Raw genomic sequence first — 57,671 nt, 5'->3', positions numbered from 1 at the left:
GCGCTGATCGGGATGGCGCTGCGCAAGGTCGCCGACGGGTCCCGGCGGGCCTGCGACCAGGCGCTGAAGCTGATCAAGCAGTTGGTGCGCAAGCTGTTCCAGGCCGCCGCGATGCTGCCGATCCCGGCGGTCGGCTGGGCCCGCGCGGTCAAGCTGGTCTACGACGGCATCCAGCTCTACAACGCCATCATGGCCCTGATCCAGGGCATCAAGGCGATCATCGCGGGCGCCAAGCAGGTGATCGACGGCATCCGGCAGGTCGGCACCGCCCTGTCCAAGATCAAGGATGTCCGCAACCTCAACGACGCGATCAACGCGGGCAACCAGGCCGCCGACGGCGCGGTGGGCGTCAAGCGCGGGGCCGACGCGGTCCGCGGCGGCGCGCAAACCGCCGTGGCCGGTGCCACCGCCGCAGCGGGTGCCGTCGGCAGTGCGCACGACAACGCCCGCGGACTCATCAACGAGCGCAACGCCGCGCGCCAGCCCGACCACCCCACCCCCGAAACCGTCGTCCCCGGTGCCACGTCCGGCAACTCCGCGCGCCCCGGCCAGAACACCCCCGGTGGCGCCAACCGCCCGGCCGACCCGAAGAACACCCGCACCCCCGAGTGCAACCGCACCACCTGCGGCGACCCGGTGGACATCGTCACCGGCGACGTGATCATCGGCCAGACCGACGTCGAACTCGCGGGCACCCTGGCACTGGTCGTGCGCCGCACCCACATCTCCTCGTTCCGCGCCGGACGGCTCTACGGGCGTTCCTGGGCGTCCACGATCGACCAACGCCTCGAGTTCGACGCCCAGGGCGTCGTTTACATTGCCGACGACGGCGTCATCCTGGTGTACCCATCGTCCACAGGGGACGTCCTGCCGATCACCGGACCTGCCTGGCCGCTGAACCGCGACGAAGACGGCTACACCATCACCCGGGACGGCCAGGTCCTGCGTTTCACGGGCACTGGCAGCGTCCGACCGCTGAGCGCCATCACCGACGCCATCGGCAACCGGATCGACCTGCACCACGACGACTCGGGTGTGCTGACCGGGCTCACGCACTCAGGCGGGTACCAGGTCGATGTGGACACTGAAGCAGGCCGGATCACCGGGCTTCGCCTGCGCGACAACGCAGGCGACATCACGCTCGTGCGCTACCGGTACAGCGAGGCGGGCGACCTGGCGGAGGTCCTCAACTCGTCCAACCAAGCGCTGCACTTCGAGTACGACACCGCGGGCCGGATCACCCGGTGGATCGACCGCAACGACCAGTGGTACCGCTACCTGTACGACGGCGTCGGCCGTTGTGTGGCCAACCAAGGCGCTGGTGGGTTCCTCAACGGGACCTTCACCTACGACAGCGATGCCCGCACCACCCGCTACACCGACGCCCTCGGCGCCACCACGGTCTACCGCTACGACGACCGCAACAACGTCATCGCGGAGACCAACCCGCTCGGTCACACCGTCCGGTCCGAATGGGACGACCGTGACCGGCTCGTCGCGCACACCGACCCGCTCGGCAACGTCACCCGCAACCACTACGACGACGCGGGCAGGCTGGTCGCCGTCGCCTACCCGAACGGCACCGAGGCCACCGTCGGGTACGACGACGCGGGCCGCCCGGCGCGGATCACCGACCCGGACGGCGCGCACTGGTGGCGCCAGTACGACGATTCCGGCCGGATCGCCGCGATCACCGACCCGAGCGGCGCGGTCACAAGGACTGCGTACCAGCCCAACCAGATCGCGGTCACCGACCCGCTCGGCGCCACCACCCGGGTGCTGACCGACGCCGCCGGACTCCCGGTCGCCGTCACCGACCCCCTCGGCGCGACCACCCAGTACGTCCGCGACGCCCTTGGCCGCGTCGCCCGGATCATCGACCCGCTCGGCGGCACGGTGGTCCTGAGCTGGACCATCGAGGGCAAGCTCATCTCCCACACCGCACCGGACGGCGCGGTGACCCGGTGGCGCTACGACGGTGAGGGCAACCAGGTCGAGCACATCGATCCGCTCGGCTCGGTGACGCGCACGGAGATCACGCACTTCGACCTCCCCGCCGCCCGGACCGCGCCGGACGGGACCCGTTTGGAGTTCGGCTACGACCCGCGGCTCAAGCTCACCTCGGTCACCAACGCGGCGGGCCAGGTGTGGCGCTACGAGTACGACGCGGCGGGGAATCTGGTCCGGGAAAGCGACTTCCACGGCCGTACCCTCAGCTACGAACAGGATGCCGCGGGCAGGCTGGTCCGCCGGACCAACGGCGCGGGGGAGACGGTCGAGTTCACCCGCGACGTCCTCGGCAACGCGGTCGAGAAGCGCGCGGGCGCGTCGGTGTCGGCGTTCGAGTTCGACCCGGTCGGTCGACTCCTGCGCGCCACCAACGCCGACGCCGACGTCCGGTACACCCGCGACGCCCTGGGGCGGGTGCTGTCCGAGACCTGCGACGGCCGCGCGGTCACCTCCGAGTACGACGCGGCGGGCAGGCGCACCCGGCGCACCACCTCGTCCGGGGCGGTGTCCACATGGGAGTACGACGGGCGCGACCGGTTGGTCAACCTGACCACCGCTGGGCAGACCGTCCACTTCGGCTACGACGCGGTTGGCCGCGAGGTCCAGCGAAGCTTCGGTGACGGTGCCGCACTGGGGCAGATCTGGGACAGCAGCCACCGGCTCACCGGTCAGACGGTCACCACGGCGAGCGGGCGGGTCCAGAACCGCCGCTACCACTACCGCGGTGACGGCTTGGTCGTGGGCATCGACGACACGAGAGCGGGCAACAGCCGCTACGACCTCGACACCGCCGGGCGGATCACCGGTGTCCACACCGCCGGGTGGACCGAGAACCACGCCTACGACCAGACCGGCGCGCGGGTCGCCGCACCGGACGGCCCCCGGTACCGGCACGACGCGCAGGGCAGGGTGGTGACCAGGACCCGGCGCACCCTGTCGGGCCAGATCCGGTCGTGGAACTACACCTGGGACGCCGAGGACCGCTTGACCCAGGTGGTGACCCCGGACGGCGTGCACTGGCGCTACACCTACGACGCCCTGGGCCGCCGGACCGGCAAGCAGCGCCTCGACGCGGCGGGCGCGGTCGTCGAGCGGGTCGACTTCACCTGGGACGGGGTGGTGCTCGCCGAACAGTCCACTGTGGCGGGTGTGACCACCTGGGAGTGCCTGCCCGGCGACATCCGACCGCTCACCCAGACCGTGGACGAGCGGTTCTACGCGCTGGTCACCGACCTGATCGGCACCCCGACCGAGATGCTCGACCGCAGCGGCGACGTCGCTTGGCGCGCCACGACGTCGGTGTGGGGCGTGCAGGCGGGGGAGGACGCGGGTGGCTGTCCGCTGCGGTTCCCCGGCCAGTACCACGACGCCGAGACCGGTCAGCACTACAACTACATGCGGTACTACGACCCCGAGACCGGGCGGTACACCTCGCACGACCCGCTCGGGTTGCTGGCAGGCCCCGACCCCACCGCCTACCCGGCGAACCCGCTGATCGCCGCCGACCCGCTCGGCTTGGTGCCCTGCACGGCGCTGACGCAGACCGGCCCGAACACCTACCAGTCGCCGGGCGGCTTGGTCTACGGTCCGGACAACAACCCCAACTTCGGCAACCGCTACAACCACGTCATGAACCACACCGCCGACATCCCGAACCGGCAGCAGCACGGCGTTTTCAACGCCACCAACGGCAACGAGGTCGTCCGGCTCGTCGACAACGCGTACGCCCGGGTCCAGCAGGGTGGTGTCGTGAGCATCCTGCAGCCGAACGGCAACACCTCGCACTACGTCAACATGGGCCAGCCGGTCGGTTACGTCGGCGGCATCCCGGGTGGGCTGGGCGGCAACCCGCAGGTGAGCTACATCCAGCTGGTCACGCGCAACGGGAACGAGGTCATCTCCGCCTTCCCGGTCTCCGGCATCCCGAGCAGTGTGCTTGGATCGGGCTCGTGATGTGGTTGCGCGAGTGCCCGTTCGACGACCAGGGCCTGCTCCGTCCGGTGCTGCCCCTGGCCGTGATGTGCGATTCCTGCGGCTCGGTGTGGTGCACCCCCGACGACGCGGCGTTCGAGGACCGGGTGGCCGTGCCGGAGGCGCCGGACTGGACCGCGTGCGGCCGCAGCTTCGCCCCCGGCAGCACCCGCTGGGCCACCCGCGAGGACGTGGACCAGGCGGGCTGGGGCGGACACCCCTGGCACGAGGAGGCTTCGTGACGTTCGACGACGATCCGCGCATCGCCGAGGCCCTCGCCCAGTTGGAGGCCGCCGAGGTCGGCCTGGACGAGGCCATCGTCGCGGCCAAGGAGGTCGAGCGCACCGTCCCGGTCACCACACTGTCCGAAGAGGACCTACGCCTCCTCGAAGCCCACGCCCGCGGCGACGACGCCCCCCGATCCCTGCGCGAGCTGCAGGAACGCATCGACGAGGGCGAACTCTCCTGGACCGACCTGTCCGAGGGCCGCCACCTCGACGACCCGGCCGTCCAATCGGCCCTGGATCCTGGCGTCAAGGGCATGCGCCAGGCCTACACGGCCATCGAAGAAGGCCAACCGCTCGACGAGATCATCGAAGCGGGCCCACCAGTCCCACCCCGCCCCTCTTCCCCCACCGAACCCTCCGACGACGAAACCTTCGACTTCCTCCGCGACCGGCCAGACGAGTAGCGGCCCCCGCCGGATCCGAACAACTCGGACCACGGGGTCAGCGGCGTAACCGGGGGTGAACTGGGGGCGCATACGCTCGGGTCGTGGGGTGGCCGCTGGTTCGGGGTGCCCTGGTGAGTTGACCCGCGTGTGGTGAGCTGGGGGCGAACGGTGGTTCAGGCATCTCTTGCGCAGCAGCGGTTGTGGTTCCTCAACCAGTTCGAAGACGCTGGGGCGTTGTACAACGTTGTGGTGGGGGTGCGGCTGCGGGGGGAGTTGGACAAGACCGCGCTGGGGGCCGCGCTCCTGGACACCGTGGGCAGGCATGAGAGCTTGCGGACACTGTTGGTCGAGCGGGATGGCTTGCCGTGGCAGCGGATTCTTGAGGCGGGGGAGTATGGGGTCCCGCTGACCACGCGGCCCGTCGATGAGGCCGGGCTGATGGCGGCGTTGGTCGAGGCGGCCGAGAAGGGGTTCGACCTCGCGGCGGAGTTGCCGTTGCGGGTGTCGTTGTTCGAGGTCGGGGATCGGGACCACGTGCTGCTGTTGGTGGTGCACCACGTGGCGGTGGATGGGTGGTCCTGGGGGCCGTTGCTCAACGACGTGTCGGCGGCGTACCGGGCCCGGGTCGGGGGACAGGAACCTGAGTGGGAGCCGTTGCCCGCCCAGTACGCGGACTACGCCGAGTGGCAGCGAGAAGTTCTAGGGGACGACTCCGACCCGCAAAGCCTGATCAGCACCCAGTTGCGGTACTGGACCAAGACCCTCGCCGACCTGCCCGACGAACTGGCGTTGCCCTACGACCGGCCGCGGCCCGCGGTGTGGTCGGCGAAGGGCGACTTCGTGCCGGTGGTCATCGATGACGCCGTGCACGAGGCGTTGAACGAGCTGGCGCGGCGGACCGGGACGAGTCTGTTCATGGTGCTGCACGCGGCGCTGGCGACGTTGCTGGTCAAGCACGGCGGCGGGGTCGACATCCCGATCGGGGCCCCGGCGGCCGGGCGGGGCGACGACGCCCTGCACGAGCTGGTGGGGTTCTTCGTGAACACCCTCGTGCTGAGGGTCGACATGGCGGGGAACCCGAGCTTCGAGGACCTGCTGGTCCGGGTCCGGGAAGTGGACCTGGACGCGTTCAGCAACCAGGACGTGCCGTTCGACCGGCTGGTGGAGGAGCTCAACCCGCACCGCTCGCTGGCCCGGCACGCCCTGTTCCAGGTGATGTTCTCCCTGGAGGAGAACGACGGGACGCTGCGGCTGCCCGGGGTCGAGAGCACAGACCTGCCGGTCCACCTGCCGATCGCCAAGTGGGACCTCAACCTCACCATCGCCGCGAGCGAGACCGGGCTGACCGGCTACCTCGAGTACGCGACCGACCTCTTTGACCGCGCTACCGCACAGGCACTGGCTAACCGGCTCGCGATGATCCTCACCGCGGTCGGAGCGAACCCAGCCCAGCGAATCGGCGACATCGATGTCCTCTCCCCAGCGGAACGCGGGCAGACCCTGTTGGGGTGGAACAACTCCAGCGCCGGAACAGTGCCGGACTTGTTCGAAGCGCAGGTAGCCCGCACCCCGGACGCGGTCGCACTGGTCGACGGCAGGACAAAGTGGACATACCGAGAGCTGGAAGCGAAAGCGAATCAGGTAGCGCACTCGCTCATCCGCCGCGGTGTCGGTCCCGAGTCCGTCGTCGCGATCTCGATCGAGCGATCCGCGAACCTCATCGTGGCGATCCTGGCCGTGCTGAAAGCAGGCGCCGCCTACCTGCCCATCGACGGTCGCTACCCACCGGACCGCGTCTCGTTCATGCTCGCCGACACGCGCCCGGTGGTGCACTTGTCGAACGAGGACCTCGAGGTCGATGAACCGGACTCGCGCCCCGAGCGAACCATCTCGCGGGACAACCTGGCGTACATCATTTACACCTCCGGATCGACCGGCCGCCCCAAGGGCGTCTCCGTACCCCACGCGGGCATCGTCCGACTGGTCCGTGACGCCGACTTCATGCACCTGACCAGCGGAGACGTCTTCGCGCAGCTCTCGTCGGTCTCCTTCGACGCCGCCACCCTGGAGATCTGGGGTGCGCTGCTCAACGGCGCCACACTGGCCATACCGCCGGAGGGACCGCTCTCCGGCGCCGAGCTCCGCGAGTTCCTCAGCACCCACGGGGTCACCGCCCTCTGGCTGACCGCCGAGCTGTTCCACCAGGCCGTATCCGCCGATGTCCACGCCTTCGCGGGTCTGCGGTACCTGCTCGCCGGAGGTGACGCGCTCGCCGCACCGCAGTGCCAAGCCGTCCTCGACGCCCTGCCCTCGGTCCAGCTGATCAACGGTTACGGCCCGACCGAGAACACCACCTTCACCACCACCCACCGGATCCAGGCCCAGGACCTGGCCGGACACCACGGGGTCCCGATCGGCCGCCCCATCGCCGCCACAGCTGTCCACGTGCTCGACCAGTTCCTCACCCCGGTCCCGCCAGGCGTCACCGGCGAGCTCTACACCTCCGGCGCGGGCCTGGCCCGCGGCTACCACGACCGCCCCGGCCTCACCGCCGAGCGGTTCGTCGCCTGCCCGTTCGGCGGCCGGATGTACCGGACCGGCGACCTCGTCAGGTGGACCGCCGCTGGGGTGCTCGAGTTCGTCGGCCGCGCGGACGACCAGGTGAAGATCCGCGGCTTCCGCATCGAGCCCGGCGAGGTCGAGGCCGCCGTCCTGGCCACCCCGGGCGTCGCGCGCGCCGTCGTGGTGGTCCGCACCGACACCCCCGGCGACCGGCGCCTCGTCGCCTACGTGGTGCCGGAGGAACACGCGCGAGACTTGGCCGCCGCGGTCCGCGCCACCACCTCGGCCCGCCTGCCCGACCACATGGTCCCCGCCGCGGTCGTCCTCCTCGACGCCATCCCCGTCACCGCGAACGGCAAACTCGACCGAAACGCGCTCCCCGCCCCCGACTACGCGACGACCGCCCACCGCGCGCTAGCCACCGAGCAGGAACGCGTCCTCGCGGGCCTGTTCGCCGGGGTCCTCGGGCTCGTCCAGGTTGGACCGCACGACGACTTCTTCGTCCTGGGCGGGCACTCGCTCCTCGCCATCAAGCTGATCAACGGCGTGCGGTCCGCGTTCTCCGTGGAGGTCCCGCTCAAGGCCCTGTTCCAAGCCCCCACCGTCGCCTCGCTGATGGAGGTCATCGCGGGCAACGAGACGAGCCGACCGCCGCTGGTGCACCGGGAGCGGTCCGGACCGGTCGAGGTTTCCCTAGCGCAGCAACGGTTGTGGTTCCTCAGCCTGCTCGAAGACTCCAGCGGGACCTACAACGTTCCCGTCGCGCTACGCCTGCGCGGCGATCTCGACCCGGGGGCACTGGAGCAGGCGTTGCTGGACACGGTGATCCGCCAACGCAGCCTCCGCACGGTCATCATCGACGACAACGGCGTCCCCTGGCAGCACATCCTCGACCCCCGGGAAGCTCCCTGGACCACGGTGACAACAACCGAGCAGGACCTGCCGGGCTTGATGGCCGCCGCCGCGACACACGGCTTCAACCTCGCCGAAGAACTCCCCATCCGGGCGTCGCTGTTCGAACTCGGCCCCCAGGAGCACGTCTTGCTGCTGGTCATGCACCACATCGCGATGGACGGCTGGTCCATGGCGCCACTCTTCCGCGACCTGTCGACCGCCTATTGCGCACGGCGAGAAGGCCGCGAGCCCTCCTGGACCCCGCTGCCCGCGCAATACACCGACTACGCCGTGTGGCAGCGCGAGGTCCTCGGCGACGAGTCCGACCCGCACAGCCTGCTCAGCACCCAACTCCGCTACTGGCGCAAGGCACTCGCGGGCATCCCCGACGAACTCGCGCTCCCGTACGACCGCCCCCGGCCCGCGGTGAGCTCGCACCGCGGCGCTCCGGTGCCGATCGCCCTCGACGCCACGCTGCACCAAGCCCTGATCGGACTGGCCCAGCGCACCGGCACGAGCCTGTTCATGATCTTCCAGGCCGGGTTCGCCGCCACCCTCTCCCGGGTCGGCGCCGGGTACGACATCCCGATCGCCTCACCGACCGCGGGCCGCACGGACAAGGCGCTCGACGACCTGGTCGGCTTCTTCGTCAACACCCTGGTGCTGCGGTTCAGCACCGCAGGCAACCCGACCTTCGAGGAGCTGCTCCGGCGGGTCCGCGAGGTCGACCTGGAGGCGTTCAGCCACCAGGACGTGCCCTTCGACCGCCTCGTCGAGGACCTCAACCCGCACCGCTCGCTGTCGCGGTCAGCGCTGTTCCAGGTCATCTTCATGCTGGAGGAGTCCGGCGACACCCCGCGGTTGCCCGGTGTGGTGTGCACCGAGGAACCGGTCGAGTTCCCGGTGGTCCGGTTCGACATGTGGCTGGGGCTGACCGAGTCCCGCTCGCCGGAGGGTCGGTGCCGCGGCGTCACCGGCGAGTTGCGCTACAGCACCGACCTGTTCGACCACGCCACCATCGACACCCTCGTCACCACGTTCATCGACCTGCTGCGGGCGGTCGCCGACGACCCGAGCCGTCCACTGTGGTCGGCCCCGGCGATCGGGGCGGGCAGGCGACGGCCGGTGACGCGGCGCGAACCGGAGTAGCGCGGTGACCGGCTGGCCGGTGCTGAGCCCGCTCGCGGAGTCCCTCTACGGCTGGGCGCTGGACCGCGGCGGCATCGGCGACCACGCGGAACCCGCCGCTGACCTGGGCGCTTCCGTCGAGGACGTGACCAGGGGGATCAGCGCGCTGCGGCAGCTGCGGTTGCTCACCCCGGCCGCGTCCGCGCCGAACACCCTCGTGCCCTCCAGCCCGGACGTCGCCGCCGCCGAGCTGGTGAGCCCGATGCAGGTCGAGGCCATGGAACTGCAGCGGCGGGCCTCGGACCTGGAGGCGCGGCTGTCCTCCCTCGGCCCGATGTACCTGCGGAGTCGCCGCGGTGAGCCCGTTGACGTCGTCGACGGCGCCGACCGGGTGCGCGCGGTCCTGCGCGACATCGTGGGCCGGTGCGCGGTGGAGATCATCAGCGCCCACCCTGGAATCGTCGCCGTCGACGACTGGCTGGTCAACGACCTGGACTCGCGCGACCTGGGCGTGCGCGCGCTGTTCCAGCACCCGGTCCGGGTCAACACCGGTCTGCGGGCCGTCCTCGGTGGACTCGTCGAGGCGGGGTGCGAGATCCGCACGTGCGAGCAGATCACCGGCCAGGTCGTGATCGTCGACCGCGAGACCGCGGTCATCGCCAACCGGCCCGACGGCGCCGTCGTCATCCGCGAACCGTCCACAGTCGATTACCTCAGCCGGGGTCTTGAACGCGACTGGGCCAACGCGCTGCCGTTCGAGACCGAGGGCAGTTCCGCGCCCCGTTACGGCCCGGCGGGCGATGAGATCAAACGCGCCATCATCCGGCTGCTCGCCGCAGGGGCGAAGGACGAGCAGATCGCCCGCAGGCTCAGCATCTCGGTCCGGACCTGCCGCAGGCACATCGCCGAGATCATGGCCGACTGGGAGGTCTCCAGCCGCTTCCAGGCGGGTGTCAAGGCCACCCGGGTCGGGATCGCCTGAGCCCTAGGATTGCGTCGACCGCAGTTCACAGGCGACCGCAGTTCACACAGGAGGTTTGCGATGGGTTCGTTCGACGTGCCGCTCGACGACGACCGCACCCAGGTGGACGCCTTCATCGAGGACTACCGCGAGGCCGTCGAGGCGACCCTCGACGGCCTCACCGAGGAGCAGGCCCGCCGCAACCTCGTCCCCTCGGCCACGACCTTGCTCGGTCTGCTCAAACACCTCACCTGGATGCAGCGGGTCTGGTTCGAGGAATGCGTCGGCGGCACGCCCCGCCAGGAACTCGGCCTGGTACCGAGCCCGGACGACTCCTTCCAGCTCACCGCCGACGACACCATCGCCTCCATCACCGCCGCGCACCGCCAGGCCTGCGCCACCGCCCGAGCGGTGGTCGCCGACCTGCCCCTGGACACCGTCGTAACCGGGCACCGGAGCGGGCCGCGCACCCTGCACTGGGTGTACCTCCAGGTCCTGCGCGAACTGGCCCACCACTGCGGTCACGCCGACATCCTGCGCGAACAAGTACTGGCAGGTTGAGCCTGCTCGGCACCGCTCACGGGCGGCGCCGAGCAGCCAAGCTCGTCACCGTGCGGGCGGGACCCGCGTCCGCGAGTTGACGGGCGAGGTCGGCCACGACGGGGGCGTCGAAGACCATGCGGAGGGTAAGCCCCACACCCAGCGTCGAGCGCGCCCGGTTGACCAGCTTCGCGGCGGCCATGGAGCTGCCGCCGAGGGCGAAGAAGTGGTCTTCCCGACCCACCCCCGTCACGGCGAGGACGTCCTCGACCAGCAGACACGCCTTGCGCTCCCACTCGGTGCGCGGCGGTGACCCGCCGGGGGAGACCGCCGCCGCGGGGAGTGCGCGGTGGTCGAGCTTGCCGTTGCCGGTCAGCGGCAGTGCGTCCAGGGCGACGAACGCCGACGGGACCATGTACTCGGGTAGGGCGGCCGCGGCGTGCGCGCGTAGTGCCGCGGTGTCCGGGCAGCTCTGACCCGCGGGCGGCACCACGTAGGCGACCAGCTGTTTCTCCCCGCTCGCCGTCTGCCTTGCCACCACAGCGGCCTGGGCGACCCCTGGGCAGCCGGAGAGCACCTTGACGATCTCGCCCGGCTCGATGCGCACACCGCGGATCTTCACCTGGTCGTCGGCGCGGCCGAGGAAGTCGAGCGTGCCGTCCGGCCGCCAGCGAGCTAGGTCGCCGGAGCGGTACATGCGGGATCCCGGGGGGCCGACTGGGTCGGCGACGAAGCGTTCGCTGGTCAGGGCCGCCCGGTTGAGGTAGCCGCGCGCCACGCAGTCGCCCGCCAGGTAGAGCTCGCCGACCACCCCGGCGGGGACCGGGTTGAGCGCGCTGTCGAGGACGTAGGTCTGGCTGTTGAAGATCGGCCCGCCGATCGGCGCGGTCGCGGGCCAGGTGTCCACATCGGACGGCATCGTGTAGCCGGTGACCACGTGGGTCTCCGATGGCCCGTAATGGTTGTGCAGCCGCACCCAGGGGCGGCGGCGGTGGAAGGCGAGCACGGTCTCCGACAACCGCAGCGCCTCACCGGCTTGCAACACGTGCCGCAGCCCGGTGAGCTCGAGACCCTTGTCGTTGGCCGCTTCGTAGACGCCGCTCATGATCAGGTCGGGGGCGAACAGCTCGGTGATCCGCTCCCGGTCCAGCCACGCCGCCAACTCCGCCGGGTCGAGCCGGGTCTCCTCGTCCGGGATGTGCAGGGTCTTGCCGTTGAGCAGGGTCGCCAGGAACTCGTGGATCGAGGCGTCGAAGGTGATCGAGCTGAACTGGGCGACCCGGGCGCCCGGCTCGACCGCGATCGCGTGCCGGTTCCAGGCCAGCAGGTTCACCAGCACGTGGTACTGGACGACGACGCCCTTGGGGCGGCCGGTCGACCCCGAGGTGTAGATGACGAACGACGGCGCCTGCGGTGGCGGCACGACGTCGAGGTTCCGATCCGGGTAGCGCCCCAGGTCCTCGGCCTCGATCAGCAGCACCGGGGTCTCGGGCAGCTTCGCGCTGGTCTGGCGGTGGGCGATGGTGAGTGCGGGCGCGCAGTCCTCGACGATGTAGCCGACCCGGTCCGGCGGGAACAGGGGGTCGACCGGCACGTACACCGCGCCCACCTTGAAGATCGCCAGGAACGCGGTCAGCAGGTCCGTGGAACGGGGCAGCAGCACGCACACCCGGTCCTCGGGGCCGATCCCGCGCTCGGCCAAGAGCCAGGCGAGTTGGTTCGCGCGCGCGTTGAGCTCGGCATAGGTCAGGGTGCTCCTGGGGTCGACCACCGCCGTCAGGTGCGGAGTCCGCTCGACCTGTGCCTCCACCTGCCTGCTCAACGACTCCGACGGCAGCACCGCCGTGGTGTCGTTCCAGCCGAACAGGACCTGGCTCCGCTCGGCGTCGTCGAGCAAGTTGATCTCGCCCACGAGCTGGTCCGGATCGTGCGCCACGGCTTCGAGCACCGCGACGAGCCGGTCCACGAGCCGCTCGACGGTCGCGCGGTCGAACAGTTCAGACGCGTACTCGACCATCCCGGTCATCCCAGCGCATTCCCGCTCGCCGGACTCGTGCGCCGCTATGCTGAACAGCAAGTCGAACTTCGCCGTGTTCGTGCCCAGGTCCTCGGACATGGTGGCCAATTTCGGCAGCGACAGTGCGTTGTTCCCGGTGTCCTGGAACACCAGCATGGTCTGGAACAACGGGTGCCTCGCGTGCGTGCGCACCGGGTTGACCGCCGCCACGACGTGCTCGAACGGGACGTCTTGGTGGTCCAACGCGGCCAGCGTCGTCGAGCGCACCCGGCCGAGGAGCTCGCGGAAGCTGACCCGCCCGGACAGATCGGCGCGCAGGACGACCGTGTTGACGAAGAACCCGACCAGGTCGTCGAGCCGCTCATCCGGCCGCCCGGCCACGGCGGATCCGAGCGGGATGTCGGTTCCCGCGCCCATCCGGTGTAGCAGCGTCGATAGCGCCGCCTGCATCACCATGAACAGCGTGCACCCGCTGGAACGGGCGACCTCGGACAGCGCGTAGTGGAGATCGGCAGACACATTCAGCGCGATCCGCGCACCCTGCTGGCTACTCTTCGCCGGGCGCTGGCGATCCAGGGGGAGGGGCAGCTCCTCCGGCAGGTCGCGCAACGCGTCCCGCCAGAATCGCAGCTGCGCGGCGAAACGGCTATCGGGCTCGTCGGGGGAGCCGAGCAGACCACGTTGCCACCGGGTGTAGTCGGCGTACTGGACGGGCAGCTCAGCCCAAGTCGGTGTCAGACCCGCGCACCGGGCCGCGTAGGCGTGTTCCAGGTCCCGGCTGAACGGGCCGTCAGAGGCGCCGTCCGAGGCGATGTGGTGGAACACCAGGAGCAGAACCCGTTCATCCGCCTCGAACACGGCGGCGCGCAGTGGCAAGTCCCGGGCCAGGTCGAACGGGGCGGTCGCCATCGCAAGCAGGTCGGCGTCGAGCCGCTCAGGTGTCGTCGGCACCAAGGGGAGCGAGACGGTGGCATCGAGTACCAGCTGGTGCGGCTCGCCGTCGATCTCCGGGTAGACGGTGCGCAGCGCCTCGTGTCTGCGGACCACATCGCCGAGCGCGGCCTCCAGCGCGACGAGGTCCACTGTGGATGCCAACCGGTGCGTGGAAGGCAAGTGGTAGAGCGCTGATGGGCCTTCGAGGCTGTTGATGAGCCACAGGCGCTGCTGCGCGAACGACAGCGGCGCGCGCTCGAGTCGGTCGCTGCGGGTCAATGCCGGACGTAACGCCGGACGTGCCGCGGCGGCGCCGTCGAGGACCACGCTCAGGGCGGCGACGGTCGGCGCCTCGAACAGTGCCTTGATCGGCATCTCCACGCCGAGGGCCACCCGCACCCGGCTCGCCAGGCGCGACGCTGACAGCGAGTGCCCGCCGAGTGCGAAGAAGTCGTCATCGACCCCCACCGTCGGCAGGCCGAGGATCTCGGCAAACAGTCCACAGAGGACTTCTTCGCGGCGGGTCGTCGGCGCTCGGCCAGACCCGGCGGCGTGCGAGAAGTCCGGTGCGGGCAGGGCCTTGCGGTCGACCTTCCCGTTGGCGGTGAGCGGTAGTGCGTCCAAGCACACGACCAGCGCAGGTACCATGTACTCAGGCAGGCGTCGCGCGGCGAACTCGCGAACGGACGTGGGATCGTCGCCGGTGACGTACGCGACCAGGCGCTGGTCCCCGGCCGCGTCCGGTCGAGCGACGACGACGGCCTGCGTCACGTGTGGGTGGCGGGTGAGCGTCGCCTCGACCTCGCTCGGTTCGATCCGGTACCCCCGGACCTTGACCTGGTTGTCCGCGCGCCCCACGAAGACGAGTTGGCCGTCGACCAACGTGACCCGGTCACCGGTGCGGTACATGCGGCTGCCGGGCGGCCCGAACGGGTCAGCGGTGAAACGCTGCGCCGTGAGCGCGGGCTGCCCGTGGTACCCGCGAGCGACACCAGAACCCGCCAGGTACAACTCCGCTGTCTCCCCAGGGGCGACCGGTCGCAGGTTGCCATCGAGGACGTACGCTCGGGTGTTCGCGATCGGCTGCCCGATCGGTGTGGCTGCACCCTCGATCCGCGCCGCGGTGGACCAGATGGTGGTCTCCGTCGGCCCGTAGAGGTTGGTCACGTCACCGATGGTTCGCAGTGTGGTGGCGAGATCAGGAGGCAGCGCCTCGCCACCGACCAGTACCCGCAGCGGCGGCAGGTCCTCCGCGCGAGCGGCCAGCGCCCGCCACAGCGACGGCGTGGCCTGCATGATCGTGGCCCCCGAGCGCTGCAGCAACGCGAGCAGCTCAGCCGGATCCAGCACCGTGTCCCGATCCGCGAGGACCACCCGGGCGCCACTGATCAACGGCAGGTACAACTCCAACCCGGCGATGTCGAAAGCCACGGTCGTGACCGCGAGCCACCGATCCGCCGCACCGAGGGGGAAGCGCTCACCCATGTCTTCCAAGAAGTTCGCCAGGTTCGCGTGGGTGATCACCACCCCCTTCGGGCGGCCGGTAGAGCCGGACGTGTAGATCACGTAGGCGTCCGATGCCAACGACAGCGGCGCCCCACGCTCCACATCGGTCAGCGCGGACCCGTCGATCTCCGAGAGAGCCTCAACGTTGTCCTCGAGCAGAAGCGCACCGTCCAGACCCGCGGAGTCGGTGACCACCAGCGCAGGCTGCGCGTCTTGGATGACGTGTGCGATGCGCTCAGCCGGGTACGCCGGATCCACCGGTACATACGCCGCGCCGCACCTAAGCACCGCGAGCAAGCACACCGGCAGGTCGACCGAACGACCCAGGACGAGCGCCACCCGGTCACCCGGCTGGACTCCGCGCAGCAGCAACAGGCGGGCGAAGCGGTTCGAGCGAGAGTCGAGATCCTGGTAGCTGATCTCCGCCTCGCCCGCCACCACGGCGATCCGATCCGGTGTCCGGTCCGCCTGCAGCGCGACGAGTTCCGGTAAGGTCAGTGTCCTCATCGGATGCTCGTAGGTCGGAGATCGGTCCAGTTGGTCTCGACGTACTTCAGGGCGGCCGCCCGCTCGCCCGGCCCGAACACCGCGTTCCAGCCCGCGGGTACCGCCCGGAACGCGGGCCACAGCGAGTGCTGGCCCTCGTCGTTGACCAGCACGTAGAACGTGCCATCGGCGTCGTCAAAGGGGTTGGTGCTCATGGCTTCACTCCAACTCGACACGGTATCTCGACAGCAGAGGCCGGGGTCAGCTGTGCGCGGGACCCATGAGGCCCAGCAGCTCGTCCAGCGCCTTGTAGAGACCTTCGATCTCCGAGACCTCGTTGTAGATGTACGCCGAGACGCGCAGGGTCTCCCCGCCCGCCAGTTGGGTCACCAGGGGTTGCGCGCACATGTGACCGCTGCGGGCCATGAAGCCGTAGGAGTCGCTCAGCAGTCGGGCGACCTCCCCGGCCGGGATCCCCTTGTCCAGGCGCAGAGTCGCCAGCGCGATCCGGTCGGTCACCTCGGGCGGACCGATGAGACTGACATCGGATCGGGCGAGCGCACCGCTCACCAGCGCCTCGCACAGGTCCATGTCGTGCCGGTGGCGTTGCACGGGGTCCAGCGCTTCCAGGTAGCGGATCGCCGCGGCACTGCCGATGACCGAGGCGATCGCGGGCGTCCCCGCCTCGAACTTGTACGGGATGCGCCGCTCGACACTGCTGTCCATGTCGACCCAGTCGACCATGCCACCGCCGACGGCCAAGGGACGCAGACCCATCAGGGCCTCGCTACGCCCGTAGAGGCACCCGATACCGGTCGGGCCGAGCATCTTGTGCAGCGAGAACGCCATGAAATCGACGTCAAGCTCGCGCACGTTGACGCGCTGGTGCGGGAGGTACTGCGCGGCGTCGAGGACGATCGTCGCGTCACAGGTGGCCCGGACTTCCGCGATCAGTTCCCGCACCGGGTGGATCACCCCGGTGACGTTGGAGCAGTACGCGAGCGCCACAACCTTGGGCTGTTTGCGCAACAAGGAGCGGAAGTGGTCGCGGTCGATTCGGCCGTGAGGGTCCACTGTGGTCAGATCGAGGTGGCCGACCCGCCGCCACGGCAACAGCTGGGAGTGGTGCGCGTCCACGCAGCCGACGACACGGGCGTCCGGGCCCAGGTCGAGGCCGCTGGCGACCAGGTTCAGCGCCTCGGTGGTGTTGCGCAGCATCACCAGCTCGTTCGCCGCGGCGCCGATGTGGTTCGCGAGGACCACCCGGGACGCCTCGTAGGCGTCTGAGGCCTCTTCGGACAGTCGGTGCTTGCCGCGGTGGATGTTGGAGCCGTTGTTCGTGTAGTAGTCGGTGATCGCGTCGATGACCGACTGCGGCTTCAACGTCGTGGCCGCGTTGTCCAGGTACGAGATCGGCTGACCGTCGATCTCCCGGCGCAGGGCGGGGAAGTCGTCCCGGTACGAGTGCTGGGTGTTCACGGTGTCTCCTCCGCTGCGAGCCGGGACACACAGGACTGGAACTTGCCGCTGCGCTCACACGCGATGTAGTCCACGGCCTCGACCCGCGACGGGTTCGGCCCCAGCAATTCCGTCAACCGCTTCTCCAGCGCGGTGACGTCGTCGTCGCGCGCGGTGAGGTTGGCGATGTAGCGGAAGGTGCACGCACCGGTCGGGTCCTGCTCCAGCTTGTACAGGTCCATCCACGGCGCGTCGCCGACGACCGCGTCCACCTCGCCCGGGGTGACCACGCGGCCGTCGAGCAGCCGCACCATGTGCGTGGCCCGCCCCTCGATCCGCACCCGCGGCAGCTCGGTCCCGCAGCCGCAGGTGTCGCCCAGCGGCGTGAAGTGGTCGCCGGTGGCGTACCGGATGCGGGGGACCAGCCCGTCGTCGAGCGTGGTGATGTACAGCTCGCCCATCTCACCGTCCGCGACGGGCTTGCCGTCGCGGACGAACTCCACGTAGAAGTCCTTGTTGTTGATGTGCCGGTTGCCCAGGTGGCACTCGAACCCGAGGTAGCCGAGCTCGGACATCCCGATCATGTCCCCGATGGGCACCGCGTCGCCGAGGAAGTCCTCGACCTGGCGCCGGGCGACCCTGGTCATCAGCGTGTACCCGCTGACCACGTGCAGCTTGCTCGGCGAGGTGATCGTCCGACCCAGCCGCCGACCCCACCGCGCCAGGAACGCCAGGTGCGTCGAGTCGACCACCAGCAGGTCCGGCTGGTAGGCCTCGATCTCGTCGAACGCCTTCACCACCTGCCACTCCGGGGTGGCCAGCAGGTCGTGCGCCACGGTCAGCACCAGGGTGCCGTCCGGCAGCGTCCGGTCCGCCATCGACGAGAACCCGGTCGCGCACTCCACGTCCGAGCAGTTCGGCGGCGCGAACCGGCAGATCCTGGGCCGCGTGCCCGGCCGCCACAGCTCGTTGAAGCGCGGGTTCACGCCCAGCGCCGTCGCCTGCCGCCTGGTCAGGTCGTAGGCCAGGATCGCGCTGTTGAGGCGGTCCCCGGAGGTGCCCGAGCTCTGGAAGCGCATCACGTGCGGCGAGTTGAGGGTGTACCCCTTCGCCAGCACCCCGGCCGGGAAGTTGCGCCGGTAGTGCGACTTCGAGGTCGGCGGGATCCGCTGGAAGTCCTCCGCGCTGCGGATGTCCTCCGGCCGCAGCGCGTTCGCCTCCATGTGGTTGCGGAAGAACACCGTGCGGTCGAACGCGTAGGCGATCTCCTCGCGCACGGCGTCGAACATCGTCGAGGTGCTCATGCCATCGCCACCAACACCGAGCGGGCACCGGAGTACGGCCTGCGGCCGTGCGCGAACTGCTCGTTGTCGACGACCACCACGTCACCGGCCTCCCACAGCCGCGCGATCTCCTCGGCCGCGTACGCCGCCCTGACCTGGGCCAAGTCCTCGGCCAGCAAGGGGGATCCGTCGCCGTACATCGCGTTGCGCGGCAAGTCGTCCTCGGCGAAGTTCGACCGCAGTTCGCGTTCGACGGCCTCGGGCAGCGAGCTGACGTGGAACAGGTGCGCCTGGTTGAACCAGACCCACCGCCCGGTGGCCCGCGATCGCACCGTCGCCTGCACCACCTGCCGGGTGCGCAGCCGGTCACCACCGAGCCACTCGGCCTCGATCCCGTGGTCGGCGCAGTAGGCGGTCACCGCGGCGCGGTCGTCGGTCTGGAACGACTCCTGCCAGCTCAGGTCCACCCCGTGCCCGAAGTTGCGCACGTACATCACGCCGTGCCGCTCGAACCGCTCCCGCACCAGCCCCGGCACGCGGTCGTACACCCCGGCGCTGTCGGCCAGCGGCGTCTCGCCGCCCTCGGCCGCCGGGATCAAGCAGGTCAGGAACAGCGTGCCCGGCCACGATGCGGTGTAGGACATCTCGTTGTGCAGGGGGATGGTCAGCTCGGGCGGGTACTCTGTCGAGGTGAAGACCCGGCCGTTGACCCGCTGGCGCGGCGTGGAGCGGTTGTCGTAGTCGCGCAGCCCGCCGGTGAGGGCCGTGGCGAACTCGGCGAGCCCCTCGGCGTCGAGCGGGGCGAACCCGCGCAACAGGACCGCGCCGTGCTCGTCGCGCAGCCGGGCCAGGGTGTCGCCGGACCCCGCCAGCCACTCCCGCGGGTCCAGCCGGGCCACGGTCGGCGTGCACACCACCGCGCGGCTGCCGTCCACCAGCGGCGCGGTGGAGACCAGCGCGGCCCGGTCGACCGAGATCGACTTTCGCGCGCTCCCGAACGGGCTGGTTGTCCCGCGTGCTTCAGTGCCCTGGGTCATGACGCCACCCCCGCCCTCTCCGTCTTCTCCGCTAGGAGCCCGTCGATGAACTCGGCGAGCTCGGACACCACCGGGTTCTCGAACAGCGCGCGCAGCTTGACGTTCACGTCGAACTCCTCGCGCAGCCGGGCGATCAGCTGGGTCGCCAGCAGCGAGTGCCCGCCGATCTCGAAGAAGTCGTCGTCGGCACCCGCGCGCTGCCGCAGCAGCAGCGTGGCCATGACGTCGGCGACCCGGCGTTCGGTCGGGGTCCTGGGCTCCAGGTAGGAGGTCGACTCCTCGCTGTAGGTCCCCGGCTCGGGCAGCATCGCCGAGTCGACCTTGCCGGTGCTGGTGAGCGGGAACGACTCCAGCGCCACGAAGTGCGTGGGGATCATGAACTCCGGCAGGTGCTCGGCGAGGAACTCGCGGATCCAGTCCGCCGACCCGCGAGTTCCGTCGACGTCGGTCAGGTAGCCGACCAGGTGCGCCGCGGTGCTCTCCCCGGCCTCGACGACGAGGCTGCTGGTCACCCGGGGGTGGCTGCGCATGACCGCCTCGATCTCGCCGAGTTCCACCCGGAAGCCGCGGACCTTGATCTGGCGGTCCACCCGACCCAGGAAGTCGACGGCGCCGCCGGGCAGGAACCGGGCCTTGTCGCCGGAGCGGTACATCCGCGCGTCCGGGACCGGGCTGAACGGGTCCTTGACGAAGCGTTCGTGCTGCTCCGCCGTGCCCGACAGGTACCCCTGCGACACCGAGGACCCGCCGATCCACAGCTCACCCGGCACGCCGACCGGCACCGGCCTGCGGTTCGCGTCGAGCACGTAGACCCTGGCGTGGCGCATGGGGGTGCCCAGCGGCACGGTCGAGGTCAACGCGGCGAGCGCGTTGTCGGTTGTCTGTCCACACAGGACGCCCACGGTGGTCTCGGTCGGGCCGTAGTGGTTGTACAGCGCGCAGTCGCCGAGGAAGTCGCGGAACAGGGTGAACGAACCCCAGCCGAACGGCTCGCCGCCCACCACCAGCGCCTTGCGCGGCATCAGGGCCGCGGGCGACTCGGCGACGGCGAACACCGCGTCCAGGTGCGAGGGGGTGATCTTGAGCAGGTCGTAGTCCGTGCTCGCCATGAGCTCGGCCAGGACCTGCGCGTCCGCGGAGACCTCCGGGGCGACGACGAGCAGTTGGCCGCCGCTGATCAGGGTCGGGAACAGCGCGGTGTTGCCCAGGTCGGTGCCCAGGGTGCTCAGCGCGACCGAGTCGACCTTGCCGGTCAGGCCCAACCGGTCGGTCACGCCGTCCAGGTACGCCGCGAGCTGCCCGTGGCCGACCAGCACGCCCTTGGGGGTCCCGGTCGAGCCGGAGGTGAACAGCACGTAGGCCGGGTCGCGGTCGGTGGTGTCCACCGCGGGGCCCTCGGTGCCGCGCTCGGCGTACGCCGTGAGGTGGTCGTCGACGATCACCGCGATGCAGTCCGCGGGCAGGTCGGCGGCCGTCCGCTCGGTCGCCACGGCGTGGGTGAGCCCGGCACCCGCGATGATGGCCGACCGCCGCTTGCCCGGCAGGTTCGGGTCGACCGGCACGTACCCCGCGCCCGCCTTGGCGATCGCGAGCATCGACACGATCGCCAGCCCGGAGCGCTCCATGCAGAGACCGACCAGGGAACTCCGGCGCACACCGCGGGCGATGAGTTCGTTGGCCAGCCGGTTGGCGTCTTCGTCGAGCTCGCGGTAGGTCCAGGTGCGGGTGTCCGAGTGCAGTGCGGTCGCCTCGGGTGTGCGCCGCGCGGCCTGCTCGACCTGCCGGTGCCAGTGCACCACCGGGCTTTCCGACGGCAGCGCGGTGTTGGTGGCCGCGATGAGCGCCCGCGCGGCGTCCTCGTCGAGCATCGCCAGCGACCGCACGGCGACCGAGTGGTCACCGCCGAGCGCCGAGAGCGCCGCCTCCAGGCACACGCGCAGCGCCTCGGGACCACCCTCGGCCATTCCCTCGGCCTGGTAGCGCAGCCGCAGCCGGATCTCGCCGTCCATGCCCTGCGCGAAGAGGGTGACCTTGCCGGTGTCACCGGACGGTGCGATCCACAGGTCGGCGAGCGCCTCTTGCGCGGTGAACGCCACGTCGCTGAAGGCGAAGCCGGGAACGCTCGCCGTGTGCTGCTTGGCGGGCTCCATGGAGCTCTCGTCGGCGTGCTCGCCGGTGGTGAGCTCCATACCCACGCTGCGCAGCAGCTCGCCCAGGGTCGTCTCCGCCGAGATCGCGGCGAAGACCGGCATCGGGCATTCGAAGCGGCCGATCGCGGACACCACCTCGTGGAACGGCCGCCGGGTCAGCGTGGTGCCGACCGCCAGCTCCTCCGGTCCGCCGGTGGCGTGCCAGAGCGCGGTGATCCAGCCGGTCAACAAGACGCCGCGCAGCCCGCTGTCGGACTCGGCCGCACGGTCGCGCAACCGCCGCGCCAGGGCAGCCGGGACTGTCCACTCCAGATCCGCGTACCGGGTGTCGGTGGAGCGCAACGCGAGCGGGAGCCGCACTGGCGGCAGCTCCGCCAACCGCGCCGCCCGGTCCGCCGCGCTCCGGCGCTGCCGCTCGGTCGGGGCGCCCTCCTCGAACTGCCACTGCGCGTAGTCGGCGTACTGGACCGCTCCCTCGCGGTGCCAGGCGACCCCGTCGACCCGCGAGGCGTACGCCGCCGCCAGGTCGTGGAAGAAGATCTCGACCGACGCCGTGTCCACGCTCAACCGCGGCGCGGACAGCACGAGCGTGCGCAGCTGGTCGGTGTGGGTGAACAGGAACAGGCGCAGGTCGCACCCGTCGACCTCGGCGCGCGCCTCGGCGTCGACCAGCGCCGCCAAGGCCGCGTCGTCACCGGCGCACCCGCTCACCTGGACCCGCGGCTGCTCCTCGATCACCATGAGCACGCTGCTGTTCTCGCCGAGCACCCTGCGATAAGCCGTGCGCAGGCTCTCGTGGGCCATCGCCACGTCGTGCGCGGCGCGGTCGAGCAGGTCGAGGTCCAGGGCGGCCCGGACCGCCACCCCGGCGACGACGCGGTGCGCGCCGTCGGCCAGGTCGAGCACGTGCTCCTGCTGCTTGGACAGCCGGTAGCCGTCCCAGGTGCGCGACGCCACGTCCGCTGCTTGGTTGTTCACGATCTACCCCCCGGTGTACTTGTTCCACGTGTTGAGCGCGTCTGGCCCGAGGTACTCGGCGGCCATCGTCCAGAACCCGGCGTACTCCGTCGGCAGGTCGACCAGGGCGTGGCCGACCTGCTCGGGCATGTGCGCCAGCACGTCCCCCAGCTTCATCCGCAGGATGTCGAGGTAGTCCTCGCGCTCGAGCGGGATGTCCGCGCCGGTGCGCCGGTCCTTGAGCTCCGGCGTGCCGCCGGGTCGGATGACCCTGCGGAAGCTCTTGCCGAGCGAGCCGTAGCTCATCACCGAGAAGGTGAAGATCACCTGCTCGACCCGCGGCCCGACGAACCCGCGCACCTCGGTGCGGCGCTGCTCGGGGATCGAGTCGACGTTGTCGTTGTGCAAGCCCTCGGTGCCGTAGACGCCGTGGAACAGGCCCGCGAGGCAGACGTGCTCCTTGGCCTTCATGTCCTGCAAGATCGTGCAGGCCCGGATCATGTGGTCGACCAGGGTCACGTCCTGGTGGGCGACCTTGTGCATGCCCAACTGCACCAGGTCGTCCCGGTAGTCTTCTGGGTCGAGCAACTCGTCCCTCCTACGTTGCTGCGGCGCCGCCCCCGACCTCGATGTCGGAGATCTGCCGGATGCGGCGGAACGGCGAGACCAGCGTCATCGCCGCCGGGATGAGGTACCCGGCGCCGATCCCGATGATGGTCGCCTTGGTGCCGAACGCCTGGCCGAGGAAACCGCCCGCGAGGGCGCCGATCGGCAGCGTCCCCCAGACGAGGAACCGGATGGCCGCGGTCGTGCGGCCCATCAGGTGGCGCGGCGTGATGATCTGCCTGATGCTGATGACGTTGACGTTGAACAGCGGCTGGCTGGCGTTGATCAGGGTGAACCCGGCCCCGACGATGACCACCGCCCAGATCGTGGACCCGTTGGCGGTGGCCAGCAGCAGACCGCCCGCGCTGGTCACGCACATCGAGAACACGATCGCCGGGCCGAGGCCGAGCCACTTGTTGATCCGGCCCATGGTCAGCACCCCGACGACCGCGCCGAGGCTGCCCACGAACACCACCACCGCGACGGTGGCGGGGCTCAGCCCGAGGTCCCTGGCGAGGTAGACGAAGAAGACCGCGAGCAGGGCCTGGAACAACAGGTTCCAGGTCGCGCCGATGATGGCGTTCCAGCGCAGGAAGCTGGTCTGGCGGATGAACCGCAGACCCGCCTTGAGGTCCACCCAGATCGAGGTCTCCCGCTTTCGCTCGGGCTTGGGTCCGTCGGTGGCGTGCATGGCGTGCAGGAACAGCGCGGACACGGCGAACGAGACGGCGTCCACCGCGATGGCCACCGGGGCCGAGACGACCTTGAGCAGGACGGCCGCGGCGCCGGGGCCCGACATCTCACCGACCGTGCGACTGGTCTCCAGCCAGCGGTTGGCCGTCAGCAGGTCGGCGGGCACGACGGTGCCGGTGAGCACGTTCTGGTAGGCGATGTCGAAGAACACCGTGCAGACACCGATCACGAACCCGATCGCGAACAGCCACTCGATGCTCAGCACGTCGAGCAGCGCCGCGGTCGGGATCAGACCGATCGCCACCGCGCGGACCCAGTCGGCGATCAGCAGCACCCGCCGCGGCCGCCACCGGTCGATGAGCACACCGGCGATCAGGCCGAACAGCAGGAACGGCGCCCGCTCGAGCGCGGCGAGCACCCCCACCTGCGAGACGCTCGCGTCCAGCAGGGAGATCGCGATGAGCGGGAACGCGATGAGGCTGATCTGCGACCCCAGGACCGAGATGGACTGCGCTGCCCACAGGTTGCGGAAGTCGGGTCGCTCAGTCGCGAACGACCACCACTTCTTCCGCGCGGACATCACGTCGTCCATAAGACCTCACTAGGTGAATAATGGCTGCCAGCAAAATCACAGCGACGCTGCGTGACGCATGCTAGCAGTCGTGAAGATAGTCGACGCCGGTTGTCCGCCGGTTATGCCGCGCGTCATTGCTCCACTCGACCCAGGTCGAACCGCGCCGTTCGGAAAGGACAGTCGGTCGCCTGCCGTTAATGAACGCGCAACATGCAGTGCCCCGTATGTCGGGAATGGCAGTCCGGTCGGTTGATTCGAGCGGTCATTGCTGCGGTGCAGCTTGCTGCCACTGCCGTCGGTGTTGCGGCGCGGGGCGGTTCAGTGGAGTGTTGCACCGCGGGTCCCACCGGATTTCGGTGGTGGAACCAATTCCGCGCCCCGCCGCCTCGGCGGGTCTCCGCCGAAGGGGACCAATTCCCCGCGCGGCGGACAGCGCGATTCCCGCGCGTGGGCGACGTGGTCGCCCCGCGCGCGTCGGAGCCAGAACGAGTGCCGGGGGAGGCGCCGTGACGAACTCGATCCAGCCGTCCAGCACCAGGAGCCGCTACGACCGGGACGGGTGGTTCCGCTCGCCGGAGGTCCTGGGCCCCGACGCCCTCGCCCGGTTGACCGGCCGGGTGGAGGCGCTGGCCGAGCGGGACGGGCCGGAGGTCGTCTACGAGAAGGGCAGCCGGGTGGTGCGCGGCATCCACGGTTGCCATCTTTTCGACGACACCTGCCGCAGGCTCGTCCGGCTGCCCGCGCTGCTCGGCATGGCCGAGCAACTGCTCGGGGAGCAGGCGTACGTCTACCAGTTCAAGGTCAACATGAAGCAGCCCGGCGAGGGCGCCGCGTGGCCGTGGCACCAGGATTTCGCCTTCTGGAGCAGGGAAGACGGGATGCCCGCCGACCGGGCGATCAACATCGCGGTGCTGCTCGACGAGGTCCACGCGGGCAACGGTCCGCTGCGCGTCATCCCGGGTAGCCACCGGTTCGGCCTGTTCGACAGCGGCGCGGCGGGGGACGCGGGGGAGGGCGATTGGCACAAGCACGTGTCGGCCGACCTCGCGCACACCGTGCCCGACGAGGTGGCGGACAAGCTCGCGGCCGAGTCCGGCACGGAGCTGGTGACGGGTCCGGCGGGCACGCTCTACGCGTTCCACCCGTCGATCGTGCACTCCTCGTCCAACAACCTCTCGGCCGACCGCAGGGCGCTGCTGCTGGTGACCTACAACGCCGTCAGCAACGCCCCGCTGCGGCTGACCCGCCCGGAGTTCCTGGTGGGCCGCGACACCAGTGCGCTGACCGCGGTCGGGTCGAACTCGCTCTGAGGTCGTCGCGCCCGTCGGAAAGTCGCCAGGCGTTGACGATTCGCGCGACCGGTCCCGGCGCGAATTCCGGCCACGTCGGCGTAATCGACTGGCAACTGGCACGTAATGCCCTCGCGATACCGGCAGCTTGGGTCAGAAGTGTTTACCCGTCGGTGAACCCGCTGGTCAGCGTGTTACCGATGCGCGGACTACCCCGGTTGGTCGACGGCCGTTTACAACCTCTGCCCCGCCCTTGTACGGTGGCGTGTCCGTGCAAACCGTCACTGGGGGTCTAGATGGGTGAAGGTTACACAATTTCGGTGCGCACGTTAGGCGCCTTCGGGGTCACCTTCAACGGATATCCCATTGAACGGTGGCGAGCGGGTAAAGCGCGAAACCTCTTGCAATCCTCTTGCTGCACCGCAACCAGATCATCTCCTACGACCTGCTCTACGACGCCCTGTGGCCGAGCGCGTCGGGGGTGGGCAACTCCAGTTCGCTCAAGGTCGCGGTGCACGCGTTGCGCAAATCCCTCGACCAGGCGCAATCCCCGGCGGAGGCGGAGAACTCCTCCCTGCGGGTGCGCACCTGCGACTCGGGCTACAAGCTCGAGGCCCGCAACGTCTGGATCGACTACACCGAGTTCGAGTCCCTGATCAACCGGGCGCACCTCGCCCAGCGCCACACCAACCTCCACCTCGCCGACGACCTCTACACCCAGGCCACCCAGCTCTACGACGGCGACTTCCTCCCCGGCCTGCAGGACGACTGGGCCGCCACCCAGCGCGAGTGGCTGCGCAGCCGCCAACTGTTCGCCCTCGGCTTCCTCTCCGAACGGCGGCTGCGCCAGGGCGACCACCTGTCGGTGATCGACCTGTGCGGGCGGATGCTGGCGATCGACTGCCTGCACGAGGCCTCGTACCGGACGCTGATCCGGGTCCACGCCGAGTTGGGGCAACTGGCCCAGGCCCAGCGCTGGTACACCCTGTGCACCAAGCGCCTGCGCGACGAGCTGCAGGTCGCGCCCGACCACGAGACGCAGCGCGTGTACACCATGGCCCTACGCGGCCCCCAAGCGGTCGGCGCCCACCGGTAGCCGTCTCATGCTGGGGCCGCCACCGCGGAACCACCCGTGAACCATCAGGCCGGTTGTCCACCGCCGCCACACCTGTGCACAACCGGCCTGATGGCCCACCTCGGCCCACAACCAGCCCGTCTATCCACAACGTCTATCCACAGCAGTGCCAGAGGGCGGCGGCGAGCCGCCGCAACCGCGAGCCGTCAAGCAGGCACTGGTTGCCGCCCAGCCCTTTCGAGGCCCAAGCCCGCTCCCCGCCCTGCCGCCACCGCTGCTGCCAGCCGAACACCGCGGTCTGCGAGACCCGCAACCGCCGTGCGCCCTCTCGTCAGATCGCGCTCTTCGAGTCTCCCATCGTGTCGAGGTCGCGGACGGCGAAGCTGTGGTGCGCCCACTCCTCGTTGAGGATGACCTGCAGGCACGCGGAGGCGGCACGAGGGGCAGGTGAAGGCCAGCCGGACGGCACCTCCGGCTCACGGACCCGGTCCAGGTCCTCCTGGGTGGCGGTGGCGAGAAACTCCCGCACCTCGGCCACACGGCCTGCCCGGACCGCCGCCACCTCGGCGAGGCTCGGCTCGGCAGCCAGGTCCATGCCGAGGTCCGCGCCGTTGGTGATGAACGCCGCAGGCAGCCCGAGCGGGTGGTACGGCCGGTCCCGCCCCAGCACCGCCTGCCCGAACCACAGGTCGGTGACCATCACCAGATGCCGCAGCGTCTGCACGAACGACCACTCCCCGTCCACCGACCGGTGAACGTCCTGCTCCGGCATCGATCCCACCCGCGCCATCGTCGGCGCCCAGAACGCCTCGACCGTCTCCCACGCGATCCGCATACCGTCCGGTGTGGACGGACGCAGTCGCGTGCGCTCCGGGTGCAGGCGGTCCAGCTCGGCCTCGACCAGCGGTGCGACCTCGACGCCGTTGACCCGCAGCCCGTCGATCACCCCGTCGAGGTTGGCGCCGTTGAGCAGGGCACCGCGGATCCGGACACCGCTCAGATCCACCTCGCGAAACACGCTGCCCGCGAAGTTCGTCTCGATGAACTCGGTGCCGCTCAGGTCATCCGGTCCGCTATAGGTTGCCATCGCCGGATCCTAGGGCACGTCCTACAGATCTTGCTCCCCGTCCGCGGCATCGGACAGCTCCAGGCGATCATCAAACAGCGCCTTAAGCGCATCCAGTACCGACCCGACGTGATCGACGGATTCCTCGCCCACACCGAGCTAACCCTCACAACGGCTCACGGTGTCCACAAGGTCGCCCGTCCACAACGGCGCAGATTGTCCACAACGGAGTCACCTATCCGCAGGAGCCACGCGCGCGACGGTTCCTGTCGGTGCGCCCAGCTAGGCTGTATATCGGGGGCCTCTTCCATCAGTTGATCTTGCCGCGTGCGGTCTGACGTGCGGCGATGATGTCTCGACGCGCGAGTCACTCGGCCCTGATGCTGTTTGACCACCGCAGAGAAATCCATGGCGATGAGATGCTCGGCGGGCGCGAATAGTCGTGCTTCCTAGGGAAGATCAGGTGCGCCCGGAAAGAGCAGCGGGGAACCGGCTCGGCGCGGTTACGCTCCTCGGGGCGTCGCATTCGGCTGCCCCGCATCGAAAGGCGTGGAACAGTGTCCATTGTGCGAAGAATGGTGGCGGGGGCGTGCGCGCTCCTGGCCACCGCCGGGATCGCCGTTGTCGGTGCCCCCACCGCGAGCGCGGCCGTCGAAGGGGCGAACCGCTGCGTGCGGGTGTCGGTCGACTACACCCGCACCGGCCCGACCTCCTGGAACGTGGCCTCGGCCAGCGTGGCCAACAACTGCGGCCCGTTCTACGGCCACTTCCAGTTGAAGGGCCCCACGTTCGACTTCAGCAACCCCGACTCGCAATCCGCCGTGGGCTTCACCGCGCCCCTCAACCAGACCTGGTACGGCGCCGCCCCCTACGTGTGCGGCACAGCGTGGTTCAAGGTCACCCCGTCCTACTGGACCGACTACGGCTTCGTCTGCGTGACCCTCGTCTGAACCCGAGGTGCGAGCCTCGAGTGGGCCGGGCACACGCCCGGCCCACTCGACACCTACAGCAGGTCGTCCCAGAACCGGATCGGTTTGGGGTGCACATGCGGCTTGTCGGCGTGCGTGAAGAAGGACAGCAGGTTGTCCCCGTAGTAGATGATGTCGGTCTGGTACATGGACAGGACCGGGTAGCCGGAGGTCCCGCGCCCGCCGGGGAGGCAGCGGTGGCTGACGATCGGGATCATCCGGGGCACCGTCGCCAGGTGCGTTCGCGCCACCTCGACCGCCGCGTGGACCTCGGGTGGGCGCGGGCCCCAGTCCCGGTGCCAGAACTCGTTCTCGGACACGTCGAACAGCACGCCGTCCACCGGCCAGTCGACCTGCCTGCGCACCGGGTCGATATCGCCCAGCCGCCAGTCCGGCCACCCGCCGCCAACGGGCAGGACCTCGCCGAGCATCGCGCGGTGGTCGTCGGCGAACTCGAAGCCGAACAGCTCCTCCGTGGCCGCCAACTCCGCCTCGGTCAGTCCCGGCCGCAACGACACGCCGTCGCGCACCCGAGGGCTGACCAGGTGCTTCTTGATGTGCTCGGCCGCCGCCAAGCCCAGTGCCGTGCCATCGTCCACACGGCCCAGCGTCGACGGTTCCGGTGCCCGCGTCAACTCGCCCCCGCGACCTTGCCGCGCGGCAGGAGAGTCGCCGCGGCGAGGCCGACCAGGCCGATGGCGGCGAGGGTGATCATGGCGATCGCGTAGCTGTGGCCCGCGGGGTTGGCGATGAGGATGGTCCCGGCGATGGCCGTGCCGAGCGCCGAGCCCAGGTTGGACACGCTGCGGGAGACGCCGGAGATGCTGCCCTGCAGGTCCTCGGGGAAGCTCGACTGCACGATGTTGACCGAGGGGGTCAGCATGACGCCGAGCCCGAGGCCGATCAGCAGCAGCCCCGGGATGCTCGCCCACGGTGTCGGGTAGGCGCTGACCAGGCCGAGCAGCACGGCGATCCCCGCGGTGGTGAGCACGAACCCGCTCATGATCAGCGTCCGCTGCGGCCGCCGCCTGGCCAGCCGCTCGGCGGCCAGCGAGGACACCAGCAGGCCCGCGGTGGCGGAGGTGAAGATGACGCCGGTCTGGATCGCGTCGTAGCCGCGCACGACCTGCAGGTACACGGCGGTCACGAACGAGGTCCCCATGAGCACCAGCCACTGCGCGTTCTGGGTGATCAGACCGAGGTTGGACGCGCGGTCGCGGAACACGATGGTCGGGATCAGCGGCTCCTGGCCCGCTCGTTCCTTGGCCCGCACCGACCGGAAGAACCAGACCAGGGTGAGCCCGCCCGCGAGCAGCAGGCCGACCATCAGCCAGACGTTCTTGCTGGCGAACTGGATCCCCGAGACCACCAGGACGAGCCCGACCGCGGACAGCACCGCACCGGTGACGTCGACGGTCCTGCTCCGGTCCGCGGGCAGCGGGTCGGTGATCGAGCGGCTGAGCAGCACGATGGCCACGATCACCAGCGCCTGGAACGCGAACGCGGCCCGCCAGCTCAGCACCGAGGTGATCAACCCGCCGATCAGCGGACCCGCAGCGGCGCCGACGCCGCCCATCGCCATGATCGCGCCGAACGCGCGGGCGCGGGTGGCCAGGTCGGGGTAGAGCACCGTCGCCAGGATGTAGACCGGCGGGATGAGCAACGCGGTGCCGACACCCTCGAGGATGGAGTTGCCGAGGATCAGCACAGCGAGGTTCGGCGCGATCGCGCTGATGATCGCGCCGAGCCCGTAGACCGCGAGCCCGGCGATGAAGCAGCGCTTGCGGCCGAACCGGTCGGTCAGCTTGCCACCCGGCAGCATCAGCGCCGCCATCACCAGCAGGAAGATCGTGATCGCCACCTGCACACCGTGCACGGTCGTGCCCAGGTCGGCGCTGATGTCGTTGATCATCACGTTCATGTTCGAGCCCGCGAAGCTGCAGATGAACTGCGCGAGCGCCAGCGGGACCAGCACCGCCCGCAACCGCCTGACCGCCCCCGGCTCAGCCATCGGTGGCCACCTTCGAGCTGTGGTGCGTGTGGACAGACGTGGTCGGTATCCCGGGGCGAACTGAGCGCTTGCGCATGGCGCCAGTGTTGCCACCCGGCTCACGCCACGCCTCACCCGTCGCGGCTGAAACCCCTGCAGGCCAGGGTTTCAGTGCAAGAACGTCTTGAGCAGCATCACCGAGACACCGAGAGCCGCGCTGCCCACAGCACAGGCGATCGCTGTGGGCAGCGCGGCTCCGGCACGGCGGGCCGCCACGTGGCCCAACACGCTCAGCATGGCCGTCGATACACCGAGGGCCAGCAGGACACCGGTCCTGAGCTGCCCGGTGCCCAGCACGAACACGACGAGCACGACCAGCGGGGTGTAGGCCGCCTCGACCGTCGGCCACCCCTGCCGGATCGCCCGGAGCACCCGGCCGCGTCGGCGCGGGCCGCGGATCGCCACCGCCAGCGCCTCCGCGTAGCGCTCGGCGACCCAGTACACGGCGACCGTCACCAGCACCGTGACGACGACCCCGCCGAGCGTGCTGTGCGCGCTCGCCGTGGCCATCGCCGCGGCGCCGACGACGGTGCCGTAGATCGCGTGCGCGAGATCGCGTTCGGTGCTCCACCGCCGGTGCGGCCGGACCACCCGCGCGAACCACGTCCGCCAGTTCCGCGAACGTCCCCTCACGCCGCCGCGAAGAGGGTCGCGTACCGCCGCAGGAAGAGGGCTTCCGCACGGGCCATCGCGGCGATCTCCGCGGGCGACACGCTTTCGTTGGGTGCGTGGATCAGCGACCTGGGCTCCTCGACTCCCATGAGGACGATCTCGGCATCCGGGTAGGTGTCGGCGAGGGTCGCGCAGAGCGGGATCGAGCCACCCTGGCCGAGCGTGGTCATCGGTGTGCCGTAGGCCTCGCCCATCGCGGCGGCCAGCGCCCGGTAGGCCGGGCCGTTGCGCGCGGCGCTGAACGGCGCCCCCTTCGCCTCGGGCTCGACATCCACCTGGACGCCCCAGGGCGCGGCGGCGTGCAGGTGCGCGATGAGCGCGGCCTCGGCCTCGGCCGGATCGGTACCCGGCGGGATCCGCAGGTTGAGCCGGGCCGCCGCCCGCGGCGCGATCGCCGCCGTCGAGCCGACCACCGGCGGGCAGTCGATCCCGAGGATGGTCAGGGCGGGCCGGGCCCAGAGCATGTCCGAGACGGCACCGCTGCCGAGCACCTCGACGCCGTCCAGGATCTCCGCGTCGTAGCGGAACCGGTCGGTGGGGTACTGCTCCCCGGACCAGGTTTGGCTGTCCGGCAAGCCGTTCACCGTCGTGTTGCCCTCGCGGTCGCGCAAGGTCGACAGGATGAGCACGAGCGCGGCGAGGGCGTCCGGCGCCGCTCCGCCGAACATGCCGGAGTGCAACTCGGAGCTGAGCGCCTCGACGGTGACCACGACGTTGACCATGCCGCGCAGGCTGATCGTCGCGGCCGGTCGACCGACAGCGGCGTTGCCCGTGTCGCACACCAGGATCGTGTTCGCCCGCAACAGGTCGGGGTTGGCGACGACGAGGTTCTCGAGCCCGCCGGTGCCCTGCTCCTCGGAGCCCTCCACGACCAGCTTGAGGTTGACCGGGATGTCGCCATCGAGCGCGCGCAGCGCGGTGAGGTGCATGACGATGTTCCCTTTGCAGTCAGCGCTTCCCCTGCCGTACCAACGCCTTCCCGAGTCGGTCAGCTGGAACGGCGGCGTTCGCCACGCGGTCTCGTCGAGGGGCGGCTGGACGTCGTAATGCGCGTACAGCAGCACTGTCGGCGCCTGCGGGTCCTTGCAGGGCCGATTTCCCACGACAGCCGCGCTGCCATCGGATGTGGGCGTCAGCCGCGCGTCGGTGAAACCGAGCTCGGCGAAACTGCCCCGGACCCACTCCGCGGCCCGCTCGCACTCCTCGCGGGGGTACAGCCGCGGGTCGGCGACCGAACGGAACGCGACCAGTTCGGCCAGTTCTTCACGCGCTCGCGGCATCAACCCCGCGACACGCGCTTCCAGGTCGACGTACTCGATGTGTTGCTGGGTCATCAGGTCGTCACCTCCGCTTTCCAGGATGGTTTGCGCAGTCGGTAGAACAGCAGCGGGACCACGACGCCGAGTCCGATGGCGCCGCCCGCGACGATCAGCAGGTACACCCCGGTGTTGCCGGAGCCGAACTGCGACGGCGGGATGAACCCGACCAGCAGTGCCGCCAGCGACGCGGTGAACCCGACCCCGCACAGGCCGACGAGCATCGGTGCGCGGAACCCCCTCGGGTGCTCCGGTTCCTTGCGCCGCAACCGGACGGCCGCGACGAACAGCAGCAGGTACATGATCAGGTACACCTGCGTGGTGATCACCGAGAAGATCCAGTAGGCGCTGGAGACGTCCGGGATGAACGCGTACAGCAGCGCGATCCCGGTGGTGACCAGTCCCTGCGCGACGAGGATGTTCTGCTGGACGCCGTTCTTGTTGAGCCGCTGCAGCACCGGCGGCAGGTACCCCTCCTGCCGGGAGATCAGCAACAGGCCCTTGGACGGTCCGGCCAACCAGGTCAGCATGCCGCCGAGCGAGGCGATGACCAGCATGATCCCGATCACCGGGGTGAGGAACTGCCAGCCGAAGTTGGCGAACACCGCGTCGAAGGCCTGCATCACCCCCGCGGTGAGCGAGAGCTGGTCGGCCGGGATCACCCAGCTGATGGCCAGCGCGGGCAGGATGAAGATCAGCAGCACCAGGCCCATCGCCAGGAACATCGCGCGCGGGAACCCCTTCGCCGGGTCGCGCAGCGAGGACACGTGCACCGCGTTCATCTCCATGCCCGAGTAGGACAGGAAGTTGTTGACGATGAGCACCAGGCTCGCCAGCCCGGTCCACGCGGGCAGCAGGTTGTCCGCGGTCATCGGCGCGGCGGCCGCGTGGCCCTGCCCGAGGAACACGAACCCGAGCACGACCAGCAGCGCCCCGGGAACCAGGGTGCCGATGATCAGCCCACCGCTGGCCAGCCCCGCCACCCTCTTGGTCCCGCGCGAGGAGATCCACACGCCCGCCCAGTAGGTGACGACGATGACCGACGCGGTCCACAACCCGTTGCCCGCCAACGACGGCGTGAACACGTAGGCCAGTGTGCTGGCGACGTAGCCGAGCAGGCTGGGGTAGTAGAAGATCGTCATCGCGAACTGGCACCAGACGGCGAGGAAGCCCATCGGTTTCGAGATGCCCCGGGCCACCCAGTTGTAGACACCGCCCTTCCAGCCCGAGGCGAGCTCGGCGGAGACCAGGGACGTGGGTAACAGGAAGACCAGGGCGGGCACCAGATAGAGGAACACGCAGGCGAGCCCGTAGACCGCCATGGTGGGCGCAGGCCGCAGGCTCGCGACCGAACTGGTCGTCATCAGTGCCAGCGCGACCCAGGAGATCCAGCTCTTGGGCACCCCCCGCGCCCGCTCAGCGGAGACGTCTGCCGTGCTCACGGGGCTCCCCCCGGTGGCGTCGCGGCGGCGGGCGTCACGCGGTCCGCTCCTCGGCGAACACGTCGCGGAGCCGGTCCTCCTGGTCCGCCCCGAGGTTGGTGAAGATCAGCCGCGGCTGCTCCTGGCCCGCGAACTCCTCCTTCACCTTGTCGATCACCGCGTCCTCGCTGAGCACGAACAGCGCCGAGGTGCCCGGCGTGACCTGTTCGCGGATCTCCTTGATCAGGTCGTCGTCGATGCCGACATCGGCCAGCGACCCGCTGAACGCCCCCACCGCGGCCCCGACCGCCGCGCCGAGCAGCGGGATCAGGAAGATCAAGCCGAACAGCATCCCCCAGAACGCGCCGGACAGCGCCCCGCGCCCGGCCAGGTTGCGCAGCTGCCGCAACTTCGGCTTCTTCGCCCCCTCCGGCCAAGCGACGGTCGCCGCGTCGTGCACGGTGATGAGGTCGCGCTTGCTCAGCGCCTCCAGCGACCGCACCGCCTCGTCCGCCCCACCCGCCGACTCGAACCGCCAGATCGTCAGTGTTGCCATGACAGCCAACTCCTTCGCGTCATCGTTGCTTTCCGGTGCAAGAGCACCGCACATCAGGTGTGCCGCGCTTCATCCGGACGGGGTGGCCTGGTGATCTTCGGCGTCGTCGGCCGCGCCGCCCTTGCGCCGTTTCGGGCGCGTGCGCGGCTCGCGTTCGGCCGCGCCGAGCAACGCGGCCGCCCAGTCGGCCCTCGGGTCGGTGTTGACGAGGATCGCCATCGCCAGCAGGGTGGCCGGGATCGCCAGCAGGAGGCCGAGCACGCCGAGCACCCAGGACCAGAACACCAGCGACACGAATGTGAGCACAGTGGACAGTCCGACCGCGTCGCCGACGAATCGTGGTTGGATCAGCGACTGCACCACGAAGTTGATGACCGTGTAGATCAGGATGACCAGCAGCATGCCCTTGGGGCCGTCGGCGAGCAGCCCGAGCAGCGCCGGTGGGGCGACCCCGAGGATGAAGCCGATGTTGGGGATGTAGTTGGTGACGAACGAGAGCAGGCCCCACAGCACGGCCAGCGGGATGCCGGTCCACGCGAGCGCGATGCCGTCGAGCACCGCGATGATCAGCCCGAACACGGTCGTCACCACGAAGTAGCGGCGGGTCTTGCCCGCGAACTCGGTCAGCGCCAGCTGGATGTGCGGCCGGGTCCGGGCGATCGTCCGCATCCGCCCTTCGACCAGGGCCGTCTCCGTGCTGAAGAACATCAGCAGGGCGAGCAGGAACACCACGCTGGTGGCCAGGCCGGTGAGGTCGCCCAGCAGCGCACCCGCCGCGGACACGAACCGGCCGAGGTCGACGGACCCGGCTGACTCCCGCAGCCCGCCGGGGGCGATGCCGAACCGACCGGCCAGGTCCGCCGCGCCCGCCAGCAGGGCCCGCGTCTGGTCGGTGTAGCGGGGCAACTCTCTCGCGAGCCGGGCGAGTGAGCCGATCACCACCACGGCGAAGGTGACGAGCACCCCGTACACGACTAGGACGAGCACGCCGGTGGCCGCCCACGGGCGCAAACCGCGGCGCCGCAACCAAGTGTGCACCGGGCTGACCACGATCACGACTACTAGCGCGAGGAACACCGGCGCGAGCAACCACGCCGCCGCTCGCATCCCGCCCACCACCACGACCGCGGCCGCGCTGCCGAGCAGGAGCACCAAACCACGAGGCATCTGCGCATCCATCACGGCGGCCACCGTGGCACGGGCCGAACCCCGCGCAGATCCCCCGGGACGGGCGGTACCCACGAGGTCATCACCGCTGGATGACGACCACCCGGCCGAACCCGCGACATCGTGGCGGGCACATCGGACGGAACGAGGAGTTGCCCGTGGACCACTACCCGTTGATCGCCGACCACGGACTGATCGGTGATCTCCACACCGCCGCGCTGGTGAGCACGGACGGCACCATCGACTGGTTCTGCTGTCCCAGGTTCGACTCACCGAGCGTGTTCGGCGCCCTGCTGGACCAGGAGCGCGGCGGCCACTGCCGGGTCCGGCCCGCGCACGGGCCCTACACCTCGCGGCAGCTGTACTTCCCCGACACGACGATCCTGATCACCAGGTTCCTGATGCCGTCGGGCACCGGGGAGGTGGTGGACTTCATGGTCCCCCTGCCGGGTGGGCAGCCGACGGAGAACCACCGCCTGGTCCGGATGGTGCGGTGCGTGCGCGGCGAGGTCCAGTTCGAGCTGGACGTGTCACCGCGGTTCGACTACGGCCGCGAGGCGCACACCACGCACCTCACCGAGAACGGGGCGGTGTTCGCGGGCGACGACCTCGTGCTCACCCTGCAAGCGGTCCGGGAGCCGGACGACGAGCGGCTCGCCGAACTGGCGATCACGGGGGAGGGCGCGGTGCGCGGCACGGTGACGTTGCGCGCCGGTCAGGTCCGCGGGTTCGTGCTGGAATCGGCCGCCGAGGGGCCGCCGCGGGCGATCCGCGCGGCCGAGGTCGAGCGCGACTTCGCAGCCACGGTCCGGTTCTGGCGCACCTGGCTGGACACGTCGACCTACCGGGGGCGCTGGCGCGAGACCCTCAACCGCTCGGCCATGACCCTCAAGCTGATGACTTACGCCCCGACCGGCGCGATCGTCGCTGCCCCCACCGCGGGCCTGCCCGAACAGCTCGGCGGGGAGCGCAACTGGGACTACCGGTACACGTGGATCCGCGACGCCTCGTTCGCGGTGTCCTCGCTGCTGGGCATGGGGTTCGTCGAGGAGGCCGCCGACTTCTCGCGCTGGCTGCGCGACCGCGACGAAGGCGGCCCGCTGAAGATCATGTACCGCGTGGACGGGTCCTCGGACCTGGTCGAGGAGACGCTCGACCACTGGGACGGCTACCGGGGCTCGCGCCCCGCGCGGATCGGCAACGGGGCGTCCGACCAGCTCCAGCTCGACATCTACGGCGAACTGCTCGACAGCGTCTACCAGGCGCACCGCCGCGGGCTCGGGCTGGGGCAGCGCGGGTGGGCGGGGCTGACGGCGATGCTCGACTGGCTCGGCGACAACTGGGACCAGCCGGAGGAGGGCATCTGGGAGACCAGGGGCGGTCGGGAGGACTTCACCTACGGGAGGTTGATGTGCTGGGTGGCGTTCGACCGCGGCATCCGGCTGTCCCACGAGCTGGGCAGGCCCGCGCCGCTCGAGCGGTGGCGGATGCACCGGGACCGCATCTACGCCCAGATCTGGGACCGCGGTTGGCATCCCGGTCAGCGGTCCTTCGTCCAGCGCTACGGCTCGGATGTGCTGGACTCCTCTCTGCTGCGCATGGCCCGGGTCGGTTTCGTGTCCGACCGGGACCCGGCGTGGCTCGACACCCTCGCCGCGATGGAGCGCGACCTCGTGTCCGACAGTCTGGTCTACCGCTACGACCCCGGTGCCGCGCCGGACGGCTTGGCGGGCGAGGAGGGCACTTTCTCGTTGTGCAGCTTCAACTACGTCAACGCCTTGGCTGGGGCGGGGCAGGTCGAGAAGGCGCGGCTGGTGTTCGAGAAGATGCTCACCTACGGCAACCACCTGGGCCTCTACGCCGAGGAGATCGGCCCGACAGGTGAGCAACTGGGCAACTTCCCGCAGGCGTTCACGCATCTGGCGTTGATCGACGCCGCTCTCGCACTCGACAAGGCCCTTGATCAGAAGTGATCGGGCGCAAGCCGCCAAGCATCCCGGATCGCGGCCGCGTTGGCGCGCAGGAAGTTGTCGAAGGTGTTGGGGGAGCGGGAGGTCAGGTCCACCACGTCGGTGGTGACGGGGGCCAGCCTGCCGGTGGCGACCTCGGCGAACAGGGTCGCCACGTCGGTGGCGAACTGGAGCGGGAGTCCAGCAGCGGTGAGGCGGTCGGCGAACTCGGCGGGAGGCAGGTCCAGGTAGCGGATCTCACGGCCCACCACGGTCGACAGCTTGCCCGCGATCTCGGCGTGGGAGAGGGCTTCCGGCCCGGTGAGCGTGAAGGTCCTTGCTCGTAGCGGGGCGCTGGTGAGGAGCGCGGCGGCGGACGCGGCGATGTCCTCGCAGTCGACATAGGACACCCGGGCGTTGCCATAGGCACCGAGGAGGTGGCCCTGCTCAGTGGCGACCGCGGTGCCGGTGCTGAAGTTCTGCATGAAGCCGTTGGGCTGCAAGATGGTCCAGGTGAGCCCGGAGGCCTTGAGGTACTCCTCGATCAGCCCGTGCGCGCCCTCGGCCAGCTTCCCGCCCACCCGCGCGTGCCAGACCGACAGCTTCACCACATACCGCACCCCGGCCTGGACGGCGGCGTCGATCACCGCCCTCTGGTGCCGCACCATCGGCTGCTCGCCCTCGGCCGGGACGGCGCCGCCCGCGTTGAGGAACACCCTGTCAACGCCCGTCATCGCCTTGGCCAGGCTCTCGGGGTCGTCGAAGTCGCCCACCGCGTACGGGCAGCCCAACGCGTCCGCCTTCGCCGGATCGCGCACGAACGCCGTGGTCGGGTGGCCCGCCAAGCGCCGCACCAGGCTCCGACCGATCGTGCCCGTCGCACCGGTCACCAGGATCATCGTTGTCTCCGTTAAGCTGAGGCTGCCTCGAACTACTAAGTCGAGGCTACCTCGAATTAGCTCGGAGGCGCCAGTGCCCGCACGACCACGCGCTGATGCCCGCGCCAACCGCCAACGGCTGCTCGCCGAGGCCGACGCCGTCTTCCGCGAGCAGGGCACCGGCGCCTCCCTGGAGGCGATCGCCAAACGCGCTGGTCTGGCGATCGGGACCCTCTACGGCCACTTCCCCAACCGGCGCGCGCTGCTCGGCGCCCTCATGAGCGAGCGCAACGAGGACCTGTTCACCGCGGCCGAGGCCCTCTCGGCAGAACCACCCGAGGTCGCTCTCCGCACCTGGATCTCGATGACGGTGACCCACGCCGCCACTTACAGCGGCCTGGCCACCCACCTGATCACCGGCACCGACGACGTCACCTCGGAGCTGCACGCCTCCTGCACGCAGATGGCCGCGATCGTCGACGCCCTCGTCCGCCGCGCCGTCGACGCGGGAGTCATCCGGCCGACCACGACCGGTGCCGACCTGCACGCGCTCACCACGGCCTGCGCCTGGGCGCGCGAACACAGCTCGCCGGAGCAGGCCGATCGCCTGATCGACCTGGCGTTCCTCGGCATACTCGTCTAGCGGCTCATGCGGCCGGGTGCCAGCCGAGGGCTGGGCCGAGGTGGGTGGCGATGTCGGTGAGGATCTGCACGTAATCGGCGTGGTCGAAGGAGAACGGCAGGGCGAAGGCCACCTCCGACACCTCTCGGAAACCCGCGTGAGCCTGCAGCCGCTCGGCGATCTGCGCCGACGTGCCGACGATGTCGCGCGCGAACATCATCCGAGCCGGTCCCTGCGGCGTCGTGGTGCGCGGAGTGCGACTTTCCGCGTATGCCAAGTACTTCGCGCGTTGCTCAGCGGTCGCCGAGTCGGTCGGGATCACGACCAGCCCTTGGGAGACCCGGGCCTTGTCACCGTCGGGGTGGTGGGCGCGGAACTCGCGGATGTGCGACTGCTGGATCTCTTCGAAGTCCTCGGACCGCTCGGCTTTCACGACGCTGCTGGTCAGGAAGTTCATCCCGTTCTCGCCCGCCCACCGCGCCGAGCTCAAACTCCCACCGCCGTACCAAAGTCGGCTGCCGAGACCGGGGGAGTGCGGCTGCACGCGGTCGGAATACACCTCGAACCCCTGCGTGCCGCCGAACTCCGACGCGCGCTCGCCCCGGACGAGGTCGAGGAGTCTGCGGACCCGGGTGTAGCTGAAGTCCTCGGCGTCGGCTGTGTCCGGGTAGAGCGCGGCCTTCACGTCGTCGAAGTTGATCGGCGGACCGACGCTCACCCCCGGGTTCAGCCGCCCTCCGGAAAGGACGTCCACAGTGGCCAGGTCCTCGGCCAGCCGCAACGGGTTCTCCCAGCCGAGCGGGATGACCGCCGTGCCCAGGTGGATCCGGCTGGTGCGTTGCGAGGCGGCGGCCAACACCGCGACCGGGGACGAGATCCCGTACTGCAGGTGGCGGTGGCGCACCCACGCGCTGTCGAACCCGAGCCGCTCCCCGAGCTCGATGATCTCCAGCGTCGTCTCGTGCCCCGCGCGCGGCGCGGCACCGTCGAACAACCCGATGGTCAGGAAGCCCAGCCTCCGCAACGCGCCCACGCACCCTCCAATGTCCACCGGCGATTGTGCCCGCGTACCACGGGACGGGCGTGGGCGTTCCACCATGCGGACCTCAGGCCCGTGCGCGTACCAGGCCGACCACGCCGTCGAGGACCAGGAACGCGACCAGGCTCACGCCCAGCAGCGGTATGGCCCAGCCGACCGCGATCAGCACCAGCGGAGCGGGCACCAGGAACCACAGCGGGAGCTGCTGCCACGCGCCGCGCTTGGGTGCCGCCCCCAGCGGTCGCCGCCGGTCGGCGCGGGTGGGGCGGCGCTGCCACCACATCCGGTAGCCGAGCACGATCAGCGTGAGGATCGCCGTGGCCAGCAGGAACAGGGCGATCTGGTTGACGATGCCGAACAGCCTGCCCATGTGCGCCTGGATGCCCAGCGACGACAGCTTGGCCAGCAACGGGCGGTCGGCGAAGTCGGCTCGAGCGGTCACCGACGCGGTCGCCGGGTCGACCGCGACCTTGTCCAGGCGAACCGGCCACGTGTTGTCGACCTGGGCCGCCGTCCAAGCACTACCCGGCTCGCCGACGCTGATCTCTACCGGCCCGTCCAGTCCAGCCGTCCGCGCCGTGGTGAACACCCGGTCGAACGCCGCGACGTCAATGGTTCCCTGACCCTGGCCGCCGCCGTGGTCCCCGTGCCCGGTTTGGCCCGATGACGCGGAACCGGGGAGCGCGGTGTCCAACACGGGTGCCTTCGCGTTCAGGGCGACCAGCGCCGCCGCGAAGTTCTCCCCGGCATAGGTCGACCACGTCAACCCGGTCGCCGACAGGAACAGCGCGCCCACCAACGTCCAGATCCCCAGACTCCCGTGCCACGACCGAGTCCGACGCACCCCTTTCGCGCCCTTCTCCGGCACCACGGCCGCCCTCAGGCGCTTCTGGCGGACCAGCCACAACACGACCCCGGCGAGCGAGATCACCCACAGCCAGCTGGCCGCCAACTCCGAGTACAGACGACCGGTCTCGCCCAGGTTTAGATTCCGATGTAGACCGTCCAACCAGGTCGTAGCGGGCGTAGACCCGAACCAGGTCGTCAACTGCCCCTGCACCCGCGCGCTGTACGGGTCGACGTAGACGGTCTTCGCGTACTCCTCCCCAAGCCCCGGCGCCGCGAACACCACCCGCGTGGTCTCCTCCGGATCGTCCGATATCAGGACACTCGTGACCGACCCATCCGGCACCGCCCCCTGAGCCGCCGCAACCTGCTCAGCCACCCCCCGCGGCGTGCCGGCGGTCGAAGACACCTCTAACAAGTCGCCATAGAGCACATCATCAAGCTGCGGCGACAACGCATACAACAACCCCGACACAGCCGCGACGACCAGGAACGGAGCCACGAGCACACCAGCATAGAAGTGCAACCGACGCAGCAGCGGCACCACAGACCACCGAACACCACCCGGCGCATCTTCGGCACGCACACTGTCAACAGGGGGAGCGGACATCGAACACCTCTTGCGGGAACGTGGGGACACTGCCGCAGTGGTCGTCCACCAACACCATCTGGTTCCCGAGAAGGCAAAAGCGACCATCGATGCTCGATGGTCGAGAAACAGGGCGACCCGTCCTTTGTGAACAAGGAAGGGGTCAGAGCCAGTGTTTGCGGCGGAACACCCGGTGGAGTACGAAGCTGCAGAGCAGGATGCCTGCGATGACGGCTGGGTAGCCGTAGGTCCAGCGGAGTTCGGGCATGTGGTCGAAGTTCATGCCGTAGACACCGACGATCATGGTGGGGACGGTGATGATGGCGGCCCACGCGGTGATCTTGCGCATGTCGCCGTTCTGCTGCAGCGCCACCTTGGCCAGGGTGGCGTTGAGTAACGTGGTGAGCACTTCGTCGAACTCGGCGATGCGTTCGGTCAGGTTGGTCAGGTGGTCGTCGACGTCGCGCAGGCGCGAGCGCACCTCGGGCGGGACCAGGGCGTTGTGCGACTCGGCTAACGACCGCAGCGGGGCGACGAGGGGAGCGACCGCGCGGTGGAGTTCGATGATCTCGCGTTTCATCAGGTACATGTGCTCGGCGCCGATGGGGCTGCGTGGCGCGAACACCAGTGACTCGACTCGGCCGATGTCCCGCTCGAAAGCGTCGGTGACGGTGAGATAATCATCCACCGAACGGTCGACGATCGCGTGCAACACCGACGCGGGCCCAGCCGCCAGGCGTTCAGGCGTGGCCTCGAGTTCGCGCCGCAGCACCCCCAGCTCGGAGATCTCACCCTGGCGGACGGTGACGATGACCTCTGGGGCGAGGAACGCGGTGATCTCACCGGTCTCGACGATCTCGCTGGCGTTGTCCGGGAAGTCGTTGGTGACGTGACGCACCGTAGCGAGCGTGGCGGAGATCAGGTCACGACGCCCGCGTATCCCCGGCCGTCGCGCGCCGTTGTCCCGTGTCAGGTCCGATAAGCCCAGCTCCACGGCCAGATCGTCGAGCTGGCTGGACGTCGGTTCGAACAGCCCGACCCACACAAACCCGCCTCCCTGACGGGCCTGCGCGACGGCCTCCCCAGGTGTCCGGGCACCCGGGACTCGCCTGCCCTCGCGGTAGAGCGCACAGTCCACAATCCCCGGCGCCGGACACGCCGCTCCCGTGCCGTTCACAGAGGACGCTGAACTACCTCCAACGCCGGTCACGACGTGGTTCTCGCAGTCTGCACGCGGCACACGGTGACACACGCGCTGTCCTGCCCGTGTGAACACCGACGACCGCGGTCGCCGCAAGATCAGCCACCGTCGATGTGGGGAGCAGGCGAGAGGAACTGCTTCACCCCACGAGGGCAACAGCGCCTGGCTCGACAACTTGGTTCGTGGCGAGCAGCGTGGGTGGTCAATGGGCGCGGAGGGAGAAGCGATGGGTGGTCGCCTCGAGGGGCAGATGGTCTTTGCCCGCACGTTCGTCGAGGTACGGGACTTGGTGGAGGACAAGTACTACGCGGGGCTTTCGCGGCGGTACTCCGCTGGGCAGCTTCGGCGGCGTTACGTCCTGAGCATGGTCAAGCCGTTGCTGGGGCGGGCTCTTGACAGCCCGGTGGAGTTCTACGACACCTGGGGTCGGCTCATGCGCCACGCGTGGTTGAGCCTGAGTTTCGGCCTGTACGACGCCGAGCACCGTGCCCTGCCCGATCCGGCCACCCGCTTGGCCGCCGCCCAGGTCAACACCGTTGACCTGGCGTGGGAGCCTGCCATGGCCATCGCGCCCGGGCGGCCGTTGTTGGTCGATGTCGGCACCGGTCGGGGTAACTCGGTGGCCCGTCTTGCCCTGGCGCATCCCGGGGCTCGTCTGGTCACGCTGACCCTGAGCCCCGAACAAGCCGAGATCACCCGCCGCATCACCACGCGCCTGGGCATCGCCGACCGTGTCGACATCCGGGTCGCCGATGTGCTTGACCCCGCCGCGACCGCCGACCTCGTGGGGCGCGCCGACGGGGTCACCGCGATCGAGGTCGCGGGTCACTTCCCCGCGGATCGCACGGTCGAGGGCTTCCAAGCCATGGCCGCGCTGCTCAAGCCAGGCGCGCCGCTCACCCTCATGGACCCCGTCCTCGCCCGCCCCGCAACGCTGCTGCACGACTTCGCCGCCCTCTACACCTGGCGCTTCCGACCGGCCACCGACTACCAAGACGCCCTGCGCGCCGCCGGACTGACCCGCCTCACCCTGACCGACTTCACCGACGCCTACCGCCCCACCTGGGGCGATACCGGCACCGTGCTGGCTGCCCGCATGGACCGCCTCCGTGCCGAGTTCGGCACCGTCCTTGCCCATACCTGGCAGCGGATCTTTCAGCACCAAGCGTGGCCGCTGGGCCGTACCGTGCACTACGCCCGCATGACCGGATATCGACCAGAAGGCGACGAACACGTGTGAGCGAGCGGTTGTCGAGGTGGTCCGTGGCGGGGGTGTTCAATGTGGAGGAACATGGGTGTGTGAACTGGTTGTCCGAGTGCTCAGTGGAAGCCTTGACTGACGCTCTCCGGGGTGTGGCGCCAGATCTGGTCGGACTTCGGATCACGTTGCCTGACCTGGTGGGTAGGGACGAACCACTGTGGCGGTCGTCGAGTGCCGCCGTGGGGGACGGATTCGTGGCGAAGTTCGCGTGGTCCGAGCCCGCCGCGCAGCGCTTGGTCCACGAGATCGGGGCACTGGCAGCGTTGTCCGCTGGGCGAAGTGTCCCTTTTGTGCCCGAGGTCGTCGCGAGCAGTGTTGAGCCGGTGTTGCTGGTCACCAGGCGTGTGCCCGGGTTCTCGCTGTTCGCCGTGGCGGACTCGATCGACCGGGATCGCGCGGGTGGGGACTTGGCGCGGTTCTTCGCCGCACTGCACGACCCGACCGTGCGCGCACGCGTCGAGGAGGCGATTGGCGCTTTGCCCGCACCACGCCCCGGCGCCTCAACCGACGACCTACGCGCGCGACTCGGCCGGTGGGTACGACCCGACCAACGCGACACCATCTCGGGTTGGTGCGACTGGGCTGATGAGGTGCTGGCCACGCCTTGTCGGTCCGTGCTGGTGCACGGTGACCTGCACGGCGACAACCAGGTGTGGCGTGATGGCCGGTTGCGCCTGGTCGTCGACTTCGAGACCGCGTGCGCGGCGGAGCCCGAGTACGACCTGCGAGCCCTTCCCGCGACCGGACCCGACTGTGAGTTGCTGATAGCGACGATGCGGCACTACGAGCACCTGACCGGTCACGCGCTGTCGATCGACCGGATCATGGCCTGGCACCTGCGCACCGCCCTGGACGACGTCCTGTGGCGAAGCGAAGCCGCAGTGCCCCTGCCCGACCACCGCACACCTCCCGACTGGGTCGACGATCTCGCCGCCCGGTTCACCACACTGGACCTCCAACAGGACACAGACCACGAACGGAGCGAATGTGAAGCTAGTGGCGCGACCCAGAACGTCGACCGTGTCTCGACCCGCCCACGACGCGCCTGGCGGCGTTGCCGGAAGCGCCCGAGTACATCCAGTACGAGGACGTTCCGGCGCCTTGCCAGCCACGCCGTGGACCCGCCGATACACGGCCAACGCCCTGAGTCGAGCCACTAGCCAAGCTGGGTGACCTGGTGGTCGGCCGCATCGGGTTGGGCGCGATGGGCATGTCGCACGGCTACACCGGCGCCGGTAGCGACGACGCCGAATCCATTCGCACCCTCCACCGGGCACTGGAACTGGGCGTCACCCTCGTCGACACCGCCGAGGTCTACGGGCCCTACACCAACGAGGAACTAGTCGGCCGGGCGCTGCGCGGCCGCCGCGATGAGGTCGTGCTGGCCACCAAGTTCGGCCTGATCTCCCACTCCGGCCGCGAGATTCCGGACGGCAGCCCCGCCTCCATCCGCACCGCCGTCGAAGGCTCCCTGCGACGCCTGGACACCGACCACATCGACCTGTACTACCAGCACCGGGTCGACCCGACCACGCCGATCGAGGACACCGTCGGTGCGGTCGCCGAGCTGGTGGCCGAGGGCAAGGTCCGCCACATCGGACTGTCCGAAGCGGGCGTGAACACGATCCGGCGGGCGCACGCCGTGCACCCGATCACGGCGGTGCAGTCGGAGTACTCGCTGTGGACCCGCGACCCCGAGGACGGCGTGCTACCGCTGCTGCGCGAGCTCGGCATCGGCTTCGTGCCCTACTCCCCGCTGGGCCGCGGCTTCCTCACCGGCACGATCCGCTCACCCGAACAGCTCGCCGCCGACGACTTCCGCGCCACCAACCCGCGCTTCACCGGCGAGAACTTCCACCGCAACCTCGCGCTCGCCGACGAGGTCAAGGGCATCGCCGCGGGCATCGGTGCCACGCCCGCGCAGGTCGCCCTCGCCTGGCTGCTGACCAAGGGCCACAACATCGCCCCCATCCCCGGCACCAAGCGCGTGGCCCGGGTCGAAGAGAACGTCGCCGCCGACGGCGTTGAACTCACCACAGAACAGGTCGCCGTGCTGGAGGCCCTGACCCCGCCTTCCGGCGAGCACCACAACGAACAGCAGATGCGGATGCTCGACCGATGACCGAGCAGCCACCCGCGCGAAAGGGAACCACCGTGCACAGCGTCACCCTGAACAACGGCGTCGACATGCCGATCCTCGGTTTCGGCGTCTACCAGGTCCCGCCAGAGCAGACCGAGAAGGTCGTCACCGACGCCCTCGCCGCGGGCTACCGGTCGATCGACACCGCCGCCGCTTACGGCAACGAGGAAGCGGTGGGCCGCGCGATCAACAGCAGCGGCATCCCGCGCGAGGAGCTGTTCATCACCACCAAGCTGTGGGTCCAGGACCACCCCGCCGAGGACAACACCCGGCGCGCCTTCGACGTGTCGCTGCGCAAGCTGGGCTTGGACCACGTCGACCTGTACCTGATGCACCAGCCCTACCGCGACGTCCACGGCCAGTGGCGCGCCATGCAAGACATCCACCGCGGGGGCCTGGCCAGGGCGATCGGCGTGTCCAACTTCCACCCCGACCGGCTCGTCGACCTCATCGAGCACAACGAGATCACCCCCGCGGTGAACCAGGTCGAGACCCACCCGTTCCACCAGCGCACCGCCGACCAGGACCTCATGCGCGACCGCGGCGTCCAGATCGAGTCGTGGGGTCCGTTCGCCGAGGGCAGGAACGACCTGTTCACCCACCCGGTGCTCAGCGAGATCGGCGGGCAGCACGGCAAGTCGGTGGCGCAGGTGGTGCTGCGGTGGCTCGTGCAGCGCGGTGTGGTGGCGATCCCCAAGTCCGTGCGCGTCGAGCGGATGGCAGAGAACCTCGACGTCTTCGACTTCGCGCTCACCGATGAGCAGGTGGCCCGGATCGCGGCCCTCGACACGGGCGCCTCGGTGTTCTTCGACCACCGCGACCCCGGCATGACCACCCAACTCGGCAACCACCGTCTGACCGACTGACCCAGAACGCGTCGGGGCGGCGCCCCCCACCACCCGGGGCGCCGCCCACCGGAGCTTTCGGCGAAACGCAGCTGGACGGTCTTGCGGCATGCGGCAAGCAGGGCGCGCAGCGGCGAGCAGTCGTCGAGGTGGTCGGCGTTGGCGGGGGAGTTGGGCAGTACCGGCACCTGATCGGCGTCCGGGATGCCGCCGTGCACCTCGCCCTGGTACTCACCGAGCGCCTGCGCAGGGCGGTGGCGGGCATCAGCGGCATGACGCCGCTGGCCAGGACCACCAAGCCCGCCTCGGTCGGCTGGTCGAGCCCGCCACCGATCGTGTCGCGCAGCCTGCGCCGCCCGATCGGCAGCACGGCCAAGAGCCGTCGGCCGGGCTCGGGTCGCGATCACCAGTCGACGGGGCCGGAGCGGTCCGAGCCCCGGCCCACACCGTCCTAAGTAGACCGCAAATGGCGTGCTCGGTGTTCGCACGACTCCCAGGACTTCCCGGTGCCGCGTCCTTCCGGGTTGCGGGTGGCTTCGTTCGGGTGAAGCGGCGGTGGAGATCTTGGTTTGCCCGATCTCTGGCTACAAGGTAGGGGAGGGTATCCGGCCGGGAGGGGAACGGTATGGGGCAGCCGACAGCGGTTCGAGCGCCGGGTGCCTGGCCGGTCCTGGGGCGCGCGCCCGCGTTGATGCGGCGGCCGTTGCGGTTCCTCACCTCGTTGCCCGAGCTGGGGCCGTTGGTGCAGCTCCGACTGGGTCCGCTGTCCGCCTACATCGTCACGACACCGGAGTTGACCAGGCAGGTGCTGGTGACGGGAGCGCAGGACTTCGAACGGGGCCGGTTCTCCCGCAAGCTCACCAGGACGCTCGGGGCGGGCCTGGCCACCACCAGCGGCCAGCAACACCGCACCCAGCGCAGGATGCTGCAACCCGCTTTCAGCCGCACTGCAGTGGCCGCGTGTGCCGAGCCGATGCGGTCGGCCGCCGAGTCGGTGCTGTCGGAATGGACCCCGGGGCGGGTCATCGACATCAACAAGGCCATGGACGCGTACGCCTCGGACGTGGTGGCGCGCAGCCTGTTCGGCTCGCAGGTCGCCGCGCCCGCGGCGGTCGAGTTCCGCCACAGCCTGCCCGGCCTGCTGCGCGACATGGTCAACCGCACGCTCCTGCCCGAGTGGTGGGCTGGCCTGCCGACCCCCGGCAACCGCCGCGCCGCCCGGGACCTCGCCCGGGTGGACGCCGCCGCCCACGCCGCGATCACCGCCTACCGGGCCGCCGACCGCGGCGCGGGCGACCTGCTGTCCCTGCTGGTCGCCGCCCGCGACGAGGACGGCACCGGCCTCAGCGACACGCAGGTCCGCGACCAGATGGTCACCTTCACCCTGGCCGGGGTCGAGACCACCGGTGCCACCCTGGCCTGGTTCTTCCACGAGCTCGCCCACCACCCCGAGGTCGAACGCCGCGTCCTCGACGAGATCGACGCCGTCCTCGGTGGCCGCGCACCGGCCTTGGACGATCTCCCGGCCCTGACCGAGACCACCCACGCCCTGCTGGAGTGCACCCGCCTCTACGCGTCCTGGATCCAGATGCGGCGGGCCACCCGCCCGGTCGTCCTCGACGGCGTCGAGCTCCCGGCGGGCACCGAGGTGATCTACAGCCCGTACCTGCTGCACCACGACCCGCGGTGGTTCCCGGCCCCGGAGGCGTTCGACCCGGACCGGTGGAACGCCGACCGGGCGGGCGTGATCCCCAACGGGGCCTACGTCGCCTTCAGCGCAGGGGTGCACAAGTGCATCGGTGAGTCTTTCGCGTTCCTGGAGGCCGTGACCTTCGCGGTCATGGCCTGCCAACGCTGGCGGTTGCGCCCGGTGCCCGGTGCCCCGGTCCGACCGGTGGCCACAGGCGTGGTGCACCCGAAGGGCCTCGTCATGTCCGTGACACCGCGGTAGCGGGCGGGCCACGGCGGCACGCCGCGGGGAAGGGGTGCTACCAGCTCATCTGACCAGCGATCGGAGCAGGTCGTGGGCCATTGCCACGGTGAGCCGCACCGTGTCGATGATCCCGCACCGCACCGTGAACCGCTGTTGCGAGCCGTCCTCCGAGAGGCACGTTCCCTCGCCTGCCAGCGACAACTGCGCCACGCGGGGGGTCAGCGCGCACCGCATGACCCACTGCGGCCCGTCGAGGCGGAGTTCGAACTCGACCGGGTCGAAGCCCGGGATCAACCGCAGCACGTAGGTGCCCGTCACCGGGTGGTCGGGGCCGTTCGCGCTCGTGCGGGTGCCCTCGACGTGGCCGAAGGGTGGGCCCGTGGTCCGCAGTCGCAGCGTCCACCGCTCACCTTCGGCCGCCTCGACCTCGAAGACCAGGCTGGTCACGAGTTCCAGAAGATCCAGCGGACTATCAACGCGAGGAGGACGGCCGCCGCTGCCATCGCCGCCGCCACCGGCCACCAGCGCTTCGGTTCCCGCGCCGTGATCGGCGCTCGCGCTTTTGGGCGCAGCGGGCTGATCCCCTCCTCGCCCGGCACCAGCAGAGCCACCCCGCCCGGCCCGTCGAGCAGGTCGATCGCCTCGTCCGGGCTCGCGATCTCGTTGAGGTACAGGGCGACACCGGGCTTCCCGGCGAGCAGCGCCGAGGCGCGTTCAGCGAACGTCGCCGCGGCGTTCGGGTGCCCGACACCGCCCGCCCACGAGGTGAACCCGGCGGCCGACAGCACCGGCGCGGGCAGCTGCTCGAGAGCGGCCAACACCCGCTCGCCCACATCATCGCCAGCCGTCGTCGACTGGAGGACACCGTCCACATAGTCCGCGGTGAACTGCTCGTCGAGCACCGGCAGCCGGGAGGCCCCCTCCGCCCCGATGGCGGTGATCGCGGCCGCCACCAACCGGACGACGCGCTCGTGGGCGCCGTGCTCGCCCGCCAGGACGACGGACACGCGGATGGTCGTGCCCACCCGGTCGACCCGTTCCGTCGCGAGACCGCCGACGTAGCAGCGCCACCCGTCGGTGTCGCTCTCGAGCAGGACGACGGGCTCCTCGAAGCGGGTCCGCTTCGCGTGCGCGCGCCACCAGGGGAGCGGGACGGGGCCGTGCAGGAACGTGTAGTCCTCGACGGTGCCGCGCGTCTGCACGTGGATCCGGAGGTCGGTGGTGCTGGTGTCGTTCACCATGTGTTGACCCGCTTCGTTGACAGTGGCCGCTCGGCCAGTTCCTTGATGACCTGGTTGAGCTCGTCGACCTGCTGGTGGGTCCTGTCCGCCTCCTCGCGTTGGACGCCGGAGCGGTACACGCGCTTGCGCCGCCTTCCGGAGATCGACAGCAGGAAGTTGCCGATCAGCCCCTCGTTGCGGATGGCCAATGACTTGGCGTCGTTGGCGGCGCGCTCCCGCTGGTTGGCGATGATCTCCAGGGCGCGGTGCTGGGCGTCGACGAGGTGGCGCAGCAGGAGGGTGAGCAGGTCGTCGATGCCCTTGTAGCTCATCGACTTGCCGGGGCCGATGATGCGGTACTTGGCGCTGATGTGGGGCTGGCCACCCACTTCCGTCCATTCGGCGCGCACGAGGTTGACACAACCGATGGTGTCCACGGCGCAGTAGGCGATCTCTGCGTGCGGTGCGTTGGCCCGCACGGTTTTGACCACGCCTGCGTACATGGCGCGCACCGCGTCGTGCAGCTCGGTGGCGCGGTCGGTGGTGTTGAGGTTGTCGGCGAGGTACGACTCGCACTTGACCGGGCACAGCAGGAGCAGCGCCGGTTCGTCGTGGTAGCTCCCCCTGGCCGTCGCCCACCACTCCGCGGTCTTCTCGACCTCCTCGATCGCCAGTAGCTGCTTGCTCGCAGCACGTTGCCAGGCGTTGTTGTTCTCCATCAACCCGATGGCCTCCACCGGCACCAGCAGCACGGAGGCATCCGCGATGAAGTCCTTGCAGGCCGCCCAATCCGCGACGCTGTCGTCCGGTCGGGTGCGCGGGTTGAACCACTTCCCCGGGTAGTCCATCAACTCGATCCGCACACCCGTGCTGCTCCGCTTTGCGGCCAGCCGCAACTGGAAGGTGAACGCCTCCACGTTGCCTGCCAGCGCGTCCGAATTGAACTCACCCCGGAGCAGACTGTTGTCGAGTTCGGTAGTGGTCTTGGCGACGCGGCGCTCGGTCGCCAGGTCGGCCGCGGTCAGCTGAAGAGGGAGGCCGCCGAGCTGCTCGCGGCTGTCGCGCAGCAGCGACACCACCAGCGAGGACTTGCCGACCCGGCTCGGGCCCGCCAGCCCGATCCGATAGCGGAGTTCGTCGGTCATGGCGCCTTCCTGGTTTCAGTGACGGTCGCCACCACCGATTCGGCCGCCGCGGTGATGGCGGACGCGGTGGTGACGGCGAGGTCGTGCTCGCGGAACGCGTCCGGCCAGATCCGGTCGCGGTGGCCGCGGGCCAGCCGCAACAGGTCCCGCTTGGAGTCGCGCGACCGGATGAACGCGTCGGCGAAGAACTCGGTGACCGCGCGCAGAGCCTGGCCCGGTTCCAGAGCGAGGGTGAGCAACTGCTGGCGCGTCCGGAAGGCGGTCTGTTCGGCGATGTCGAGGACCGCGCGGTACATGCGGTCCACGCCCGCCTCCGTCGGCGCCGCGATGACCTGCACCTGCGGTTGCCCGCTGGGTCCGGCGACCTCGAGGTTGCACTCGGCCAGCGCGTCGCGCACCCGCGGGTAGAGCTGGGTGCGGAAGTCCAGCCGCACCTCGAGCAGGTCCTCGACGGCCTTGGCCAACGACGGGCTCGGCTCGACGGGATCGGTCAGCAGCTCCCGCAGCTGCCGCAACGCCTTCGCCGGTTCGGTGTCGGCGGGGACCAGTTCGCCCAACCGGGCGCTGAGGACCGCCACGACGCGGGCGTACAGGTCGGTGACCCGGGCGGAGAGGAAGTCGTCCATGGCGGCGAACCGCTGGGTGATGGTCACCCGCAGCACGTTGAGCTCCTCGGACAGGAACGGCGTCGAGTTGTGGTCCTCGACGCAGCGGTCCAGCGCCCTGGCCTGCCAGGACTCCCGGCCCTCGCCGAACCCGGCCTCGGTCCAGCCCAGCACGCCCCGGTAGGCGTACTCGACGGCGTCGGCGTACTCACCGTCCTCTGTGGAGGCGTACTTGGCGGAGATGTCGGCCACGAGTGCGGTCAGGTCCCGCGCGAGGTGACCGCGCAGGGTGTTCACCCGGTCCTGCAGGCCCTCGTCGACCACACCCGCGCTGCGGCGGACCCGCTCGGCGTGCGCCATCGCGGTGCGCGCGATGGCCTCGATCCTGGTGGCGAGGCCGCTGGCCGAGTCGGACACCGCGGCGTGGATCTGCGCGTCCATGACCGGCAACCGTTCGGCGAGGTGCGCCAGCAGCGGCCCGAGCACCCCCGCGGCGACGGCGCCGTGGTTCGCCGCGTCGGCCTGCAGCACCTGGAAGTACTGGTCCGGGACCCCGTCGTTGATCTTCAGGTCGATCTCGTGGCGCAGTGCGGCCAACCGCGACCGGTCCACGGCGACGTCGTTGACGAGGATGAAGACGAAGTCCCGCGCCGTGCTGACCCCACCGCGCGACTCCTGCAGCAGGGTGAGCGTGCGGGCGTCGGACTCGCGCAGGTACGCCGTGGTCGCCGACGCCCGCACGACCATCACCACCGCGTCCACCTCGTCGCGCAGACCGTCGACGTGGTGGGCCTCAGCGCCGACCATCAGCTCGCCCAACCCCGGCAGGTCCAGCACCCCCAGGTGCCGCACGTCCGCGTGCGGGAACGGGCACTCGATGCGCGCGTCGCGGACCGCGAGGTAGCGGTGGTCGCCGTGGCCGGGGCGCATCCGTTCCTCGTGCGTCGGGTAGGCGATGAACGGGCGCAATTCGGACAAGGGGATCTCGCGCTCGTCCCCGGTCAGCAGGTCCTCGTAGGACGGTAGGGCATCGCGCATGGCGAGCAGCCGCCGCAGCAGGACCACGCTGGTGGGGCTGGGTTCGCCGCCGGGCAGGTCCTCGGGCCGCTGCGGGTACGGGAACGCGCGGAACGCCTCCAGCGTGGCGGGCGCGGGCGGCAGGCCCAGGTCGCGGTGGTACCCGGCGAGCACCTCGTCGCGCAGGGACGCGTAGGTGTGGAAGGAGACCAGGGCCCGTGACCGCGTGTCCGAGTGGAAGATCCGACTGCGCACGGCGGTGACGGGGATGTCCGCGCCGGTGGGGATCTCGTTGTCGGCGAGGCCGGAGATGGTCTGCAGCAGGGTGCTCTTGCCCACCCGGGCACTCCCGCTGACGCCCACGTTGATGGTCGATCGCAGCAACCGGGTGGCGAACCGCTCAAAGGACTCGAGCAGCGCCTCTACTTCCTCTGCCGCGACTTGGGCGCTTGCGACCAGCTCGTCCCGAACGGCGTGCGGCTCCTCTTGGCGGGGCTGTTGCTCGAGTTGCTGGGACAGCGCCAGCAGACTCCGCAGCACGGCCCGCCACCGCTGCGCGTCCGCGCGCACGAGCGGCGCCAGTCGCGCCCGCTCGGCGACGATGCCCTCGATGCGCTTCCCGATGTCGTCCGTCACCAACTACCACCATTTCGGTTGCCCGGTCTGATCATTCGGGACGTCGCCCGCCGAGAAGTCACCGTTACCGACAGAAAGGCCCCAGAAACAGGACAGAAGCACGACACGCGGATTTACGCCGTCATCGTCCGCGTGCAGCGGAAAGGTTGTAACGTGACCAAATTCGCCCGGTCGACGTCCTGACTTTGTATCCAAGACGCTGGTCTATGTGTTTCTTTCTTTCGAAGTCGGAACCGGCACGCCAACATCCCCGGCGCAATCCTCGCGACTGGTTCCGCAGCCGCGAGGATGCCGCCGACGACAGGCCGGTCTCCTCGTCGGGTCAACGGGACCAGGATCCGTCCTCGTCCTCTTCCTCGTCGTTACCGGCTCCGACGGGCAACGCGTTGTGCGCCTCCCGGCCGGTCACCGCGCGGTCCCCGCGCAGCTTCTCGATCACCGACCGGCTGGCGTTGGCCATGATCGCCTCGACGTCCTTGCGGTTGACCAGGTTGCGCTCCAGCAAGCTGTTGAGCAATGCGCTCGCCCCTTCGAACTCCATCCGCCGCTCGCGCATCATCAGCTCGATGACCTCGTTGACGTCCTCGTGGTGCCCGGACAGCCGTAGTGCCAGCATGTTGTTGCTGTCGGTGCGCAACGCGTCGGCGTAGACGCTCATCCGTTCCATGCGCAGGTCCAACTCGTGCTGAGCCCTCATCGCCGCCAGGTCGGCCTCGAACTTCGCCTGCTGCTTGTTCAGCTGGTGGGCAACGGCGTTGGTTTCCTGCTGGGCGTGCAACTTCTCGCGCTGCCAGACGTGGCGCTCCTGCTCAGCGAGGTGCGCGCGAGCCTCCTCGTCGAGGTCGAGCCGGACGTGGTACCCCTCGACCGCGATACCACCGGGCACGGTGAAGGCGCGGTCCATGTGCGTGTTGTTGATGTGGTGCTCGGCAGCCGCGCTCGATCGCAGGTCGAACCCGCGCGACAGCCCGCGCAGCACCGGTTCCAGCCGCTGCCGGATCGCCGCCCGCGGTGCCTTGGCCTGGGCGCGCACCGCGGCCTCGGGATCCACCACCCGCCAGCGCACCGTCACCTCGGCGGCGAAGGCGAACGCCTCCAACCGGGTCGGCAGGTCCAGGGTGAAGGTGTCCTCTTGGGCGGAGACGTTGACGGAGAACACCTCCCACAGCAGGGAGCTCACCATGGCGCTCATCTTGAGCCTGCCCCGGACGATCTCGTACTGGCCGTCCTTGGTGACCGAGACGATCACCGTGTGGTCCGAGGACGTGGGCAACGACCCGCCCCGCACGGCTCGGTTGATCTTGATCGGCCGCACCACCGGGTCGTCCGGTCCACTGCCCGCCGCTGATGCCCGCTTGATCGGCGCCTGCCAGGGCGGCGTCAGCCCGTGCCACCGCGTTGCCGGGTCCGGTGGTCCGCCACCGGCGGTCGGGTCCGGTTCAGCCGTCTCGTCGGCCATGGTCGACTCTCTCCTCCAGGTGTTCGAGCACGACCCCGACCGCCTTGGCCGGGCCGCCTCTTGGTTTTGCCCAGGTCCGCGCGTAATGCCGCATGCTGGCCACGTCGTCCGCCTCGACCGCGATGTCGGCCAGCAGCCTGGCCACCGGCACGCGCAGGGTCTCGTCCTTCTGCGCCAGCCGCACCCAGCCCCGCAGTTGCTCGTAGCCGCGGTCGATGAAGTGCGCCGACTGCAGCATCCGCGCGTACAACGTGGTCACGCTGGCCCGGCCGTTGTCGTGCTGCTCGGCGAGCCACACCAGCGCGGGCCACTTCTCGGTGCTCTCGGCGACCAACACCGTCAGGTACGCGCCCGCGATCAACGTCGACAGCAGCGCGGTCTCCCGCCGCAGCGGGTACTGTTCGGCATCGCTCCAGGCGACCAGCGCGTCGAGCACGGTCACCGGCTCCTCCACCCGGCACATCAGGTCGCTGACGCTCTCCCCGATCAGGTAGGCGGTCTCCCAGTCGACGTACCGGCTGGCCAGGCGCAGCAGGTCGAGCGCCTTGTCCGTGCTCACCGCGACCGTGGTGCCCAGCGCCCGCACCGCCACTTGCCGCCGGGACCAGCCCTCCTCTGAGCGGTCGCGGATCCAGTTCCGCAGCAGGGTGCGCACCACCCGGCTCAGTGCCGGGTGTTCCGCGGGCAGCTGCAGGGCGGCGACGGCCGCGTCCCGGGTGTGTTGGTCACCGGTGCTGGCCCAGCGGAGGACGACTCCGTCGTGGATGCCGATGAAGTCGAATCGGCTCAGGAACCCGACAGCCATCCCGGCCCTGACTCGCACTCGGCCGCCACCGTCGCCGCCGAGCGCGTTGAGCCAGTCCGCGACCACGGTGAAGGCCTGGTCGTACTCGGCGCACAGGTGCTCCAAGACCCTGGCGGGGTAGGAATCATCGCGGAACCGGGCCTTCCGCACGGCGACGGCGCCCAGCGTCGTGTCCTCGACCCCGTCGACGACCTCGGCGCGGGCGCGCTCGATCCAGGTCGCCAGCGGGGTGTCGAACAGTGGGCGGCCCCGGGTGGCCCGGCGCGGCCCCGCCACCGCCGCCAGCATGTCGGCCAACCGGGTCGCCGCGCGGGAGACCAGCTGCACCGGTTCGTCGTTGAACACCGCGAGCGCGATGACGAACGCCCGCTGCGGCAGGTCGATCTGGTGGTCGAACCAGTCGACGAAACTGGCCCGGCTGTTGTGCGAGTACCGCTCGCGCACCGCCCCGATGTCGACCTGGCCCGTGGCGACCTCGGCGAGCAGGTCACCGAGTTTGGCCAGGTCCGAGCGCGACACGTCCTTGGTCAGTTCACCGAGGACCTCGCCCACCTCGGGGTGGCTCAGGACCGGTTCGGCGGCGGTCGTCGGCGACTGCTCCAACACCCACGCCAGGTGCCGCTCCAGCAGCTGCCGGGGCTCGACCGCGCCGAGGTCGACGGCGACGAGGTGCTCGATGTCACCCGCGGGCAACGGCACCGCCTGCTCGGTGATCACCACCAGCATGCAGCCCTTGCGCCGCAGCACCGCGCTCAGCCGCTCGAGGTGGTACAGGCTCAGCTCGCGGCTCTGGTTGCGGTCGAGGCGGTCCAGCAGGTAGCCGTGCAGGCCGGTGAACGTCTTGTCGTCGAGGGTCTTGAGGACGGTGTCCGGGTCGAGCTTGAGCACCCCCTCCACGCACAGCTCGTCGAGCAGCCGCAGGGCGGTGGTCGTGCGGCCGGTGCCGCTGGGCGCGTTGATCACCAGCACCTGGTGCGACTGCAGCACCCGGCGCAGGTCGGTGTAGCGGGTGGGCTCCACGTAGGAGGCGCGGACGCGGTCGAGCACCGCACCCGACACCGGGCCGCTGTTGACCATCGTGCCCGCGACCGCGCCCACGGTGTCGCCGACCTGCCCGACGCCACCGAAGAACACGTTGGTCGTCCCGCCGCCACCCAGCCACTGGCGCGCAGCGTCCAGTTTGGACCGCTGATCGTTCCACTGGTCGGCCGAGGCCGGGTCGGATGCCCGCTCCTGCGCCTTGGCGAAGGTGTCCTGGTCCGAGGGCTCGTCCTTGTCGGCGGGTTCCGGCTCCTTCTGCTCGGCTGCCTCCTCAGCGGTCATCGACCGACCCGAACCGGTAGCCGTCGCCGAAGGTGTTGCCACTGCCGAGGTGCACGTCCCCGACCTGACCGATCTTGATTCCGGGACCGAAGTGGTACGTCTTACCCGGCTGCTGCGGCGGCTCCGGCTCGTCACCCGG

General features: G+C 70.0%; 45 protein-coding genes (2 of these 45 cut by a window edge). 17 read left to right on the top strand and 28 right to left on the bottom strand.

Annotated features, from left to right (window positions below; genetic code table 11):
- From LV75_RS32135 to LV75_RS32110, 6 genes are all read left to right on the top strand, one after another.
- A protein-coding gene (locus LV75_RS32135) for a DUF6531 domain-containing protein (protein ID WP_253891135.1) crosses the window boundary here: on the top strand, window positions 1-3,963 show its 3' portion. 378 nt of this gene lie to the left of the window's left edge; only the last 3,963 of its 4,341 coding nucleotides appear in the window; its start codon lies beyond the left edge, outside the window; its stop codon occupies window positions 3,961-3,963.
- A complete protein-coding gene (locus tag LV75_RS32130; protein ID WP_253891134.1) occupies window positions 3,963-4,223 on the top strand; it encodes a hypothetical protein in 261 nt (86 codons plus the stop codon). Before LV75_RS32135 ends, LV75_RS32130 begins: the two co-directional genes overlap by 1 nt.
- Window positions 4,220-4,672: a hypothetical protein gene (locus tag LV75_RS32125; RefSeq protein WP_253891133.1), complete on the top strand. Its 453-nt coding sequence runs from the start codon at window positions 4,220-4,222 to the stop codon at window positions 4,670-4,672. The genes LV75_RS32130 and LV75_RS32125 overlap by 4 nt, the downstream gene beginning before the upstream one ends.
- A 132-nt stretch (window positions 4,673-4,804) precedes the next feature.
- Entirely contained in the window at window positions 4,805-9,259 is a 4,455-nt protein-coding gene (locus tag LV75_RS35705) for a non-ribosomal peptide synthetase (RefSeq protein ID WP_253891132.1), read from the top strand.
- Between the two features lie 4 nt (window positions 9,260-9,263).
- Window positions 9,264-10,220 (top strand): helix-turn-helix transcriptional regulator, encoded by a 957-nt coding sequence (locus LV75_RS32115; protein ID WP_253891131.1) that lies wholly within the window; start codon window positions 9,264-9,266, stop codon window positions 10,218-10,220.
- 60 nt (window positions 10,221-10,280) lie between these two features.
- Complete coding sequence (locus LV75_RS32110; RefSeq protein WP_253891130.1) at window positions 10,281-10,760, top strand: DinB family protein; 480 nt, start codon at window positions 10,281-10,283, stop codon at window positions 10,758-10,760.
- 16 nt (window positions 10,761-10,776) lie between these two features.
- Here LV75_RS32110 and LV75_RS32105 read toward each other — a convergent pair whose 3' ends face one another.
- From LV75_RS32105 to LV75_RS32070, 8 genes are read right to left on the bottom strand one after another with little or no spacing between them, the layout of a single operon-like run.
- Window positions 10,777-15,702, bottom strand: coding sequence for a non-ribosomal peptide synthetase (locus LV75_RS32105; RefSeq protein ID WP_253891129.1), 4,926 nt, complete (start codon window positions 15,700-15,702; stop codon window positions 10,777-10,779).
- Window positions 15,699-15,896: an MbtH family protein gene (locus LV75_RS32100; RefSeq protein WP_253891128.1), complete on the bottom strand. Its 198-nt coding sequence runs from the start codon at window positions 15,894-15,896 to the stop codon at window positions 15,699-15,701. The genes LV75_RS32105 and LV75_RS32100 overlap by 4 nt, the downstream gene beginning before the upstream one ends.
- Window positions 15,897-15,942: 46 nt before the next feature.
- Window positions 15,943-17,160, bottom strand: coding sequence for an aminotransferase class V-fold PLP-dependent enzyme (locus LV75_RS32095; protein WP_253891127.1), 1,218 nt, complete (start codon window positions 17,158-17,160; stop codon window positions 15,943-15,945).
- A complete protein-coding gene (locus tag LV75_RS32090; RefSeq protein ID WP_253891126.1) occupies window positions 17,157-18,443 on the bottom strand; it encodes a phenylacetate--CoA ligase family protein in 1,287 nt (428 codons plus the stop codon). Before LV75_RS32090 ends, LV75_RS32095 begins: the two co-directional genes overlap by 4 nt.
- Window positions 18,440-19,459 carry a TauD/TfdA family dioxygenase gene (locus LV75_RS32085; RefSeq protein WP_253891125.1) on the bottom strand — a complete coding sequence of 340 codons (1,020 nt, stop codon included), beginning with the start codon at window positions 19,457-19,459 and terminating at the stop codon, window positions 18,440-18,442. Before LV75_RS32085 ends, LV75_RS32090 begins: the two co-directional genes overlap by 4 nt.
- Window positions 19,456-22,587 carry a non-ribosomal peptide synthetase gene (locus tag LV75_RS32080; protein ID WP_253891124.1) on the bottom strand — a complete coding sequence of 1,044 codons (3,132 nt, stop codon included), beginning with the start codon at window positions 22,585-22,587 and terminating at the stop codon, window positions 19,456-19,458. The genes LV75_RS32085 and LV75_RS32080 overlap by 4 nt, the downstream gene beginning before the upstream one ends.
- Before the next feature lie 3 nt (window positions 22,588-22,590).
- Window positions 22,591-23,154 (bottom strand): DUF6817 domain-containing protein, encoded by a 564-nt coding sequence (locus tag LV75_RS32075; RefSeq protein WP_253891123.1) that lies wholly within the window; start codon window positions 23,152-23,154, stop codon window positions 22,591-22,593.
- Window positions 23,155-23,164: 10 nt separating this feature from the next.
- The gene (locus tag LV75_RS32070) at window positions 23,165-24,457 is read right to left on the bottom strand and encodes an MFS transporter (RefSeq protein WP_253891122.1); all 1,293 of its coding nucleotides are present in this window, start codon (window positions 24,455-24,457) and stop codon (window positions 23,165-23,167) included.
- A gap of 488 nt (window positions 24,458-24,945) precedes the next feature.
- Here LV75_RS32070 and LV75_RS32065 point away from each other — a divergent pair, with 488 nt between their 5' ends.
- Window positions 24,946-25,749, top strand: coding sequence for a phytanoyl-CoA dioxygenase family protein (locus tag LV75_RS32065; protein ID WP_253891121.1), 804 nt, complete (start codon window positions 24,946-24,948; stop codon window positions 25,747-25,749).
- Window positions 25,750-26,140: 391 nt separating this feature from the next.
- On the top strand, window positions 26,141-26,824 hold the full coding sequence (locus LV75_RS32060; protein WP_253891120.1) for an AfsR/SARP family transcriptional regulator: 684 nt from the start codon (window positions 26,141-26,143) through the stop codon (window positions 26,822-26,824).
- 133 nt (window positions 26,825-26,957) lie between these two features.
- On the opposite strand, the gene LV75_RS32055 is transcribed toward LV75_RS32060, so the two are convergent.
- The gene (locus tag LV75_RS32055) at window positions 26,958-27,116 is read right to left on the bottom strand and encodes a hypothetical protein (protein ID WP_253891119.1); all 159 of its coding nucleotides are present in this window, start codon (window positions 27,114-27,116) and stop codon (window positions 26,958-26,960) included.
- 18 nt (window positions 27,117-27,134) lie between these two features.
- Complete coding sequence (locus tag LV75_RS32050; RefSeq protein ID WP_253891118.1) at window positions 27,135-27,890, bottom strand: DinB family protein; 756 nt, start codon at window positions 27,888-27,890, stop codon at window positions 27,135-27,137.
- A gap of 545 nt (window positions 27,891-28,435) precedes the next feature.
- Here LV75_RS32050 and LV75_RS32045 point away from each other — a divergent pair.
- Window positions 28,436-28,819 carry a hypothetical protein gene (locus LV75_RS32045; protein WP_253891117.1) on the top strand — a complete coding sequence of 128 codons (384 nt, stop codon included), beginning with the start codon at window positions 28,436-28,438 and terminating at the stop codon, window positions 28,817-28,819.
- A gap of 53 nt (window positions 28,820-28,872) precedes the next feature.
- Here the strand turns inward: LV75_RS32045 and LV75_RS32040 are convergent, their stop codons facing one another.
- From LV75_RS32040 to LV75_RS32010, 7 genes are all read right to left on the bottom strand, one after another.
- A complete protein-coding gene (locus LV75_RS32040; RefSeq protein ID WP_253891116.1) occupies window positions 28,873-29,436 on the bottom strand; it encodes a hypothetical protein in 564 nt (187 codons plus the stop codon).
- Window positions 29,437-29,468: 32 nt separating this feature from the next.
- The gene (locus LV75_RS32035) at window positions 29,469-30,848 is read right to left on the bottom strand and encodes an MFS transporter (RefSeq protein WP_253891115.1); all 1,380 of its coding nucleotides are present in this window, start codon (window positions 30,846-30,848) and stop codon (window positions 29,469-29,471) included.
- A gap of 147 nt (window positions 30,849-30,995) precedes the next feature.
- Window positions 30,996-31,520, bottom strand: a complete 525-nt coding sequence (locus LV75_RS32030; RefSeq protein WP_253891114.1) for a hypothetical protein — start codon at window positions 31,518-31,520, stop codon at window positions 30,996-30,998.
- Window positions 31,517-32,893: a dipeptidase gene (locus LV75_RS32025; RefSeq protein WP_253891113.1), complete on the bottom strand. Its 1,377-nt coding sequence runs from the start codon at window positions 32,891-32,893 to the stop codon at window positions 31,517-31,519. The genes LV75_RS32030 and LV75_RS32025 overlap by 4 nt, the downstream gene beginning before the upstream one ends.
- Entirely contained in the window at window positions 32,893-34,317 is a 1,425-nt protein-coding gene (gadC, locus tag LV75_RS32020; RefSeq protein ID WP_253891112.1) for a glutamate/gamma-aminobutyrate antiporter GadC, read from the bottom strand. Before gadC ends, LV75_RS32025 begins: the two co-directional genes overlap by 1 nt.
- A gap of 34 nt (window positions 34,318-34,351) precedes the next feature.
- Complete coding sequence (locus tag LV75_RS32015; RefSeq protein WP_253891111.1) at window positions 34,352-34,852, bottom strand: DUF1269 domain-containing protein; 501 nt, start codon at window positions 34,850-34,852, stop codon at window positions 34,352-34,354.
- A gap of 69 nt (window positions 34,853-34,921) precedes the next feature.
- Window positions 34,922-36,019 carry an AI-2E family transporter gene (locus LV75_RS32010; protein WP_253891110.1) on the bottom strand — a complete coding sequence of 366 codons (1,098 nt, stop codon included), beginning with the start codon at window positions 36,017-36,019 and terminating at the stop codon, window positions 34,922-34,924.
- Window positions 36,020-36,177: 158 nt separating this feature from the next.
- Here LV75_RS32010 and LV75_RS32005 point away from each other — a divergent pair, with 158 nt between their 5' ends.
- On the top strand, window positions 36,178-37,992 hold the full coding sequence (locus LV75_RS32005) for a glycoside hydrolase family 15 protein (protein ID WP_253891109.1): 1,815 nt from the start codon (window positions 36,178-36,180) through the stop codon (window positions 37,990-37,992).
- Here the strand turns inward: LV75_RS32005 and LV75_RS32000 are convergent.
- Window positions 37,983-38,867 (bottom strand): SDR family oxidoreductase, encoded by an 885-nt coding sequence (locus LV75_RS32000; protein WP_253891108.1) that lies wholly within the window; start codon window positions 38,865-38,867, stop codon window positions 37,983-37,985. The two genes, LV75_RS32005 and LV75_RS32000, sit on opposite strands and share 10 nt — an antisense overlap.
- Before the next feature lie 73 nt (window positions 38,868-38,940).
- Between LV75_RS32000 and LV75_RS31995 the strand changes: the two genes are divergently transcribed.
- Window positions 38,941-39,489 carry a TetR/AcrR family transcriptional regulator gene (locus LV75_RS31995; protein WP_253891107.1) on the top strand — a complete coding sequence of 183 codons (549 nt, stop codon included), beginning with the start codon at window positions 38,941-38,943 and terminating at the stop codon, window positions 39,487-39,489.
- A 4-nt stretch (window positions 39,490-39,493) separates the two neighbouring features.
- Here LV75_RS31995 and LV75_RS31990 read toward each other — a convergent pair whose 3' ends face one another.
- The 3 genes from LV75_RS31990 to LV75_RS31980 all read right to left on the bottom strand — a co-directional run bounded on the left by LV75_RS31990 (window position 39,494) and on the right by LV75_RS31980 (window position 42,987).
- Window positions 39,494-40,501, bottom strand: coding sequence for an LLM class flavin-dependent oxidoreductase (locus LV75_RS31990; RefSeq protein WP_253891106.1), 1,008 nt, complete (start codon window positions 40,499-40,501; stop codon window positions 39,494-39,496).
- 73 nt (window positions 40,502-40,574) lie between these two features.
- Window positions 40,575-41,897, bottom strand: coding sequence for a PepSY-associated TM helix domain-containing protein (locus LV75_RS31985; RefSeq protein ID WP_372504275.1), 1,323 nt, complete (start codon window positions 41,895-41,897; stop codon window positions 40,575-40,577).
- A gap of 208 nt (window positions 41,898-42,105) precedes the next feature.
- Window positions 42,106-42,987, bottom strand: a complete 882-nt coding sequence (locus LV75_RS31980) for a magnesium and cobalt transport protein CorA (protein ID WP_253891104.1) — start codon at window positions 42,985-42,987, stop codon at window positions 42,106-42,108.
- 382 nt (window positions 42,988-43,369) lie between these two features.
- Between LV75_RS31980 and LV75_RS31975 the strand changes: the two genes are divergently transcribed.
- From LV75_RS31975 to LV75_RS31950, 6 genes are all read left to right on the top strand, one after another.
- A complete protein-coding gene (locus LV75_RS31975) occupies window positions 43,370-44,383 on the top strand; it encodes an SAM-dependent methyltransferase (RefSeq protein WP_253891103.1) in 1,014 nt (337 codons plus the stop codon).
- Between the two features lie 215 nt (window positions 44,384-44,598).
- Window positions 44,599-45,564, top strand: coding sequence for a phosphotransferase family protein (locus LV75_RS31970; protein ID WP_253891102.1), 966 nt, complete (start codon window positions 44,599-44,601; stop codon window positions 45,562-45,564).
- Between the two features lie 17 nt (window positions 45,565-45,581).
- On the top strand, window positions 45,582-46,526 hold the full coding sequence (locus LV75_RS31965) for an aldo/keto reductase (protein WP_308211080.1): 945 nt from the start codon (window positions 45,582-45,584) through the stop codon (window positions 46,524-46,526).
- Window positions 46,523-47,410, top strand: coding sequence for an aldo/keto reductase (locus LV75_RS31960; protein ID WP_253891101.1), 888 nt, complete (start codon window positions 46,523-46,525; stop codon window positions 47,408-47,410). Before LV75_RS31965 ends, LV75_RS31960 begins: the two co-directional genes overlap by 4 nt.
- A gap of 128 nt (window positions 47,411-47,538) precedes the next feature.
- Complete coding sequence (locus tag LV75_RS31955) at window positions 47,539-47,844, top strand: hypothetical protein (RefSeq protein ID WP_253891100.1); 306 nt, start codon at window positions 47,539-47,541, stop codon at window positions 47,842-47,844.
- Between the two features lie 170 nt (window positions 47,845-48,014).
- Complete coding sequence (locus tag LV75_RS31950; protein WP_253891099.1) at window positions 48,015-49,340, top strand: cytochrome P450; 1,326 nt, start codon at window positions 48,015-48,017, stop codon at window positions 49,338-49,340.
- Between the two features lie 45 nt (window positions 49,341-49,385).
- Here the strand turns inward: LV75_RS31950 and LV75_RS31945 are convergent, their stop codons facing one another.
- From LV75_RS31945 to LV75_RS31915, 7 genes are all read right to left on the bottom strand, one after another.
- Window positions 49,386-49,769 carry a hypothetical protein gene (locus LV75_RS31945; RefSeq protein ID WP_253891098.1) on the bottom strand — a complete coding sequence of 128 codons (384 nt, stop codon included), beginning with the start codon at window positions 49,767-49,769 and terminating at the stop codon, window positions 49,386-49,388.
- Window positions 49,766-50,563 (bottom strand): hypothetical protein, encoded by a 798-nt coding sequence (locus tag LV75_RS31940; protein ID WP_253891097.1) that lies wholly within the window; start codon window positions 50,561-50,563, stop codon window positions 49,766-49,768. The genes LV75_RS31945 and LV75_RS31940 overlap by 4 nt, the downstream gene beginning before the upstream one ends.
- The gene (locus tag LV75_RS31935; protein WP_253891096.1) at window positions 50,557-51,687 is read right to left on the bottom strand and encodes a hypothetical protein; all 1,131 of its coding nucleotides are present in this window, start codon (window positions 51,685-51,687) and stop codon (window positions 50,557-50,559) included. The genes LV75_RS31940 and LV75_RS31935 overlap by 7 nt, the downstream gene beginning before the upstream one ends.
- Window positions 51,684-53,945: a hypothetical protein gene (locus tag LV75_RS31930; protein WP_253891095.1), complete on the bottom strand. Its 2,262-nt coding sequence runs from the start codon at window positions 53,943-53,945 to the stop codon at window positions 51,684-51,686. The genes LV75_RS31935 and LV75_RS31930 overlap by 4 nt, the downstream gene beginning before the upstream one ends.
- 322 nt (window positions 53,946-54,267) lie before the next feature.
- Window positions 54,268-55,404, bottom strand: coding sequence for a hypothetical protein (locus LV75_RS31925; RefSeq protein ID WP_253891094.1), 1,137 nt, complete (start codon window positions 55,402-55,404; stop codon window positions 54,268-54,270).
- Complete coding sequence (locus LV75_RS31920) at window positions 55,385-57,532, bottom strand: ATP-binding protein (protein ID WP_253891093.1); 2,148 nt, start codon at window positions 57,530-57,532, stop codon at window positions 55,385-55,387. Before LV75_RS31920 ends, LV75_RS31925 begins: the two co-directional genes overlap by 20 nt.
- On the bottom strand, window positions 57,522-57,671 hold the 3' portion of the coding sequence (locus LV75_RS31915; RefSeq protein WP_253891092.1) for a TIR domain-containing protein. Its footprint extends 933 nt past the window's final position; 150 of the gene's 1,083 nt are visible here — the last part of the coding sequence; the start codon falls outside the window, past its right edge; the stop codon is at window positions 57,522-57,524. The genes LV75_RS31920 and LV75_RS31915 overlap by 11 nt, the downstream gene beginning before the upstream one ends.

Source organism: Actinokineospora diospyrosa, assembly GCF_024171925.1.
Taxonomy (GTDB): domain Bacteria; phylum Actinomycetota; class Actinomycetes; order Mycobacteriales; family Pseudonocardiaceae; genus Actinokineospora; species Actinokineospora diospyrosa.
This window is presented reverse-complemented; position numbering and strand designations above follow the sequence as displayed.

Excerpts from the sequence above, each read along its gene's own strand:
- LV75_RS32010 (WP_253891110.1), bottom strand. The coding sequence starts at position 36,019 with ATGCCTCGTGGTTTGGTGCTCCTGCTCGGCAGCGCGGCCGCGGTCGTG.
- LV75_RS31950 (WP_253891099.1), top strand. The coding sequence starts at position 48,015 with ATGGGGCAGCCGACAGCGGTTCGAGCGCCGGGTGCCTGGCCGGTCCTG.
- LV75_RS31940 (WP_253891097.1), bottom strand. The coding sequence starts at position 50,563 with ATGGTGAACGACACCAGCACCACCGACCTCCGGATCCACGTGCAGACG.
- LV75_RS32085 (WP_253891125.1), bottom strand. The coding sequence starts at position 19,459 with ATGACCCAGGGCACTGAAGCACGCGGGACAACCAGCCCGTTCGGGAGC.
- LV75_RS32050 (WP_253891118.1), bottom strand. The coding sequence starts at position 27,890 with ATGGCAACCTATAGCGGACCGGATGACCTGAGCGGCACCGAGTTCATC.
- LV75_RS32015 (WP_253891111.1), bottom strand. The coding sequence starts at position 34,852 with ATGGCAACACTGACGATCTGGCGGTTCGAGTCGGCGGGTGGGGCGGAC.
- LV75_RS31925 (WP_253891094.1), bottom strand. The coding sequence starts at position 55,404 with ATGGCCGACGAGACGGCTGAACCGGACCCGACCGCCGGTGGCGGACCA.
- LV75_RS31975 (WP_253891103.1), top strand. The coding sequence starts at position 43,370 with ATGGGTGGTCGCCTCGAGGGGCAGATGGTCTTTGCCCGCACGTTCGTC.
- LV75_RS32110 (WP_253891130.1), top strand. The coding sequence starts at position 10,281 with ATGGGTTCGTTCGACGTGCCGCTCGACGACGACCGCACCCAGGTGGAC.
- LV75_RS32130 (WP_253891134.1), top strand. The coding sequence starts at position 3,963 with ATGTGGTTGCGCGAGTGCCCGTTCGACGACCAGGGCCTGCTCCGTCCG.
- LV75_RS32035 (WP_253891115.1), bottom strand. The coding sequence starts at position 30,848 with ATGGCTGAGCCGGGGGCGGTCAGGCGGTTGCGGGCGGTGCTGGTCCCG.
- LV75_RS31960 (WP_253891101.1), top strand. The coding sequence starts at position 46,523 with ATGACCGAGCAGCCACCCGCGCGAAAGGGAACCACCGTGCACAGCGTC.
- LV75_RS32090 (WP_253891126.1), bottom strand. The coding sequence starts at position 18,443 with ATGAGCACCTCGACGATGTTCGACGCCGTGCGCGAGGAGATCGCCTAC.
- LV75_RS32105 (WP_253891129.1), bottom strand. The coding sequence starts at position 15,702 with ATGAGGACACTGACCTTACCGGAACTCGTCGCGCTGCAGGCGGACCGG.
- LV75_RS32000 (WP_253891108.1), bottom strand. The coding sequence starts at position 38,867 with ATGATCCTGGTGACCGGTGCGACGGGCACGATCGGTCGGAGCCTGGTG.
- LV75_RS31920 (WP_253891093.1), bottom strand. The coding sequence starts at position 57,532 with ATGACCGCTGAGGAGGCAGCCGAGCAGAAGGAGCCGGAACCCGCCGAC.
- LV75_RS32100 (WP_253891128.1), bottom strand. The coding sequence starts at position 15,896 with ATGAGCACCAACCCCTTTGACGACGCCGATGGCACGTTCTACGTGCTG.
- LV75_RS32070 (WP_253891122.1), bottom strand. The coding sequence starts at position 24,457 with ATGGACGACGTGATGTCCGCGCGGAAGAAGTGGTGGTCGTTCGCGACT.
- LV75_RS31935 (WP_253891096.1), bottom strand. The coding sequence starts at position 51,687 with ATGACCGACGAACTCCGCTATCGGATCGGGCTGGCGGGCCCGAGCCGG.
- LV75_RS32025 (WP_253891113.1), bottom strand. The coding sequence starts at position 32,893 with ATGACCCAGCAACACATCGAGTACGTCGACCTGGAAGCGCGTGTCGCG.